Origin of the sequence: Lysobacter sp. TAB13, assembly GCF_052113885.1 — a bacterium.
Classification (GTDB): domain Bacteria; phylum Pseudomonadota; class Gammaproteobacteria; order Xanthomonadales; family Xanthomonadaceae; genus Lysobacter; species Lysobacter gummosus.
Window position 1 is genome coordinate 57,672 of sequence record NZ_JBFRDR010000014.1, and the last position, 57,671, is coordinate 115,342.

At 63.9% G+C, this 57,671-nt stretch carries 39 protein-coding genes, 2 tRNA genes and 1 pseudogene (1 of these 42 only partly in view); 2 read left to right on the forward strand and 40 right to left on the reverse strand.

Annotated features, from left to right (window positions below; genetic code table 11):
• Positions 1–168 precede the first annotated feature (168 nt).
• Both rnd and AB4Y92_RS17020 read left to right on the forward strand, forming a co-directional pair.
• Positions 169–1,272: a ribonuclease D gene (rnd, locus tag AB4Y92_RS17015; RefSeq protein WP_441820727.1), complete on the forward strand. Its 1,104-nt coding sequence runs from the start codon at positions 169–171 to the stop codon at positions 1,270–1,272.
• A gap of 103 nt (positions 1,273–1,375) precedes the next feature.
• Positions 1,376–1,451: transfer RNA gene (locus AB4Y92_RS17020), tRNA-Ala, on the forward strand.
• Between the two features lie 212 nt (positions 1,452–1,663).
• Here the strand turns inward: AB4Y92_RS17020 and AB4Y92_RS17025 are convergent.
• From AB4Y92_RS17025 to AB4Y92_RS17220, 40 genes and pseudogenes are all read right to left on the reverse strand, one after another.
• Complete coding sequence (locus AB4Y92_RS17025) at positions 1,664–3,283, reverse strand: dihydroxyacetone kinase subunit DhaK (RefSeq protein WP_441820728.1); 1,620 nt, start codon at positions 3,281–3,283, stop codon at positions 1,664–1,666.
• Positions 3,284–3,503: 220 nt separating this feature from the next.
• Positions 3,504–5,087 (reverse strand): N-acetylmuramoyl-L-alanine amidase, encoded by a 1,584-nt coding sequence (locus AB4Y92_RS17030; RefSeq protein ID WP_441820729.1) that lies wholly within the window; start codon positions 5,085–5,087, stop codon positions 3,504–3,506.
• A gap of 108 nt (positions 5,088–5,195) precedes the next feature.
• The gene (locus AB4Y92_RS17035) at positions 5,196–7,037 is read right to left on the reverse strand and encodes a SpoIID/LytB domain-containing protein (protein WP_441820730.1); all 1,842 of its coding nucleotides are present in this window, start codon (positions 7,035–7,037) and stop codon (positions 5,196–5,198) included.
• Positions 7,038–7,641: 604 nt separating this feature from the next.
• Positions 7,642–8,175, reverse strand: a complete 534-nt coding sequence (locus AB4Y92_RS17040; RefSeq protein ID WP_441820731.1) for a hypothetical protein — start codon at positions 8,173–8,175, stop codon at positions 7,642–7,644.
• Positions 8,175–8,495: a hypothetical protein gene (locus AB4Y92_RS17045; RefSeq protein ID WP_441820732.1), complete on the reverse strand. Its 321-nt coding sequence runs from the start codon at positions 8,493–8,495 to the stop codon at positions 8,175–8,177. Before AB4Y92_RS17045 ends, AB4Y92_RS17040 begins: the two co-directional genes overlap by 1 nt.
• Positions 8,496–8,612: 117 nt before the next feature.
• On the reverse strand, positions 8,613–9,080 hold the full coding sequence (locus AB4Y92_RS17050) for a DUF4189 domain-containing protein (protein ID WP_441820779.1): 468 nt from the start codon (positions 9,078–9,080) through the stop codon (positions 8,613–8,615).
• Between the two features lie 48 nt (positions 9,081–9,128).
• Positions 9,129–9,638 (reverse strand): DUF4189 domain-containing protein, encoded by a 510-nt coding sequence (locus AB4Y92_RS17055; RefSeq protein ID WP_441820733.1) that lies wholly within the window; start codon positions 9,636–9,638, stop codon positions 9,129–9,131.
• Positions 9,635–10,822, reverse strand: coding sequence for a type IV secretion system protein (locus tag AB4Y92_RS17060; protein ID WP_441820734.1), 1,188 nt, complete (start codon positions 10,820–10,822; stop codon positions 9,635–9,637). The genes AB4Y92_RS17055 and AB4Y92_RS17060 overlap by 4 nt, the downstream gene beginning before the upstream one ends.
• A 58-nt stretch (positions 10,823–10,880) precedes the next feature.
• On the reverse strand, positions 10,881–11,687 hold the full coding sequence (locus AB4Y92_RS17065; RefSeq protein WP_441820735.1) for a hypothetical protein: 807 nt from the start codon (positions 11,685–11,687) through the stop codon (positions 10,881–10,883).
• Between the two features lie 549 nt (positions 11,688–12,236).
• Positions 12,237–14,231 (reverse strand): asparagine synthase (glutamine-hydrolyzing), encoded by a 1,995-nt coding sequence (gene asnB / locus AB4Y92_RS17070; RefSeq protein WP_441820736.1) that lies wholly within the window; start codon positions 14,229–14,231, stop codon positions 12,237–12,239.
• 173 nt (positions 14,232–14,404) lie between these two features.
• On the reverse strand, positions 14,405–14,527 hold the full coding sequence (locus tag AB4Y92_RS17075) for a hypothetical protein (protein WP_441820737.1): 123 nt from the start codon (positions 14,525–14,527) through the stop codon (positions 14,405–14,407).
• Between the two features lie 295 nt (positions 14,528–14,822).
• Positions 14,823–16,181, reverse strand: a complete 1,359-nt coding sequence (locus AB4Y92_RS17080) for an ATP-binding protein (protein WP_441820738.1) — start codon at positions 16,179–16,181, stop codon at positions 14,823–14,825.
• Positions 16,178–16,867 carry a winged helix-turn-helix domain-containing protein gene (locus tag AB4Y92_RS17085; RefSeq protein WP_215056253.1) on the reverse strand — a complete coding sequence of 230 codons (690 nt, stop codon included), beginning with the start codon at positions 16,865–16,867 and terminating at the stop codon, positions 16,178–16,180. Before AB4Y92_RS17085 ends, AB4Y92_RS17080 begins: the two co-directional genes overlap by 4 nt.
• A gap of 345 nt (positions 16,868–17,212) precedes the next feature.
• Complete coding sequence (locus tag AB4Y92_RS17090; protein WP_441820739.1) at positions 17,213–17,533, reverse strand: hypothetical protein; 321 nt, start codon at positions 17,531–17,533, stop codon at positions 17,213–17,215.
• A 306-nt stretch (positions 17,534–17,839) separates the two neighbouring features.
• Entirely contained in the window at positions 17,840–19,474 is a 1,635-nt protein-coding gene (locus tag AB4Y92_RS17095) for an alpha-N-arabinofuranosidase (RefSeq protein ID WP_441820740.1), read from the reverse strand.
• 102 nt (positions 19,475–19,576) lie between these two features.
• The gene (locus AB4Y92_RS17100; protein WP_441820741.1) at positions 19,577–20,974 is read right to left on the reverse strand and encodes a glycoside hydrolase family 27 protein; all 1,398 of its coding nucleotides are present in this window, start codon (positions 20,972–20,974) and stop codon (positions 19,577–19,579) included.
• A gap of 205 nt (positions 20,975–21,179) precedes the next feature.
• On the reverse strand, positions 21,180–22,385 hold the full coding sequence (locus AB4Y92_RS17105) for a glycoside hydrolase family 5 protein (protein ID WP_441820742.1): 1,206 nt from the start codon (positions 22,383–22,385) through the stop codon (positions 21,180–21,182).
• Between the two features lie 230 nt (positions 22,386–22,615).
• A complete protein-coding gene (locus tag AB4Y92_RS17110; RefSeq protein ID WP_441820743.1) occupies positions 22,616–23,059 on the reverse strand; it encodes a LacI family DNA-binding transcriptional regulator in 444 nt (147 codons plus the stop codon).
• Between the two features lie 5 nt (positions 23,060–23,064).
• A complete protein-coding gene (locus tag AB4Y92_RS17115; RefSeq protein WP_441820744.1) occupies positions 23,065–23,193 on the reverse strand; it encodes a hypothetical protein in 129 nt (42 codons plus the stop codon).
• Between the two features lie 133 nt (positions 23,194–23,326).
• A pseudogene (locus AB4Y92_RS17120) lies at positions 23,327–24,547 on the reverse strand (glycoside hydrolase family 3 protein); the annotation flags it as partial.
• Positions 24,548–24,788: 241 nt separating this feature from the next.
• Entirely contained in the window at positions 24,789–26,219 is a 1,431-nt protein-coding gene (locus AB4Y92_RS17125) for a sugar porter family MFS transporter (protein WP_441820745.1), read from the reverse strand.
• Positions 26,220–26,292: 73 nt separating this feature from the next.
• A complete protein-coding gene (gene xylA / locus AB4Y92_RS17130) occupies positions 26,293–27,627 on the reverse strand; it encodes a xylose isomerase (protein ID WP_441820746.1) in 1,335 nt (444 codons plus the stop codon).
• Complete coding sequence (gene xylB / locus AB4Y92_RS17135; RefSeq protein WP_441820747.1) at positions 27,624–29,156, reverse strand: xylulokinase; 1,533 nt, start codon at positions 29,154–29,156, stop codon at positions 27,624–27,626. Before xylB ends, xylA begins: the two co-directional genes overlap by 4 nt.
• On the reverse strand, positions 29,153–31,516 hold the full coding sequence (locus AB4Y92_RS17140) for a glycoside hydrolase family 95 protein (protein WP_441820748.1): 2,364 nt from the start codon (positions 31,514–31,516) through the stop codon (positions 29,153–29,155). The genes xylB and AB4Y92_RS17140 overlap by 4 nt, the downstream gene beginning before the upstream one ends.
• 1 nt (position 31,517) lies before the next feature.
• Positions 31,518–34,391 (reverse strand): TIM-barrel domain-containing protein, encoded by a 2,874-nt coding sequence (locus AB4Y92_RS17145; RefSeq protein ID WP_441820749.1) that lies wholly within the window; start codon positions 34,389–34,391, stop codon positions 31,518–31,520.
• A 17-nt stretch (positions 34,392–34,408) separates the two neighbouring features.
• Positions 34,409–36,115 (reverse strand): DUF5597 domain-containing protein, encoded by a 1,707-nt coding sequence (locus AB4Y92_RS17150; protein WP_441820780.1) that lies wholly within the window; start codon positions 36,113–36,115, stop codon positions 34,409–34,411.
• Positions 36,116–36,134: 19 nt separating this feature from the next.
• The gene (locus tag AB4Y92_RS17155) at positions 36,135–38,069 is read right to left on the reverse strand and encodes a sialate O-acetylesterase (protein ID WP_441820750.1); all 1,935 of its coding nucleotides are present in this window, start codon (positions 38,067–38,069) and stop codon (positions 36,135–36,137) included.
• Complete coding sequence (locus AB4Y92_RS17160) at positions 38,066–39,946, reverse strand: glycoside hydrolase family 2 protein (protein ID WP_441820751.1); 1,881 nt, start codon at positions 39,944–39,946, stop codon at positions 38,066–38,068. The genes AB4Y92_RS17155 and AB4Y92_RS17160 overlap by 4 nt, the downstream gene beginning before the upstream one ends.
• Positions 39,930–42,134, reverse strand: coding sequence for a cellulase (locus tag AB4Y92_RS17165; RefSeq protein WP_441820752.1), 2,205 nt, complete (start codon positions 42,132–42,134; stop codon positions 39,930–39,932). The genes AB4Y92_RS17160 and AB4Y92_RS17165 overlap by 17 nt, the downstream gene beginning before the upstream one ends.
• A gap of 185 nt (positions 42,135–42,319) precedes the next feature.
• Positions 42,320–45,286 carry a TonB-dependent receptor gene (locus AB4Y92_RS17170; RefSeq protein ID WP_441820753.1) on the reverse strand — a complete coding sequence of 989 codons (2,967 nt, stop codon included), beginning with the start codon at positions 45,284–45,286 and terminating at the stop codon, positions 42,320–42,322.
• 346 nt (positions 45,287–45,632) lie between these two features.
• Positions 45,633–46,583 (reverse strand): LysR family transcriptional regulator, encoded by a 951-nt coding sequence (locus tag AB4Y92_RS17175; protein WP_441820754.1) that lies wholly within the window; start codon positions 46,581–46,583, stop codon positions 45,633–45,635.
• A gap of 1,023 nt (positions 46,584–47,606) precedes the next feature.
• Positions 47,607–48,032 (reverse strand): tyrosine-type recombinase/integrase, encoded by a 426-nt coding sequence (locus AB4Y92_RS17180; RefSeq protein WP_441820755.1) that lies wholly within the window; start codon positions 48,030–48,032, stop codon positions 47,607–47,609.
• 111 nt (positions 48,033–48,143) lie between these two features.
• Positions 48,144–48,581 (reverse strand): Arm DNA-binding domain-containing protein, encoded by a 438-nt coding sequence (locus AB4Y92_RS17185; RefSeq protein ID WP_441820756.1) that lies wholly within the window; start codon positions 48,579–48,581, stop codon positions 48,144–48,146.
• Positions 48,582–48,737: 156 nt separating this feature from the next.
• Positions 48,738–48,822: transfer RNA gene (locus AB4Y92_RS17190), tRNA-Leu, on the reverse strand.
• 166 nt (positions 48,823–48,988) lie between these two features.
• Positions 48,989–49,753: an anti-sigma factor gene (locus AB4Y92_RS17195; protein WP_441820757.1), complete on the reverse strand. Its 765-nt coding sequence runs from the start codon at positions 49,751–49,753 to the stop codon at positions 48,989–48,991.
• A gap of 10 nt (positions 49,754–49,763) precedes the next feature.
• Positions 49,764–50,342, reverse strand: a complete 579-nt coding sequence (locus AB4Y92_RS17200; protein ID WP_441820758.1) for a sigma-70 family RNA polymerase sigma factor — start codon at positions 50,340–50,342, stop codon at positions 49,764–49,766.
• 911 nt (positions 50,343–51,253) lie between these two features.
• Complete coding sequence (locus AB4Y92_RS17205; RefSeq protein WP_441820759.1) at positions 51,254–52,669, reverse strand: heavy metal sensor histidine kinase; 1,416 nt, start codon at positions 52,667–52,669, stop codon at positions 51,254–51,256.
• Positions 52,666–53,382 carry a heavy metal response regulator transcription factor gene (locus AB4Y92_RS17210; protein WP_441820760.1) on the reverse strand — a complete coding sequence of 239 codons (717 nt, stop codon included), beginning with the start codon at positions 53,380–53,382 and terminating at the stop codon, positions 52,666–52,668. The genes AB4Y92_RS17205 and AB4Y92_RS17210 overlap by 4 nt, the downstream gene beginning before the upstream one ends.
• Before the next feature lie 53 nt (positions 53,383–53,435).
• The gene (locus AB4Y92_RS17215) at positions 53,436–56,579 is read right to left on the reverse strand and encodes a multidrug efflux RND transporter permease subunit (protein ID WP_441820761.1); all 3,144 of its coding nucleotides are present in this window, start codon (positions 56,577–56,579) and stop codon (positions 53,436–53,438) included.
• Positions 56,576–57,671 carry the 3' portion of an efflux RND transporter periplasmic adaptor subunit gene (locus AB4Y92_RS17220; RefSeq protein WP_441820762.1) on the reverse strand. Its footprint extends 107 nt past the window's final position, so the window shows 1,096 of its 1,203 coding nt (coding positions 108–1,203); its start codon lies off the right edge, out of view; the stop codon is at positions 56,576–56,578. Before AB4Y92_RS17220 ends, AB4Y92_RS17215 begins: the two co-directional genes overlap by 4 nt.

Genomic DNA, 57,671 nt, shown 5'->3' on the forward strand with positions numbered 1-57,671 from the left:
AGGCCGGGATTCGGGATCAGCGGTTCGGGATCGGTAAAGGGCCGGGGCAGCCGGTTTCGACGCGATCGGGCCCGCCGATCCCCCATCCCGAATCCCTAATCCCGGCTGCATTAGGCTATTGTCGCCCGCCGGCCTTCATTCCACCCGCAAGCGAAACCACCGAAAAACATGCCCGTCTGGATCAATACCGCCGCCGCGCTGCAAGCGCATTTCGAGGTCAAGCCCGCGCGTATCGGCCTGGACACGGAATTCATCCGCGAACGCACCTACTGGCCGCAACTGGCCCTGGTGCAGATCGCCATCGAGCGCGAGGGCGAGGCCGAGCCGACGATCCTGCTGGTCGATCCGCTGCGTCCGGGCGTCAACGAGGCACTGGCGCCGATCCTGGCCGACACGGCGATTCTCAAAGTGGTGCACAGTCCCAGCGAGGACCTGGTCGCGTTCAAGCACGCCTGCGGCGTGGTGCCCAAGCCGCTGTTCGACACCCAGCAGGCCGCGGCGCTGGCCGGCATCGGCAGCGGGCTGGGCTATCAGAAGCTGGTCGAACAACTCACCGGCGTGGCCCTGGCCAAGGGCGAGACGCGCTCGGACTGGATGCGCCGGCCGTTGTCGCCGTCGCAGCTGGAATACGCCGCCGACGACGTGCTGTATCTGTTCGCGATGCACGACGCGCTGGCCGGCATGCTCGATCAGCTCGGCCGCAGCGAGTGGCTGGCCGAAGACGCCGGCCGCACCGTCGTCAACGCCGAAAACGAAGCGCCCGAGCGCTGGCCGCATCTGTCGATGCGCAGCGCGCAATTCCTCGACCAGCCGGCCCAGCGCCGGCTGGTGCGGCTGCTGCGCTGGCGCGACGTGTACGCGCGCGACAGCGACAAGCCGCGCAGCTGGATTCTGGACAACGAACTGGCCGTGGCCCTGGCCCGCCAGGCCCCGGCCGATCGCGATGCGCTGCAGCGCCAGCTCGACGCCCACCCCAAGGCCCCGCGCAAGCTCACCGAGACCTTGTGGACGGCCTTGAGCACCCCGCTCGCCGACGAGGATGAGGCGCCCGATGCCGGCGTCGCCGAAACCCGCGACAAGCAACGCCTGCGCCAGCTGCAGGACGCCGTGGCCAGCCGCAGCGCCGCGCTCGGCCTGCCCGACGGCGTGCTCGCCTCGCGCCGCTGGCTGGAGGCGCTGCTCGATCACGGCGACTGGCCCGACGCCCTGTCCGGCTGGCGCCGCGCCGCCCTGGAGCCGGATCTGGCGCCGTTGCTGGCCGCCGAACGCTGAACCACGGCGCCTTTGGCGGGCCGATCCGGCAGGGCGTCGCGGAAATTCGCCCCGCTACTAGCGCGAGCGGTTTCCTCCGGCTAAACTTGCTCCCTCTGAATGTGGGGCCATAGCTCAGCTGGGAGAGCGCGTCGTTCGCAATGACGAGGTCGGGAGTTCGATCCTCCCTGGCTCCACCACTTCATACAGAAAGCCGACGAGCGATCGTCGGCTTTTTTGTTGGGCGGGCATTTGGTGAAAGGCGCAGGTGCGGCGGCTTCGCGCGCTTCGCTTGAAAGGCGCTGGATGTTCGGTTCCGCCGAAGTAAGACAGCGCCCGCGTTCGCGGGAATGACGGCAAAGGGCGATCAACTCGCTCTTGATTCGCCTACGCCCTACTTCGCATCGATCACCTACCCCGCCAGACTCGCAAACGCCCGCGCCACCGCCTCGGCGCCCGGATCGATCGCGCCGACGAGCGCATGCTCGGGCACATACGAAGCCCGCCCCGCTCCGGCGCGCGTCATCGTCGCGGTGCGGTCGGCGCCTTCGCGCGCGGCCCGGGCCGCGGCGGCGAAGCCCTGGTCCAGCGCTTCGACCGCGGGGATCAGGGCATCGAGCATGGTCCGATCGCCGGGCGCAGCGCCGCCGTAGTGACGCATGCGCGCGATGCCTTCGCCCAGTGCGTCCTGCCAGCCGCGGCCGGCGGCCAGCGCGGTGCCGGTGGCGGTGAACAAGATCGACAGCAGCACGCCGCTGGAGCCGCCCATCGCATGCGCCAACAAGCGGCCAAGTTCGTCGCACAGCTTGGCCGGCTCGCCGGTGCTCAGCGACTGCCGCTTGAGCGCGTCGGCGACCGCGCGCGCGCCGGCGGCGAAGGTGCTGCCGGCGTCGCCGTCGCCGATGCGCGCGTCGAGTTCGTCCAAGGTCTGTTCGGACGCGAGCAAGACCCGCGCGATGCCGTCGATGGCGGCGGCAACCGCGGCGTCCTGCGCGCCGACGGCCGTGGCTCCCGCATCCGCGACCACCGCGAAGATGCCCGGCGCGCGCGGCTCGAATACGCCGGGCCAGGCCAGGGGCTCGACCGGCGTCGACAACGCTTCTACGTACTCGGGCAGCGCCGGCAGCAGGGTCAGCGAAAATCCATGCATGTCCAGCGAGGTCATCAGCGCCGACGGCCGCACCATCAGCGCGATGCGTTCGCGGCCGATGCGGCGCAGTACTTCGTCGGCGAGCACGGCCAGTTCCTGGGTCGAGCACCCGCCCAGATCGTTGAGCATGACGATCCAGCGCGTGCCGATGCCGAAACGCTGCACTGCCTGTTCCAGCAGCGGCGTCAGCACCAGTTGCACCGCTTCGGCGGCGTCGTGCGGATCGATCCGGCGCGCGCCGGGTTCGTTGTGGATGCCCAGCCCCAGTTCGGCGCCGCGCGGCTGCGGCGCGTGGCCGGGCAAGGTGCAGCTCGACAGCGACAGGCCCAGCGACAGCAGCGAGTTGGCGAAGGCCTGCGTGCGCTCGGTCAGTTCATCGAGCGTGAGCCCCAGCTCGGCCAGATAACCGGCGTACTTGTGCACCAGCACCGTGCCGGCGACGCCGCGCGGCCGCGGCGCGTCGGCCAGGGCGATGTCGTCGGCGACGATGCACATGCGCACGTCCACGCCTTCGCGCCGCGCCTGCTCGGCGGCCAGGCCGAAATTGAGACGGTCGCCGGTGTAGTTCTTGACGATCAGCAAGGCGCCGCCGCTGCCGCTGCAGTGACGGATCGCGGCATGCACCGCGGCTACACCGGGCGAGGCGAAAATCTCGCCGGAAACCGCCGCGCTGAGCATGCCGCGGCCGACGAAGCCGGCGTGCGAAGGCTCATGGCCGGCGCCGCCGCCGGACAGCAACGCCACCCGGCTGCGGTCGAGCGCGGCGCGCGCGAGGATGCGCATGCCCGAGGCCGGATCGGCCACCGCCAGCGCCGCGCCGGCGGCCGTGCTGTTCAATACCTGGGTGACGACATCGGCCGGCCGGTTGAAGAAACGCTCCATCTCACTGCACTCGCTGGGCATCGGGTTGACGGATAGTAGATCAGCCGCGCGCCGGCACCGGCGTGTCGCGCTGTCGGTTTTTGGCGGTTGAGCGGCCTCCGGTTGCGCGTCCGGCGCTTGGAAATCCAGCGCGCAAAAAAACGGGCGCGACGACGCCAACCGCTCGCCGCCGCGCCCGTCCACCTCGACTCGGTGTCTGGCTGGATTGAAAGTGCTGCGATCAGCAATCGGGCGCGACGCGTCCGTCCGATCCGGTGTAGGTGTAAGCGTCGGGAATGAAACGGCCGCTGCCGATGCGGTTCCACAAGCTGCTGGTGCCGTAGGTGCCGGTGACCGAGCTGCCGTTGGTCTGGCACTGGATGGTGACGCTGGCGCCGTCGGCGAGGCTATCGACCACCGAATAACTGGTGCCCGGGCCGGAGCGCACGTTCAAGGGCGAACCGCTGGTGTCCACCGTGCCGCTCGCGCCGGTGCCGCCGCCGGGATTGAGCAATTTGTAGTAACGCGCCCAATCCCAGTTGATGCCCGGGTCGGTGTGATCGTTGCCGCTGTAGTGTTGATGGCCTTTGACCTTGACCGTGGTCGCGAGCACCCTGACCGTGCGCGTCGCCGGGCCCTGGAACGCGGTGCTGCACTTGATCGCCGGATACTTGGCGCAGAAGTGGCGGGTGATGCCGGCCGAGGCGTTGTACATCGCGCTGGTGTACCACGCGGCGTTGTCCACATAGCCTTCGTGCTCGATGCCGAGCGTGGTCTTGTTATGCGACAGCACGTGATGAGCGGCGCGATTCTCGCGCACCATCTGGGTGATCTGGCCGTCGCTGCTGCGCACCAGGTAATGGATGCTGACGTGGTCGGGATTGTTCTGGAACCACGAGATGCTGCCGGCGTAGGAACCCTGCACGGTGTGGATGGTCACCGAGTCGTAGGACGTGCGCTCGGAGTGATAGGGCGATGCGACCCACAACGCCGGGCCGTAGTCCGGGCTGGCCGCGGCGGCGCCGACGCGCGGGTCTTTGTTCTGCAGGGTCTGGGTGACCGGATCGACGAAGTACTGTTCGGTCTCGATGCGGTCGCTGTCGGCGTTCAAGCGCAGCAGCGGCGCGCGCAGGCGCACCAGATCGGGCGCGTCGAACGCGCGCTCCCAGGCGATCGCGCGCGCGGGCACGGCGATGCCGGATTCGCTGACGCCGCGATCCTGGGTCAGCAGCACGTCGAAGGCGAAGCTCAGGCGCGCGTAGTCCTGCACTGCGCTCTTGGTCTGGGTCTTGGCGTAGCCGGCGTAACGCTGCAGCGCCGGACGCAGCGCTTCGGCGGCGAGCGCGGGGCCCTGGCCGCCGCGCGAGATTTCGTGGTCGAGCAAAGCCGCGGCGGCGAGGATGTTGGTCGAAGCCTCGTTGAGCACGCGCGACTCGGGCACGCCGAGCAGGCGCGCGGCTTCGCCGACCTGATCGGCGAAACCTTCGCCGTGATACAGCCCCATCACGCCGAAGGCGCGCGGCATTTCCTTGCCGGTGCCGGCATCGGACGATGCCGGACGCAGATGCTGCCAGCGGCTGGCGACATAGGCCATCGCTTCCAGCGTGCCGGCCGGGATCGATGGGTAACGCACATAGGCCTGGCGGAAATAGTCCGGGTATTGCGCGCGCTCGGCCCGCAGCGCGTCTTGTTCGGCGTGCAATCGCGGGCTCAGCGCCGGGTCGGCCAATACATCGACGGCCGCGGCGGGCTTGCCGGCCATCGCCATCGGCGACAGCAAGGCGGCCAGCGCGGTGCACAGCAAGGTGTTCAAGGATCGATTCACGGAAGTTCCTTGTGATGGGTGGTCATCGAAGGGCTGCGCATGCGGCGGGCGGATTCGCTCGCCGCCGCATGCTGACGGAAGGAAAATCGGCAATGCGTTCGACCGCACTCAGCAAGCCGGCGCCACCGAGGTGTCGGAGCCGGTGTAGGTGTAGGCGTCGGGAATGAAGCGGCCGCTGCCGATCCGGTTCCAGATCTTGCTGGTGCCGTAGGTGCCGGTGACCGAGGTGCCGTTGGTCTGGCACTGGATGGTCACGCTGGTGTTGTCGGCGAGCGTATCGACCACCGAATAACTCGTGCCCGGGCCGGAGCGCACATTCAACGGCGTGCCGTTGGTATTGACCGTGCCGGTGATGCTGCCGGGATTGGGCGTGCCGCTAGAATCGGAGCGGTAAGCGTTGCGCATGCCGCCGGGGCTGTTGTTGTTGTTGAAGTAGTGGTCGGTGATCCACTTCCAGTCGCGGCCGTTGCTGTTGGCCCAGCGCTGCGTGCCCCATTGGCTCATGCCGCGGCCGTGGCCGAAGCAACCCTTGCCCTTGCCGACCGAATCGCTCAGGCACGGCCAGTTGTTGCGCGGCGAGCCGTTCTTGCCGTTGCCGCAGCTCAGATCGTTATTGCTGCACGACAGGCCGTCGCTGGGATCGTCCCAGGCGTTGTTCTCGGAAGAGTATTCGCTGAAGGCCGCGCTCCTGCCGTCGCGGCTCAGGATCACGCCCTTGGTCGCCTTGGCCGCGGCGACGGGGGCCGACACCGAATCGGAATTGAACACCTGGCACGACGTGGTGTTGCAGATGTCGTAGCGGCTGCTGATCGGATGGGCGACGAAGTACGCGCCGTAGGTGCGATAGGCGACCGCGCCGGCGGCCAGCGAGTTGGCGTGCCACGACGGAATCCACTCTTCGTCCAGGCCCTTGCCCACGTAGTCCTCCAGGCTGTACACCGACACGCCCGAGCACGAACGCCCGGAGCAGCTGGTGCCCACGCGGATGCTCGACGGCACCGCCACCGCGGCGGCGGACACTTGCGCCGCGCTCAGGGTATGGCCGGGACGCATCGCCTGATCGGCATTGGCCGCGTCGAGCTGTTCCAGGATCGCTTCGCGTTCCTTCAGCGGCCGGTCTTTGGCCAGCACCTGCACATGCGTCAGGTTTTCGTCGCTGCGGCCGCTGCCGGCCTGCAGATCGACGACGAAATGGGCGCTGTCGTTGAGCAGCGACACCCCGGACAAACGATGCGCGCGATAGCCCGGGCCTTCGATGTCGATCGTGGTGGTCGGCGGCAGCGCATCGTCTTTCAGCGCAGTGTTGACGAACTTGCTGCGCACTTCGAAATAACCCGCGCCGTCGGTGACCGCGCGCTCGCCCTGGCCGGTGCGCACCGACACGCCGGCCAGCGGCTTGCCGCTGCGCTGGTCGTAGACGTGGCCGCTGTAGACGACGCAATCGCTGCATTCGGCCGCCTTGAGCGCGAGCAGGTCGAGCTGATCGGACTCGCGTTCGGGCGACAGCCACAGCGTGGTCGGCAGGCCGAGCGCGCCGTCGGAATTCACCCGCGTGGTCAGCGACTGATAACCGGGGACGCTGACGGTGAGTTGGTAATCGCCCTTGGCCAGGCCGGCGACGCGGCCACCTTGCGAGGCCAGCGGCAACATCTGGCGCGCGTCCGATCGGCCGACCGGCGCGATGCTGAGTTCGGCCTGCAATGCGCGGCCGCTGAGGCTGTCGCGCACGCGCACATCGATCGCCGCCTGCGTGGCGGCGCCGCGCACGGCGATCTTCGACGCACCGGCGTTGTCGCCGGCCTTGAGCGTTTGCCCGGCGAAGGCCGTGCTCATCGCCAGCGCGCAGGCGCCGGCGAGCCACGGCAGCCCCAAAGCTGCCAGCGGCCGCATCGCCGGAGCGGCGGAACCGCGGTTGGAAGCGTTGTTCTTGCTTGCGGTGCTGCTGTTCATTCCACTGCCCCAGGTTGGCGGGTTGAGATGCGACGGGTTCCATGCGCCGGCCGGTACGCGCCGATCCGAACCTACCGACCCGAGCGTATGCGTCGTGATCGGTCGATCGCGTTCGCGAACCGAACTGGCCGGCCTTCGCATGGAGCGAAGGGGCAGCGCCGGTGGAAGCCGTTTTAAGGCTGGGGCCTGTCGCGCACCTGTCGCGGCTGCGGCCGGCGGCGATCGGTATTCGGTATCGCGACCGCGATCACTGCGCGGATGTGCGGTGCGCTGGGCGTTGGGTCGCGGCGCGGGCGAGTCGGCGCGGCGGTCGCATCGCGGTCAATTGCGCTGGCGGTACTGGTGCGCGCTCGGGCGCATGCGGCGTGCGAGTCGGGACGAAACGATTGCGTCAGTCGTGCCCGCGGTAAGCGTTGTGCCGGTGCATTGCTGGCTGCAAAGGTAAGGGATCGACCGCGCCCGGGTCGAGCAACGGGTCCGGGTCGCGCGCGGGCGTTGGCGACTTCGGGGACCGGTTCGCATCGGAAACTTATCCAGCTTATCGCCGCGACCATCGATCATTGTCGCTGCCGCTCACGGCGAACCACCCGCGCGACCGGAGCGTTCAAGCCGGAAGCACGCACACCCGTTCGAGTTCCAGGCTCTCGACCAAGGCGCCGACGAGTTGTCGATACGCGGCTTCGGACGCAGCGAAGTGGAGCACGAAGAACAACGTCGTTATGGCGTAGATCCGCTCCCCGCCCGCCACCTGCCCCGGCAGCTCCATCACCAACGGCAGGCATCCCATCGCCAAGGCGACCGGCCAAGCGCTGATCGCCAGCTTGATGGAGCGCTTCAGGCAGTGTCGAAGCTGGCGGATATCCTCGCGCCGGACATCCAGCCAGCGCGCATTGATGTAACGGCGCGAGGCAAAGACCAGCCTCGTCTCGAGCACCGCCCCGCGAAAGCGCAGCAAGGCCGCGCCCGCGGCGGCGGTCTGAGCCAGGAACAAAAACATGCCGGACTGCGTCCGCATCCACACCGCCGCCAACGCCAGCGCCAACACCAGAGCGGCGAACACCATCATCGCGGTCCAGCGCACGCGACGCGCCGAACTGGCCCAATCGATACCGTCCGCCGACGGAGAACGCGGATTCATCAGAACGTCGCCGCCGGATCTTTCGGTGCCTTATTGCCGGCGCCCGGACTGATCGGCATCGGAATCCCGCCGGCCGTGCACACGCGGATAAACGTCGCGATGTACTGCGAATTCACCGGCGCATTAGGAACGATCGGCGCCCAGATTCCCGCCTTAGGCACCACCGACATCCAATTATGCGGCGGATACCCGAGCTTGCAGAACTGATCCGGGTTGTTGTTGTAGGGAACCTCTTCGTAAACGCCGCGTTGGCCGTCGCTGCTGGCGGGGAATGCGGCTATCAGCGTAATCAGGGCGAATGGGAGAATTGATTGTTTCATGGGAACAGTCCTTGTTGGTTCTTGGTTACAACACTTTCAAAGCTATCAATCGAAGCAATGCAGCTGAACAACGCCGCACAAAAGCTCAAACAATCAAAACGACCAACCTTCCGCAAGTCATTCGACAAGCTCAGCGTGACTACAGTCAGATAAATACAGATGGCAGTTCGTACCGCCCGCTCGCGCACAGGCCTCCATCCCGTTTCTTGCTGCTTGGTCAACGGTCTCAGAGGACGCCACACTGAATCCCACATCAGCTGCCACGATTACTCCACACTGATTGTGATAAGAAAACTCGATCCTGCAGTCTGTGCCGCCTTTTCTCTGGCAATCCTTGATTGCGGCACGCTGCGCGGCGCCCTTACTGCGCATCCCTTTCGAAGTACCTATGCCGGTTTTTTCATCCAGCGCAAAAGCCCCCCAACGGCTTTCCCATCGTCCGGCAGACGCAGCCCTTCCTTGCGCCGATTGCTGGTAGTAAGGCGAGTTAGTTCTATCTGGAGGGATGCAAGCAGGATTTCCCGCCGATGGCGCGCCTGCTGGACATTGGGCAAACGCGGGGATTTGTACCATAGACAGACTCATAATCAGAATGCCTCGCACCTTAAGCACCTCGTTATCATCGAGATCCGTCTATCGAGCAATCAGGACTGGCGGACTGCAATCAGAATAGTAGAGATAGCAGTTACGCTCTCCGGATTCGACGCAGGTTTCCATTCCAATCTCAGTAGCTCGATCGACATTCGCAGCAGCGGAAGCGTTATACCCTGCAGCTCCGGCAACAATGACCCCACACTGATTGTGATAAGAGAACTGAACCTTGCATTCCTTGCCTCCTTTTCCCTGGCAAGCGGCTAATGCGGCGCGCTCAGCCAAGCGCTTACTCTTCATGTTATTGGAGGCACCCAACCCCACCTTTAGATCGATCGCAAAAGCACCCCACCGATCTTCCCATCGGCCAATTGATCTAGGCGCAACACCCGCTCCCTGCTCACCTGGATCGCGATAATAAGGAGAGTTCGGCGCACTCGGAGGAAGGCACAACGGATTGCCTGCTGAAGGAATTCCGCTCGGGCAATTCTGGGAAAATGCTTGCCCGAATGGACTTGCGCATAGAATCAGGAACAGAGCTTTGCCTTTCATTTTATATGCTCCGGAGAGTCTTTGATTCCAGTACTTTTTGTATCTCTATCCGAGCCCGCACCGTACTCTCTCTGCCTCATCAGATTTGAATCAGTCCGAACCTGATTCGAGCTCTGTGAACCTGAGGAGTGTCCGGGAGGTGGAAGTGAACCACCTAACATCCGAGTCTGAGCCTCCTTTGCCTGTGCAGGTGGTGGAGGGATGTATGTTCCAGACTGAGAACCACTAGACGATCCGGGCTGCTGTGAACTTGGCCGACCTAACGTGCCGAAAATCGTGTTTCCAGAGAAGTGGCCCAACGCCCCCTGGAAGAACGACGCCGCCATCGGCGGGATGGTGATCAGCAACACCGTAAGCACCATGCCCAATCCGCCCTGCTGCATCGCCATCGTGCTGATGCCGGGGGTGCTCGCTTCGATACCCGCGGCGCTCAGGCCCGAGGCCGCGGCGTATTGAATGGCGAAGCCGCCGGCCACGGCGCCGACCATCTTCATCGACACGGTCACCATGAAGCTCAGCACGGCCATCGAGAACATCGTGCCGATGCCGTAGTACAGCCATCGTCCGAATAACTGCTTGGTCTGCTCGAACATCAGGCTCAGGATGAACAAGGGCGCCATGCCGACGAACAGCGCCAGGGCGACCTTGTACATCATCAACAATGCGCCGCCGATCACCGCCGGGCCGGCCACGCCCAGGCCGGTCAGCACCAGGGCCTGATCCTTGTCTTCCTTGATGCTCGGGTTGTCCAGCAGCGGCAAGGCTTCGATAGCGGCCATCGCCGCTTGCATCTTGGTCAGGCCGGCGTCGATAGTCTTGGCGGGGGCTTCGTCCTTGCCCGTCACCATGTAGTGGATGGCCTTGGGCATGCTGTCGGTGAGCATCTCGTAGATGTCGGCGCCGCCGAGGGTCATGGTCGATGCGGCGATCAAAACGAAGGTGCCGCGCATCGAATTGGCGATCAGCGCCATCATCGGTTCGCGCGATTGTCCGGTCACGATCCGGAATCCCTGCAGCAGCAGCCACAGCGTCATCAGCACCAGCGCGATCGAAGCGACGAACGCCGACATGCGGTAGAGCATCTGCTCCCCCAGCGCCAGGATCTCGTTATCCAGGAAATCGAAGATCTCCTGGAAGAACATCCACTGGCCCAGTTCTTCGAGCGGCCCGGCGATCTCAGGCATCCATCCGTTGAACATTCTTCTGCCTCACTCCCTGAAGATTGATGCGACTACCGGCGAATCAGTCGCCCAAGTGGCGCTCTAATTCTTTCTCCGCGCAGCCCGTCGTCCGCATGAAACACTTCCACGGCCTGCGCTCCGACTTGGCCGCATTGAGCACGCCAGTCATCGTGGCGAAGCCGGCCAGATTGCTCACCGTATCGCCGAGCACGCTGCCCTTCTTGCCGCGCATGACTTCGTTGCCGATCTGGTCGCGCGCCGCGGTCAGGTACTGCAGGCGCGCGTCGTAGGCGTCCATGTACAGACGGTGTTGGCGGATATCCAGGTCCATGCGCGCGATCAGCGCCAGCAGTTTGTTGGTGTTGTCCTGCAGCTTGCCCTGGTCTTCCGAGCCAAGATTGGCGCGCTCGCGCTCGATCTCTTCCAGCCGCTGCTTGCGCTTGTTGAAGACCTCATAGATCGCCAGCGAGTAGTTGTACTTCGCCATCTGCGTCTTGACCGTTTCCTCGCACAGCTGCCACAGCTGTTCGCCGGCTTTCTTGTCGCCTTTCGGGCAGCGATCTGCGACGGTTTTTTCGACCTGGCTGGGCTTGTCTTTTTCCAGCTTCTCGGTCGGCGCTTCGGCCGCTTCGCCGCTGGTCTTGGCCGATCCCAGCTTGGCGATCTTCTTGAGCCGGTCGTTGACGGTGCCGTCGTCTTCGCCGATGGAATTTCGGATCACCTTGAGATGATCGTTGGCCTTGTTGTCGTGGACTTCCCAGCTCGATTGCGCGTGCGCCTGGGCGAACCAGAACGTCGTCGCCAGCGCGAATACCCGCGCCAACCGCGACGCACGTCCGCGCCGGCCCGCTGCCTTCAATCTTTCCATGATCGCTCCCCTGTGCTGTCCGTGCGCTTCCACTGCGCGTCGCGCGCCAGGTTCGCACCGGCCTTGGCCGTCGCGATGATCGAGGCATGACGTTGCACCGGTATCGGCGCGAGTAGTGAACGCGGATCAACGCTAGTAGAGCTGGAAAGAGTTTTCAATCGTTAGCACGGCGCGCGACTTAGTGTTTATCGGCCTCGCGAAAATCAGCCATACTCACTAAATCCACATTTTGTGCGCCTTCAATCCGCCCAATATTTTTCTTAGGTGCGTTATATGTGTTTAGAACACTGTCTTCCTACACAAACGCACGCGAATCAACATCCGCTGTACGAAATTTTCTGATTGGTAATATTTTTTGAACGCCACACTGCGGTGTCCATCGACGTTGCACCGAGGGCACCTACAGACACGCTCATGGCTCCGGTGCGACAACCAAGGCGGCTGACTGCGCAAAAAAACCGGCGCACCGAGTTCGGGCGCCGGCCAAGACGAAGGCGGAAAATCATCCGGACGACGGCTCCGCGATGCGGACCCAGCCCGCGTTACTGCTCAGTATCCGTACTGCACTCGCGCGATGCGCTCGGGCCCGACGGCCGGCAACGGCTCCGCCAGCACCGCGAAAGCGGATGAAGCCGCTCCCAGCCCGTACTGTTCCCACCACGCCTGAAACATCAGCACGTTCCACAGATGCGTATGCCACTTGCGTTGGCCGCCGAGGAATTCGCCCCACAGCCCGCGCACCACCCGCGCATCGAAATGCCCTTCCGCGCGCAGCCGCGATTCGTCCAGCAGGGCCTCGGCCCATTCGCGCAAGGGACCGCGCAGCCAGCTCGCGACCGGTGCGCCGAAACCGTTCTTCGGGCGATAGATCAGCGGCGCCGGCAAATAGCGCTCAAGCAGTTTCTTGAGAATGTACTTCTGCTCGCCGCGATGATGCTTGAGCGCGGTCGGCAGCGACCAGGCGAATTCGATCACCGCGCGATCGAGCAAGGGCGAGCGCGTTTCCAGGCCGCAGGCCATGCCGGCGCGGTCGATCTTGGTCAGGATGCCGTTGGGCAGATCCATCTGGAAATCCAGGAACTGGATGCGGTCGGCGGCATCGCCGATCCGCAGTTGCCGCTGCGGGTCGCCGAACACGGTGAGCGGTTCGCGGGCGCCCAGCACCGCCGCTGAAGGGTCGCGCCAGCGCGAGACGCGCTGCAGATAATTGTCCTCAACCTCACGCGCGCCCAGCTCGGCCCACAGCGCGCGCAAGCCGCCCAGGCGCGCGCGCTCGGCCCGCGCGCCGCCGCTGCGATGCGCCCAGCGCCGCAACGGCCCGGGCAGCTGCGCGTTCCAGCGCGCGTTGCGCAAGGCGCGGCAATAAGACGAATGGCCGAAGAACAATTCGTCGCCGCCGTCGCCGGTCATGGCGATCGGCGAGCGCCGGGCGACGATCTCGCTGGCGATCAGGGTCGGCACTTGCGAGGAGTCGGCGAAAGGCTCGCACCACACCTGCGGCAGCCGTTCGATCATGCCCAGCGCTTCGCGCCCATCGACGCGATGCTCGGTGTGGCGCGTGCCCAGCGCGCGCGCGACCTTGCGCGCCCAGTCGCTTTCGTCGTGGCGGTCGTCGTCGAAACCGATCGCGTAGGTGTCCACCGGCGTCGCGGTCTGCGCCTGCATCATCGCCGCCACCAGCGACGAATCGGTGCCGCCGGACAGGAACGCGCCGACCGGCCGCGGCGCGTTCATGCGCGCGCTGACCGCCTGCTGCAACAGAATTTCCAGCTGATCGACCGCTTCGTCCAGCGCCAGCTCGGTGCGCGAGCCGACCGCCTCGGTCATGCGTTGGCGCGCGCACCAGTACACCTGGGTGTCGTGGGCGGGCTGGTGCGCGCCGTGGCCGGCGCGCATGGCCGCCGGATTCAGGCGCAGGAACGCGCCCGGCGACAGCTTGAAGATGCCGCGATGGATCGAATGCGGCGCGGGAATGTAGTCGTAACGCAGCAACAGGCTGATCGCATCGGGATCGACCGCCGCATCGAAGCCGGGATGACGGTGCAGCGACTTGAGTTCGGACGCGAACACGAAGTCGCCGCCGGCCCAGCCGTAATACAGCGGCCGTTTGCCGACCCGGTCGCGCGCCAGCCACAGGATGCGATCGCGGCGGTCCCACAGGCTCAGCGCGAACGCGCCGTTGCAGCGGCTCAGCGTGCGCTGCAGTCCCCAGCGTGCGATCGCGGCCAGCAGCAAGGCCGCGTCGCAGGCATCCGCGGCCACCTCGTCGAGCGCGGCGAGTTCGTGATACAGCGACTCGCGATTGAACAAGGCGCCGTCCAGGCTCAGCACATAACGGCCGTTGGCCGAATGCGCCGGTTGCGCCGCGCCGCCTTCGAAGGCGCGGCAATGGCTCAGGGCCAATCCGGCCGCGGCGTCGCTCCACACGGCGTGATCGTGCGCGCCGCGATGACGCAGCGCGTGGATCATCGAACGCGCGCAATAGCGAAGACGTTCGTCGTCCCAATCCTCATGCGCGCGCCACACGCCGGCCAGACCGCTCACGGATGCACCCGCATCATGGGGTGGCTCGGAATGGGATGCATCGCGTCGCTCCTGCGCTGTGCGGCATGCGGCCGCCGAGTCCGGACGGGGAGATCGGCGGACACCGCCGGACGACGGCGTCCGCGGATCGGCGCGCCGCGCGGCCCGGGCCGACGCGACGCGCGCGATCGGATTTACAACCGGTAGCCCAGGCTCAGCGTGGCCTCGGCGGTCTCGCGGCGGACATCGCGTTCGACTCGCGTCGAGCCGCCGATGTCGAAGCGCAATGAGCCGATGAAGGACAGCCGATGCCGCATGGGAATTCCGTCATGAAGGACGCAGCCATGCTCGCGCAAGCGAAACGAGACTTCAGTTGCAGTCTGTCGGCGTCGATGTAACGGTGTTGGACGTTGCGTAACCGTATGTAACGCGCGCGGCGCGAAACGGTATCGGCGATCAGGCGCATCGGCATCGGTGCGATGCGCCGCAGCGCTGCCCCAGCAGCGTTTTCATGCAGGTGAGCGCTCGCGCGCGACGGCCCGGTGCGAATCCGCACCGAGCCGATAACGCACGAGTATCGAAAAGGTTTACAGCCGCGATGCGGCCGACAGCTCAGCCGGCCGGCAGCTCAAACTGGAAGCGCGCGCCGCCCAGCGGCGAGTCGGACACGCCGGCGCAGCCGCCGTGTTTCTCCGCGACCACGCGCACCAGCGCCAGGCCCAGGCCGAAGCCTTCCGGATGTTTTTGCAACTGAGTGAAGGGCTGGAACACCCGCTCACGCTCGGCTTCGGGCACGCCGTCGCCGTCGTCGTCCACGCGCAGCACGTGGCGGTCGCCTTCCTGGGCGATGCTGACCGCCACGCGCGAACGCGCGTGACGCAGGCCGTTGGTGATCAGATTGCGCAGCGCCAGTTCCAGCGCTTCGCGATTGGCCTTGACGCTCTCGACCCGGGCGCCGGCGAAGCTCAGCGCCATCGGCGGCGCCGGCTCGAAGATGTCCGCCAGATCGGCGAACAACGCGCTGACCTTGATCTGGCTGCGCTCGATCCCGACCATGCGCCCGATCCGCGCATAGGTCACGCTGTGCGCGGCCAGATGCTCCAGCCGGCGGATGTCGCTTTCCAGGCCTTCGCGCAGATGCGCGCGCTCGCCCTCCTCGTTCGCCGCCTCGAACATCTCCAGGCCGAAACGCATGCGCGCCAGCGGCGTGCGGATCTCGTGCGCGACCGCCTGAGCCAGGATGCGCTGGCTTTCCAGCACCTGCTGCACTTGCCCGGCCATCTGATTGAGCGCGTGGCCGAGCGGATTGACCAGCCGCGTGGTGACCTCCGGCGCGCGCGCGTCCAGCTCGCCGGCGGTGAGCGCGTCGGCGGTGTCGCGCAACTTGCGCAGATCGCGCCAGAAGCGATAGACCAGGAAATACAGGGGCAAGGCGATGGCGATGAAGTACATCGCCATGATCACGATCGAGTCGATCAGGTCCAGATCGCGCCAAGGCACGCCCTGCACGATCACGTCGTCGAAATCGCCCAGCGCCACCACCTGCGAGGTGCCGGGCAGACGCCGGTAGGTATAGGCCTCGTCCTCGCTCTCCATGACCAGCTCGCCGCGTTGCAGGCGTTGCCATTCGTGCGGAGTGAGTCCCTCGCGCAGCGAATCCATCGCTAGCAGCCGCACCGGATAGGCGAAATGCTCGCTCAGGGTTCGGGTCAGCGCCGGCCAGTCTTCGCGTGGAGTGTTCAAGTAGCGTTGTTCGAGCAGATAGTGGGTGCCGCGCATCTGCGCTTCGGCGTAGTCGCGGCCGTTCTGGCCGGTGACGTAGAGCCAGGCCGAGATGCCGCCGACGATCACCACCGCGTAGATCACCACCACGATCAAGTAGTAGCGCACGAACAGGCCGAAGTGGCCGTGCCGCGATTTGCCGTTGTCGTGAGCGCCGAACCAGCGCGACAGGCGCGCGCGCAGACTCATTCCCAGGCCGCCCGGTTGAACAGATAGCCCTTGCCGCGCACGGTCTTGATCCGCTCGGGTTCCTCCGCAAGATCGCCGAGCTTGCGCCGCAGCCGCGAGATGCGCGCGTCGATCGAGCGATCCAGGCCGTCGAAGTTGATGCCGCGCAGGCTTTGCAGCAGATCGTCGCGGCTGAGGATCTGGCCGGCGCGATCGGCCAACAGCACCAGCAGGTCGAACTCGGCCGTGGTCAGCTCGATGCGGCGTTCGCGCAGGGTCGCCTCGCGCGTGTCGCGATCGATGCGCAGCTGGCCGAAGCGCAGGGCGTTGCCGCTCTGGCGCGCGACGCTGTCGCGGCGCAGATGCGCGCGCAGCCGCGCCAGCAGCACCCGCGGCTCGATCGGCTTGCCGATGTAGTCGTCCGCGCCCAGCTCCAGGCCCAGCACCTGGTCGATATCGTCGGTGCGCGCGGTCAGCATGCAGATCACCCCGCCGTAGCGCGAACGCACGCTGCGGCAGATTTCGAAACCGTCCTGCCCGGGCAGGGAAAGATCCAGCAGCACTACCGCCGGCGCATGTTCCAGGATCGCGCCGACCGCGAGCGCGCCGTCGGCTTCGACCGCGACCGAATACCCGTGCTTGCCCAGATAGTTGGCGACCAGCGTGCCCAGGCGTTCGTCGTCTTCGATGAGCAGGATGTCGGTCATGGCAACGCTGTGGCGGAGATACGCGGACGCAACGCGGGCATCGCGGACCCGCCCGGGGCTGCGATGAACCGTGCCCGGACGGTGCCGGGGCGTGGAGGCGGTGAAGTATTGCCCGTGCCCGCGACAATGAGGCTTTCGCGCGCCGCGCGCTTCAGCTGGAAGTCGGAGATCGTGCGGCCGGCGTTCAGTTTCGGCGCTCGCGCCGGATAGCGGCGATGCGGCCGGGCAACGACGAATCGCGGGTGCGGCGACAGTGCCGCTGAGTACAGCTACCGCCAGCCGCGGCAATCACCACTTCACTCGCTGCAGTGCAGCGGTTCGAGTTCGCGCAATGCGGCATCGCCGCTACGCCGTTGCGCGGCGACCTGGTACGGGAGTCGGTACCGAGGTGCGGGTGTCGCCTTGGAGTGGGTCGAGGGCGGCCAGGGCCGCTGGTCGGCCGCGGCGGTAAGGGCGCGGCACCACGGGAGCCGGGGCCAAACGCACCTCCACGGCCGCCACACGCAGATCGCGCGGCAAGGCAAACGCGGTTTCGATACGGTCGAAGCGGCTCGGGCCGCCGCGCTTGGCCTTGAGCCCTCCTTCGCGGTGGCCGTGCGGGGTGTAGCCGCGGATGGCGCCGGCCAGCGCCGGTTCAACCAAGGTGGCCTGGGACAAGACCTTCATCGGGGCGAGCTCCCGAAACCCCTCGGTTCGGGTGACGGTACGCGCGCTCTCGGACGCCGGCAACGCAGGTTCCGGGAACGGTCGCGGACATAACGCGGGACGCCGCGAGGTCCGGGTTTGGTGGACCTACCATTGACGTAGTCGGCGCCCTCGAAGCAGACCGCTTCCAGCCAAACACCAGCCTTCGTATCGATCAGGCGGTTGGTCGAATAGGCGTAGAACGCCGGACCGCCGGGTGCGGCGGTCCACTGCGCGGCCGGAACGCAATAGACCATAAGCGGACATCCGAAGTCTCAGCCCCGCTTCTCAGTCGAGCCTGACCACCACGACCGACTTGGCCGGGATATCGAGAACGAGCCTGCCCTGGCTGATCCGGCCGCCGGTGTAGGGCATAGGCGCGATGGTCGCCGGTTGCCCGGGAACATTGTGCGCATCCGTTCGGTCCGCGGTGAGAACCTCGCCCGAGACTGCTTTCGCTTTCACGGCGCCCAGATCGATGTCCAGTTCCACACGGTCCTGTGGATCCATGTTGGCGATGCCGATGAAGATCCTGCCGTCCTTGGCGCGTGCCGCCGAAGCGTTGATCGCGGGAATGGTTTTACCGCCGGCGCTGAAGTTCGGCGTGGTCAGCTCCAGCGGCAGCGAAGTCGCGTCCTGGAACGGCACATACATCTTGAAGGCGTGGTAGGTCGGCGTCAGCGCCATCTTGCCGCCGTCGGTGAGGATCATCGCTTGCAGCACGTTGATGGTCTGGGCAACGCTGGTCATGCGCACGCGGCCGGCATGCTGGTGGAAGATGTTGAAGTTGGCCGCCGCCAGCACCGCGTCGCGCAAGGTGTTCTGCTGGTATAGATAGCCCGGGTTGGTGCTTTTTTCGACGTCGTACCAGGCACCCCATTCATCGACATACAGGCCGACGCGTTTTTTCGGATCGTAGGTATCCATGATCGCCGAATGGCGTTTGATGAAGTCGTCCATCTTCAGGGTCTGGGCGAAGGTGTCGACCCATTCCTGCTGAGTGAAGCCGGTGGCGGCGCCCTTGGTCTTCCAGTCGCCGGTGGGCAACGTGTAGTAGTGCAGGCTGAGGGCGTCCATGGCCTGGGCGGCGTCCTTCATCAGCACTTCGGTCCAGCGGGTATCGTCGGAGTTGGGACCGGTGGCCACGCGCAGACCGGGGTTGTCCTCGCCTTGATGGAAGAAGCTGCCGAAGCGGCGCAGCTCGTTGGCGTAGTACTCCGGCTTCATGTTGCCGCCGCAACCCCAGCTTTCATTGCCTATGCCCCATAGCGCGACCTTCCATGGTTTGTCGCGCCCGTTCTTGCGCCGCTCCTGGGCCAGAGTGTCCTGGCCGGGAGAAGTCATGTACTCGATCCATTCGCGCATGTAGGTCGGGGTTGAACTGCCGACGTTGATCGAGATATAGGCCTCGGCGCCAATCTGTTCCACGAAATCCATGAACTCATGGGTGCCGAAAGCATTGGTCTCTGCCGCGCCGCCCCACCAGTTGTTCTTGCGCACGGGGCGCTGGTCGCGAGGGCCGATGCCGTCGCGCCAGAGGTACTCATCGGCGAAACATCCGCCCGGCCAGCGCACCATGGGCGTCTTGATGGCCTTCAGCGCTTCGACTACGTCGGTGCGAATACCACGGACGTTGGGAATTGGGCTGTTCTCGCCGACCCAGATGCCGTCATAGATGCCGCCGCCCAGGTGCTCGGAGAATTGGCCGTAAAGATTGCGATTGATCTGCGGCCCGGGTTTGTCGGCCTGCAGGGTCGCCTTCGCCTGAAGCGTTGCAGCCGTCGCCGCGCCGGCGCTCAAACTGAGGAAGACGGCGGTGGTGGCCGCAAGGATCTTGAGCATGGAATTGTTCTCTCTGTATTGTCGTGCGTTCGCGGAAGAAATGGTGCCTGGAGGGATGCCAGCCCATGCAAGACGCGGCACGGCTGCGGCTAGGGCAAGAAGGATCTAACAAAGGTGCGCCGGCTAAGTCCGTTGGTGTGGTCGAAGTTCATGAGGGATTGGCTTGCGGTGGACGCAACGCCGTCACGGCTTTGACGCCGACGAGTCAGTATTGGGAGTGAGACGGAACAAACGCGCACCATGCGGTGCGACCTGCGGTTTGAAAGTTCCGCTAACCGGCTTCAACTGGGTGTGACTCCACAGGTCCCGCACCTGCACCTGTCCCTGCAGTCCGAGCGCGGCAAGTTCTACCGGAATCGGGCGGCTGCCAGCTGCCGCGTCGGCATCGCGGGTATCGAACACCGCCAGGTACTTGGACCCGCCGTCCGCCGCATCGGCGACCCAGGCGATCAGTCCGTCGTCGGTGCGGAACAGTTGGCGGTTGTTCGCACTGTCCTGGTTGACGGCGAGTACCTCGTCGTTGGTAAGCAAGGACAGGGTGAACGGATCGGTGCGGGTCAGATCGCCACCATGGATCAGCGGCGAGCGCGCGATGCTCCACAAAGTCATCAGCGTGATCTGCTCGTCGCGAGTAAAACGGACAGGCCGATCGAACTCGACGATGCCCAGCGGCAACATGTCCGCATCCGGCCATGCGCCGGCGGTCCGATACGGCGTCCAGTCGTGCAGGCGCTTAAACTGGGGCAGCAGCAATTCCCAGCGATCCCAGAAATCGTCGCTGATGCGCCACATATTGGCGTGCCGGTTGACGTGAGCGCCGGCGGACAAGGGGGTCTCGCCCGGCGAGGTACTGAACACGATAGGCCGACCAGTCTTGTCGATCGCCTTGCGGATGGCCTCGATATCGGCCCGATTCTGGTCGTAAGGGCGGCTGAGATCGTCGACCTTGACGAAGTCCACGCCCCAGTCGGCCAGCTGCTGCATCAACGAATCGTAGTACGCCTGCGCACCCGGCCCGGACATGTCCACGCCGTACATGTCCGGGTTCCAGGAGCAGGTGCTGTTGATATCGGCGATGTCCGCCGCGCGCAGGTGAGTGCCCAGGATCGGGGTGTTCTGTTTGACCGCCTGGCGTGGGATGCCGCGCATCATGTGGATGCCGAACTTCAGTCCCTTGCCATGCACATAGTCGGCCAGCGGCTTGAAGCCCTGGCCACCAGCGGCCGAGGGAAACTTCTCCGGCGCCGGCACCAAGCGACTGAAGCCGTCCATCGCCAGCACGGCGCCTTCCTCGTAGCTGTGGCCTTTGGCGGTAGGCTGGTACCACTGGATATCCACCGTGATGTACTGCCAACCGTGCGCCTTGAGCTTGGCCGCCATGAAGTCGGCCTGTTGCTTGATCTGCGTTTCGGTCACCGTGGTGCCGAAGGCATCCCAGCTATTCCAGCCCAGCGGCGGCGTGGCGGCCCATCGATGGAAATCGTTCGATGGCGGCGCGGCTATTGCTGTGGCAGTCACCACGGACAGGCTGCCGGTGAGCAGCAGGATGCCTGCAACTAGCAGCAAGCTCGATCGACGCATCAGCCACCCCCGCATCTGAGATAAGCGTGATCTGTCAGCGCTCAAGACCGGCGCCTTCGCAGGTCGAACAAACGCATCAGCACGTAGAACACGAACAGCAGCAGACCGATGGCGATACGCCCACCACGAGCTGAGCGAGCCATCGAACGCGATCATGGTTACTTGCCGCCACTCACGTCGAGAGCATTGCTGCTGTGTCTGGACATCACTTGATACGCGCCGCTGTAATGATCCTGCTTAGATTGGCGCCTCGTTTTATCGCGCCGATGGCTCCCGAATCGACGACGGAGCCATTGGACCGGTTGAACAATGCAAAATCGGCCACGCCGTTATCCCAATAGAAGGTCTTGATGCCATTGAGGCGGGCCGCGCGGTTGATGTATTCCAAGTAATACTCGCGCGACTGCCGATTCATTCCCGAGCGAAGCGAGACTCCGTATTCGCCCATGATGACCGGAATGCCGTTGTTCACCCACTTGGAGCGAACTTGAGAGAACAGACCGTCAACATAACTCTCCTGAGCCCAAGAGCAGGCGCTTTGCGGAGGATATGGCGACCCCCAATACAAACAGCTCCCATTCGGATCCAACGTGTATGCGTAAGGATCGTAAAAATGGACCTCGACCATCAGCCGGTTCGCGATCGAGTCCGTCGGCATCTTGAAGAAATTGAGACCGTGCTGCATGTTCGTGTTGTAGGTCTGCACGATGAGCGTACGCGACGCATTGTTTCCGCCGGTAGCGCGCACAGCATTGACGAAGGTCTGGTTGTACGATTGTTGAACCGTGTTGTGCTCGCTGGTCGGCGTCCCGTAATCAGCATGGACTTCGTTTGTTCCAGCGAATAGCATGCGTTCGTTGTAGTTGCGAAACGTATTGGCGATCTGGGTCCAATAGTTGCGTTGTTTCTGATTATTCGCGGTCTGATACGAGTAAAGAGGATGCTCCTCGAGCCAGCCGCCATCCCAGTGAATGTTAAGAACCACATACATGTTCTGGCTGTACGCGTAGTCCACCACCTGTTTGACGCGCGCCATCCAAGCAGGGTCGATGGTCTGTGTCTGCTGGTTGGCATGACAGTCCCAAGCCGCCGGAATGCGGATGGCGTTGAAGCCAGCAGCTTTTACTGAGGTGATGAGTTGCTGCGTAATAGCGGGATTGCCCCAGGCGGTCTCGCCGCAGATGGCTTCCATGGTGTTGCCAACGTTCCAACCGATACGGATCGGCGCTGCGACTTGCTGGGCCGTTGGAAGCTGAGCGAATGCAGGCCCTGCGAGCAGCAACGCTGCCGCGCCACACATCGAAAATTGCTTAATCAATCTGGTTTGGATCGAGCGCATGGAAGAATTCTGTGACGCGAGAAGCGCCAGCAACTTCTGCCATGTCGCTGCGAAAGGTATGCGGTTGGACATAAATCCTCCTGGTGTTGACCAACAAACTACGACTAAGGAAATGCGGCGGCCGTGTCATCGATTGAACTCACGCCCTGTCGCAAGGAGTTGCTGCATCAAGCTCTTGCTTGTCTCCATCCTCCGAGAAATCAGTTCCGGCATTCCTCTGGTTCCGTCACGCCATCACGTAGAATTTCATGGCGTCGTGTTGCCGGTCGCTACCCTCTCGTCAGCGCGAGGCAGCGATTTCGTTAGCCTGTACTAGCCAGCAAGTTGATTACATGCAGTTCGAATTCGCTGTTCGACAGGATCCGGCGTCTCCTCAGGTCGGCCAACTGCAACAGTTCGAGATACAAGCGTGACCGTCTTCCGTCACTGGAACGGGGGGTTGTCGCCACCGGCGGGATCGAGGCATCCCCGCAATCCCTGGCAGTTGTTTTCGGGTTCGACTGATTCTTGTTTTTCGCCAGACACCGCGCCTCCAGGCATGGCCTGTAGTCCAACCCCTCGATCGCCGCGAGCACCTTGCTCCTGGTAACCGCCGAGACGTTCGGCTCTTCGTTGAGCACCCGCGATACGGTCTTGATCGACACACCCGCAAGATTGGCCACGTCGTCGATGCGTGCCTTCGGTAATCCGGCACGGGCTCGCCTTCCTGCCATGAATTTCCCTGCGCTCGCGACAACCACGACCACGCTCCTCATTCATTCAGGTGAAGCAACTGAAGGGTAAAGATCGTGGCCGCCGGGTTGATCTGCGATGTCAGCGAAGCCACGATCGCCACGAGCGATGCGCCGAACACGTACATGCCTAGCCAGAGCACCGCCATCGGCTTGCCGATGCGCTTGCCGTAACGCAGTTCCGGGAACTACTAGAAATCGGCAGCCCCATTCGCCCTCCCCTTCAGCACTACCGATGGTGTGGATGCCCGGTCATCCGGCCGGGCAGTCCGCCGTTGCTTCCGCTTCGCGCACCGCTTGGCGCGCCACCGCGCGGTGCTCGCGCGCGCCGAGCAATTCGAACTTGGCGCCCAGTGGCCGTCGCGAAGGTTTGCCGGCCTCGAAAAGACCGAGGCGGAATTTCACACGAACAATGCGCCGCACCGCGGCGTCCAAGCGTTCCATCGGTAGCGTGCCTGCTTTCACTGCCGCCACCCCGGTTTCGTAGAAGCCCTTCCAACTATCGGACGCCATCGCCATGTCGAGACCCGCCGCAATGGCAGCCGGGCAGTTGTCGTTGGTGCAGCCTTTGACCTGGCCATGGCCGTTCCAGTCGCCCACCACGAAGCCACCGAAATTCATCTGTTGTTTCAGCACTTCGGTCAGCAGATGCCGGTGGCCGTGCATCTTCTCGCCGTTGACGCTATTGAACGACGCCATGACGGTCTGCGCGCCGGCCGCGATTGCGGGCGGATAACCGGCGCCGTGCAAGCGCGCCAGCTCGGCTTCATCGATCTTGGTATCGCCTTGGTCCTTGCCACCGGTGGTGCCGCCGTCGCCCAGGAAATGCTTCACCGAGACCATCACATGCGATCCATCCAGGAAGTCCAGCGCCCCCGCGGTTCCCTGCAGGCCTTCGACCATGCTGCCAGCGAAACTGGCCACTACATCGGGCGACTCTGAGTAGCCTTCGTAGGTGCGCCCCCAGCGATCGTCCTGCGGCACCGCCACGGTCGGCGCGAACGCCCATTCCATACCGGTGACGCGCGTCTCGACTGCGATGACTTGGCCGATCTGGCGCATCAGCTCGGGGTTGCGGGTCGCCCCCAGGCCGATGTTGTGCGGAAACAAAGTCGCGCCGACGATGTTGCTGTGTCCGTGCACGGCATCGATACCGAACAAGATCGGGATGCCGTGCCCACCGCTCCGCGTATCCATCGACGCTTCGTAAAATGCATCGGTCAGCGCCAGCCATTGCGCGGGCGTGGCGTTGTATTTCCCATCAGGGTCGGAATTGCCGCCGGCCAGCACCGAACCCAGTCGATACTTGCGCACGTCTTCCGGCGTCAGGCTGGCGATGTCGCCCTGCACTATCTGGCCGACTTTGTCTTCTACCGTCATCTTCGCCATCAATTCATCGATTCGTTTTTCGATGGTGGAATCTTCGGCCAGCGGCCAGGCGACCGCAGGCCATGGCGAAGCGGCGGCATCCCGACAGCTCAGAGCGAGCAGCGCTGCCGCCATGGAAATAGCCAGCAGCAAACACGTCCGCCACGCGGGATGGAAACGCAAAGGCGCGGCGAATACGTTCAATGCAGTGGCTCCATCAAGCGCGAATAAGATGACGGGAAGTCCCGTCGCATCGACGAACGCTGTCTCGCCTGCAACCAGGCGGATGGGATGCACGCGAGTCATGGCATGGCTGGACTTCCATCCTTCGACGCCTTTGTCCATGACGACCACGACCGGGCCCCGCATCAACCCGTCAGCCTTCCATCTGTTCCAGCTCCCGACCCTTGGTTTCGTACACGTACTTCAGTACGAAGAACACCGAGATCACCGCAGCCACCGTATAGATGCCATAGGCGCCGGCCAGTCCGATGCTGACCAGCAGGATCGGGAACGTCACGGTGATGATGAAGTTCGACGTCCACTGCGCCGCGCCCGCCACCGCAAGGCCGGAACCGCGGATCTGATTGGGAAACATCTCGCCCAGCATCACCCACATCACCGGGCCCCAGGACATGTTGAAGAACACCACGTAGATATTGGCGGCCACCAGCGCCAGCGTGCCCATCGAATCGGATAGTTCGAGCTTGCCCGCGGCATCCACTCCGGCGCTGGCGAAAGCAAACGTCACTAGCGCCAGCGACACCGCCATGCCCGCAGACCCGATCCACAGCAACGGCTTGCGGCCGATGCGATCGATCAGCATCACTGTCACCAGGCAAGCGCCGATGCTGAGCGCGCCGGACAGCACGTTGATCAGCAGCGCGTCGCTTTCGGAGAAGCCAACCGCCTGCCACAGTACGGCGCCGTAGTAGAACACCACGTTGATGCCGACCAGTTGCTGGAACGTGGAAAGTCCGATACCGATCCAGACGATCTTGCGGACTTTCCCGGTCGTCTTGTCGACCAGATCTGACAGACGTGGACGATGATGATCTGCCGACAATGAGCCCTCGATCTCGACGAGCTTGGTTTTCGCTTCCGCGGCTCCGTATAGGTGGGTCAACACTTTCAACGCTTCTTTCTTGCGATCCTTGACCACCAGGTAACGCGGGCTTTCCGGAATCAGCAGCAACAGCAACAGGAAGACCGTCGAGGGGATCGCCTGCATCCAGAACATCCAGCGCCAAGCCGCATGGCCCAACCATAAGGCTTCGGTGGAAGCGCCCGCGGCCTTGGCCAGCAGGTAGTTGCTGAGGAACGCGCAGAACAGTCCACCGATGATCGCGATCTGCTGCACCGTCGCCAGGCGTCCGCGATAGCGGGCCGGGGTCACTTCTGCGATGTACGCCGGCGACATCACACTGGCCGCGCCGACCGCGAAGCCGCCAAAGACGCGGGCGATGATGAAGATCGTCGACGTGTTGGCCATGCCGGCGCCCACCGCCGAGATCAGGAACAGCGCCGCCGAGATGATCAGTACCGCGCGGCGTCCCCAGCGGTCTGCCAGACGGCCGGCGAAGAACGCGCCGATGGCGCAGCCGAGCAGCATCGAGGCCACTTCGAAACCAGTTCCGGCGGAACTGGAATGGAAGGCCTGCTTAAGTCCGTCGACGGTACCGTTGATGACGCCGCTATCGAAGCCGAACAGGAAACCGCCGATGGTGGCCACGCAACTGATCAGGATGATCAGTCGGGTGTTTTCGCCACCATCTGTGGATGCCGTGCCAAGGGGAATGCTGTTCATGAGATGCCTTTGGTGAGTGCGGCTCGGACAGGTATGGATCGAGTGATCGGCGACGCCGATACGACGGCGGGCATCAGCGCAACAGGTATTGATTCAGCAGGTTCTCGTATCGCTCCTGCTTGCCGCTGATTCGGCTGGGTTCGCCGTTATGGGCCGCGATGGCGCGCAGATCGTCCAGAGCCAGCCTGCCCTGCTCGAAATCGCGGCCGTCGCCGCTGTCGAAGCTGGAATAACGCTCGGTGCGCCACTGTTCCCATGGCGAATCCGTCAGCAGCGCATGCGCCACTTCCAGGCCGCGCGCAAACGCGTCCATGCCGCCGATGTGGGCGATGAACATATCTTCCAGGTCGGTCGATTCGCGCCGAACCTTGGCATCGAAATTCAGACCGCCTTCCAGACCGCCCTGGCGCAGCACCACCAGCATGGCGCCGACGGTGTCGTACAGATCCGTCGGGAACTGGTCGGTGTCCCAACCGTTCTGCGCGTTACCGCGGTTGGCATCGATGCTGCCCAGCAGGCCCTGATCCGACGCGACCTGCAGGTCGTGCTCGAACGTGTGCCCGGACAAGGTGGCGTGGTTGGCTTCGATGTTGAGCTTGAAGTCGTGCTCCAGGCCATGCTGGCGCAGAAAGCCGGCGACCGTAGCGCTGTCGAAGTCGTACTGGTGCTTCATTGGCTCCATCGGTTTTGGCTCGATCAGGAAATTGCCCTTCAAGCCGATGCTGCGTCCATAGTCGCGCGCCATGATAAGGAAGCGAGCGAAGTGTTCGACCTCGCGCTTCATGTTGGTATTGACCAGTGAGGCGTAGCCCTCGCGACCGCCCCAGAACACGTAGTGCTCCCCGCCCAACTCGACGGTGGCGTCGAGCGCCGCCTTGACCTGAACAGCCGCGCGCGCGACCACGGCGAATTCCGGATTAGTCGAAGCACCGTTCATGTAACGCGGATGCGAGAACAAGTTCGCCGTGCCCCACAGCAGCTTCACACCGGTGGCATCCTGGCGCGCCTTGGCCAGAGCGACCATGTGTTTGAGGTTGTTTTCGTACTCGCCGATATCTTCGGCGTCGGGCGCCAGATCGATATCATGGAAGCACCAGTACGGCACGCCCAGCTTAGTAAAGAACTCGAACGCGGCATCGACCTTGGCCTCTGCAGTGGCCATCGCCGTATCGGCTTCCCAGGGAAAGCGGCGCGTGCCCGGACCGAAGGGATCGTGGCCGGTGTTGCAGAAGGTATGCCAGTAGCACACCGCAAAGCGCAGGTGCTCGCGCATGCTCTTGCCGCCGACGCGTTTGTTTTCGTCGTAGACCTTGAAGGCGAGCGGATTGTCCGAGTCTTTACCTTCGAAGGCGATGCTGCCTATACCCGGAAAGTATTCCCGCGCGCCGATGAAATATGGATTGCTCATGGTCTGTCTTCCGTCCTGTTATGCCGGGTGCTTGCCTGGGCCGCGTCCAACGTGCGCACCGCCTCGAGATGCCGCAGAAAACGCGCGTAATGCATTTTGTAATCGTCCACGCGCACAGGGTCGGGGCGGGTCGAAAGCGAGAGATCGACGGCAGCGTGCTGCGCCACCAATTCCGGCAAGGTAGTGCTGTCCCCGTTCTCGCGCAGTTGCGACCACAACGCCTGCAGTGCAGCGCCAAACGCGGCCCCTTCGGCTTGCCGGGGAACTTCCACTGGCAGATCGAAGACATCGGCGATCATCTGCTTCCAGGCAGCGCTCTTACTGCCGCCGCCGGTCAGCACGATGGCGTCGAATTCCAGACCCGCAGCGGCGAATGCGTCGTAGCCATACTTCATCGTGTAGGTCGCGCCTTCCATGGCCGCGCGGTAGCAGTTGGCCGGCGTGACATTGCGCAGATCCATGCCCAGCATCGAGGCGCAGGCGTCGGGTAGATTTGGCGTGCGTTCGCCATTAAAGAAAGGCAGCAGGGTCAAGCCGGCGGCGCCCGGAGAGGTCGCGCCGATCATGGCCTCGCCCTGGCCGACGCTGAAGTCGAACAAGCGCGCGATGGTCTCAGTGGCGACCGTGCAATTCATCGTGCAGATCAACGGCAGCCAGCCGCCGGACGAGGAGCAGAAAGCGGCCCAGCTGCCGTTCGCATCCACCACCGGACGATCGGCGTAGGCGAACAAGGTTCCGGAAGTACCCAGGCTCATCGACAAACGATCCGGCACCACACAGCCGGTACCGATGGCCGCCATCATGTTGTCGCCGCCGCCGACTGCGATGCGTACTGCGTGGGATAGCCCCAGCGCGTCGGCGATAGTGGGCACGATAGAGAAGGTGGTGCCCGGCTCGACCAGCGGCGGCAGGCATTGCAACAGATCGCGATCGGGATCGGTGGCCGCCAGCAGTTCCGGTGACCACTGGCGCGTGCGCACGTCGAGCCAGCCGGTCCCGGAGGCATCACCGGCTTCCATGAAACGTTCGCCAGTTAGGTAGAAATTGAGATAGTCGTGCGGCAACAGGATTACCGCCAAATCGCGGTAGACCTCGGGCCGGTGATGGCGTGTCCAAGGCAGCTTGGAGGCGGTGTAGCCAGGCAGTATCGGGTTGCCGGCCAGTTCGATGCAGCGCCGCTCCCCTCCCACCGCCCGCATGATCTGCTGGCATTCATGGGCGCTGCTGGTGTCGCACCACAGCTTGACCGGCGCGAGCACTTCTCCGTCGCGGCCCAGTGGCACGAAGCCATGCTGTTGCCCGGAGACGCCGATGGCGACGATCGAGACGCGGATCGTCGCGTCCAATTGCGCGAAGCAAGCGTGTAGGCCTTCGATCCACCACGAGGCCAGCTGTTCGCGGCTGCCGTCCGCGCCACTGATCAGTTCGAGCGGCGCGCTCGCCGTCGCGACGACTTGCCTGGACTGCGCGTCGTAGACGAGCAGCTTGATACTCTGGGTTCCCGCGTCGATGCCGGCATACAAGCTCATGCCGCCACCAGCTTGCCGTCTTTAACGCGTAAGCGGCGCGACTGGCCCGCTTCGAGTTCGACGTCCAGACTCTGCTTTCCCAGAACGATGTTGTAGTGACCACCGCGCACGCTGGTGAGCGTGGCCTCGGTCAGGCGACCTGCTTTCCACGACAGATCGATGCCGGCGGCGCCACGCACCTTAAGACCACGCACGGACCCTGTTTTCCACGCTTCCGGCAGAGCCGGCAGCAGAAAGATCGAACCGCCCCAACTCTGCAGCAGCATTTCGGTGATACCGGAGCTGCCGCCAAAGTTACCGTCGATCTGGAATGGTGGATGGGCGTCGAACAGGTTCGGGTAGGTCCGCTGCGGTCCCAGCAGCATGCGCAGGATCTTCAGCGCATGTTCGCCATCGCCAAGCCGCGCCCATAGATTCAAGCGCCAACCCAGGCCCCAGCCGGTGGCGTCGTCGCCGCGGATTTCCAGCGAGCGCCTCGCGGCCGCGGCGAGTTTCGGCGTATCGCGCACGTTGATCTGCGAACTCGGATGCAGTGCATAAAGATGCGAGACGTGGCGATGGTGAATCTCCGGCACCTGCATGTCCCAATCTTCGCGCCACTCCTGCAGCTGGCCTGCTTTGCCTACGCGGTCGGGCGGCAGCTGCTCACGTAATTGCTTCAACTGAAGTGCGAAACCGCTGTCCACACCCAGCAGGCCGGCGGCCTGGATGCACTGTGCGAACAGATCGCGCAGCAACTGTGAATCCATCGCCGGCCCGGCGCAAAGCGACGCGCCGTGCGGATGCACGTTCTCCGGCGACATCGAGGGGTTGGTGACCCGTTCGCCGGTGTGGGGATCGCTCGTCAAGGTCGCCGCGAAGAATTCAGCCGCGCCCTTGAACAAGGGATAGATCTTCGCCAGATACGCGCGGTCGCGACCGTAATCCCAGCGGTCCCACAGTTGCTGCAGCAACCACGCGCCGCCCATCGGCCACAGTCCGTATTGCGCGCCGTCAATCGGGCTCGTCTGCCGCCACAAGTCCGTGTTGTGGTGCATCACCCAGCCGGGCGCGCCGTACATCGTCTTGGCGGTGCGCGCACCGGTTTCGGCCAGATCGAACATCATGCGCTCCAGCGGTTCGACGCATTCGTGCAATGCGTTGGCTTCGCTCGGCCAGTAGTTCATCTCAGTGTTGATGTTGACGGTGTACTTGCTCTCCCAGGGCGGATCCATCAAATCGTTCCAGATGCCCTGCAGGTTGGCCGGCTGCGTACCGGGGCGCGAACTGGAGATCAGCAGATAGCGGCCGTATTGATGGTAGAGCGCGGCGAGTGCCGGGTCGTTCCCATCTGCAAAGCGTTCGACGCGTACGTCGGTAGGCAACCCAGCGGCCTCGGTATGGCCCAGGTCGATTGAGGTGCGACGGAACAAGCGCTGGTGTTCGGCCACATGCGTTGCGCGCAACTCTTTGAATCCGCGCTGCTGCGCGGCGATCAACTGCTGGCGCGTGATCGATTCTGGATCGCCGCCGACATCGTCGTAGCGGCGATAGCTGGTAGCGGCCGTAATCAACAGCACCACCTCGTCCGCGCCTTCGATTTCGATGCGTTCGCCACGTAGCCGCAACGAACCGCCGCGCGGGATGGCGCGAATCCTCACCGCGAACTTCAACCGCCCCTCGACACCATGGCGCGTGGCGTTGCGTCCGCGCAGCAGCAGAGCGCCGTCGTCGGCGATCATTTCGCCCTGTTGATCGCTATCCAGCGACACCCGCAGATTGATGCTGCCGGGTCGGTCGGCCGACAAGCGCATCACGACGCATTGGTCTACCGGTGAAATAAAGGCTTCGCGCGTATGCTCCATCTTCCAGGTTTTGAACCGCGAGCGCGTAATCGCCGTATCCAGATCGAGCTCGCGGCGATAGTCGGAGATATCCGGAATATCGCGAAAATCCAGCACGACGTCGGCGAGTGGTTGATAGGGCATCTGCTTGAGCGGCCGCGCCATCATCTTGGCGTTGGCCAAGTCTTCCGCGCGCGCGTACTGGCCGGCGAAGATCAGCCGACGCACTTCCGGCAATGCCTCCAGTGCGCCGGAAGTGTCGGCTTGGTACGGGCTGCCCGCATACAACGTGTCCTCGTTGAGCTGCAGCCGTTCATGCTCGATGCCGCCCCAAACCATCGCGCCGAGACGTCCGTTGCCCAGAGGCAACGCCTCGACCCACCTTGTCGCCGGCCGTCGGTACCAGAGCTTGAGCGCATCGCCATCGGGGATGGCGTCAGCCGTCGCATGCACGACGGATGACGGCGTCAGGCCCGCGATCGCGATACCCGCGCCCACTGCCTTGAACAACTCGCGGCGCGTCGCATCGATGCTCATGTCAGTTCGACTCGGCAACCTTGCTGACCGTGATCGCCTTACCGTCGTACTGCACGGTGGCGTCGACGGCGGGTTCCAGCGCACCAGCGTCGGCGCGTGGGCCGCTGACGAAACGCGCGCGTATCGTGCGCTGCTTCTGCATCTCCGGATACGAACCTTCCCGTGCGCCGATGCTCAGTTTGCCGGTGCGTTCATTCCACGACAGCGGGATGCGGCTGAACTCGCCCTTCTCGTAGCCGTAGCCTTTGCCGTCGTCCTCGTACAGCGAGAACTTGCCGTCGGCGCCGGTGTACACCACCAGCGTCAGCGGCGCGGTCGGCTGCTCATCGACGTATTGCATCACCGGACCGATCGGCACGATGGAGCCCGCGCGCACGAACAACGGCATGCGTGCCAGCGGCGCGTCGGCTCGCAAGGTCTGTCCGCCACGGTGGCGCTTGCCGGTGTTGAAGTCGTACCAGTCCGCTCCCGCAGGCAGATAGACGTTGCGGCTGGTCGCCTTAAACTCCGACACCGGATTGACCAGGAACGCCGGACCGAACAGGTATTGGTCGTCGATATCGCGAACCTTTGGATCGTTCGGGAAATCCATTGCCAGCCCGCGCATGATCGTTCCGTCGCGATGCCAGGTATCGCCCGCCAACGTGTAGATGTAGGGCAGCAGCGTGTAACGCAGGCGGTCGTAGTAGGCGAGGCTGTCGTAGATCGCCGTGCCCTCCGGCGAAATATTCCAGATTTCGCGGGTCGGGAACTGTCCGTGCGAGCGGAAGATCGGGGCGAAGGCGCCGAACTGGAACCAGCGCAGATTCAGTTCGCGCCACTCGGCCAGATGCGCAGGATCCTGGGTCTCATAGCGCTTCTCCACCGCGAATCCGCCGATGTCGAAGGTCCAGTTAGCCAGCCCGGAGAGTGACAAGTTCACGCCGGCCGAAACCTGTTCACGCAGATCGCTCCAGCGCGAGGCCACGTCGCCACTCCACACCGCCACCGCGTTTCGCTGGGTGCCGGCATAACCCTTGCGCGACAGGATGAAAACGCGCTGGTCGGGATCCTTGGCGCGATCGCCCTGATAGACGCCCTCGGTGTGAACCAGCGGGAACGAATTGAAGAACTCGGTAGACGAACCGATCGCCGTAGGCGTGGCGCGCGCCTTGCGTTCGTCGATGTCCAGGTTGGAATGCATGTCGGGTTCGTCCGAATCCAACCACCATGCATCGATGCCCAACACATTCAACTTTTCGTCGATCTGGCGCCAATAGATATCGCGCGCCTGCTTCGAATAGGGATCGTAGAACGAGGAAAGATAACCCTTGCCGATCCAGTCCCTTTCCTTCACTTCGATATTGCGCCGGTAGATATGCCCCTTGGCGTCCAGTTCCTTGAAATTCGCCGTATTTGGATAGAACTTGGGCCATACCGAAATCATCATCCGCGCATGCTGGTCATGGATGTGCTTGACCATGGCCTGCGGATCAGGGAAACGCGCCTTATCGAAATCGTGCGAGCCCCAGGCGTTTTCCGGCCAGTACGACCAGTCCATCACGATCGCGTCGATCGGCAGCTTGCGTTTGCGGTATTCATCCAACGCATCGGTCATCTCGGCCTGTGTCTTGTAGCGTTCGCGGCTTTGCCAGAAGCCATAGGCCCATCGCGGCAACAGCACCGACTTGCCGGTGAGCTTGCGATAACCGGCGATCGCTTGGTCAGCCGAGTCGCCGGCCACGAAGTAGTAATCGATCATCTGCCCGGCTTCGGACCACAGCGACAGATCCTTGGCTTCGCTGCTCGGCAACGGATCGCGGTGCAGCACAGCCAGATAGCTGGGATCGATCAAATTCCACTCGATCTTCAATTTGTGGCGTTGGCCGAGCTGCATCTGCAGGGCGAATTCGCGGTGCCATGGATTCCAGTTCTGGCGCCAGCTGTCGGAAATCAGCTTTCCATCGATCCACAATTTGGCGTATTCGCTGGAGAACAGCGAGAACGTGTGGCGACCTGCGGTTTTCGCTTCTATCTCGCCTTCCCACGTCACCATCAAGCGCTGCGGAGCTTGTCCTTCCACTGCCTTCGGCAGCTTGGCCTCGGCCGGCCATTGCTTGAGATCCTTGATGTATTGGTAATTGATCTGCGATTCCCGACGCTCGACCTTCTGCACGCCATTGATCGAATAGCGCGCGGTCAGCGCGCCCGCTTCGCCGTTGGCGTCATACAAATTCAGCGACTGCGGCAACGGCTGCAGGCCGCGCGGATCGCCGAGTCGGGTGATCGAGTTGTTGTCCCACAGCAGTCCGTAACGACGGCTGGAAACCAGATACGGAACCGCCATGTCGACGTTGTGCTGTAACAGCTCCACGTCGCGACCTTTCTGGTTCATCCAGCCCTGCTGGTGCTGGCCGAATCCGTAGATGGCTTCGTCGTCGGGCGACTGGAAACGTTGGCGCACGCTGAGGTAGGCCTGGCCCTCGGCCCGCAGCGGTGTGAACGTGCGCCCGTCTTCGACTTCGGACAGGATGGGTTTTCCGGCCACATCGAAGAACGCCACACGGCCGCTCTGCAGCGACACGTCGGCCGTGACCTCCGCCGTGCTCAGGCGCACATGCCCCGCCTTTTCGGCGACCTCGAACAGCACGGGCTCGGGTGCATCTGCAACCCGCATCAGACTGGCGCTGCGCTTGAAGTCGCCATCCGGGTCGGCGCTGACGCGGATAATCCCTTCCGCGACGACTTCCAACCTGACCTGTGCGGCGTCGCTTTCCACCGGATGTACCACGATGCCCTTGCTGTTTCGTTCGTACTTGCCTGCTTCGACTGCGCCGGCATACGTCGGCGCCAGCAATGCCGGCAGCAGAACCGCCAATCCGATCAGATAACGCATGCCCGTTTCCTTCTTCATCAGTATGTCGCCAGCTTGACTCTCAGCAACTGGGTACCATTGGAGAAATTCAAGCCGTAGTCGGTCTGGTCGCCGTTCCAGATCCGCTGGAATTTCCATTGACCGTTTTCGTACGTGCCTTCCTCGACCCGGTCGTATATCTGTCGCGCGGCGACATCGGGGTCGGCAGCGACGATGTTCACGCGCGCGTGGTAAGCGGTGACCAGGAATTCATCGGCACCGGTTTCAGCGATCAATGCCGCGCCGATCGGCGCCGGGTTGCCTGGTGCTTCACCCCGGAACCAGAACTGCGGCACGCCGTAGGTAATCACCGCATTCCAGCGTTCGTTGAGTTTTAGGGTTTGTACCGGCTGTCCACTCTGCTCTGCCGTGCCATGCACCTTGCCTTCGTAGCTGAGCTTGGCCAACAGCCGCGCGGCCGGCCGCACCAGGCGATAGTTCAGCGCGAACGGCTCCAGCGATTCGGGCGACATGCCTTTCGCCCCAAGCGGCCAGTTGGAATAACGCGTGTAGTCGATGCCGAACGGCGACCAGCCAATGGCTTGGCGGCCGAGCGCAGCGAAGAAATAACGCGCGAACGGCACATCGTTGCCGGTTTCGGCCACCAGCAAGGCGTTGTCGGAGCGCGAGTAACGATCCAGCACGGTGATGTACTTGTCGTACTCGCGCATGTAGATGTCCGGCGCCAGCAGATCGATATGGGGTGCGGCCGCCTTGTAGACATCGAGCACGTTGTCGGTGGGGCCGCCACTCTCGTACTGACCGGGCAGGCCCGGGGTGAACGGATCGCGCAAGGCCGCGTTCACGTACATGGGCAACGGATACTCGGCTTTGCCCGCGGCCGCGATCTGATCGATGTAATGGGCCACATGCCAAGCGTGGAAGAACTCGTCGGCGTCGCCGCCGAATACCTGCTTCCAGTTGCCCGCCTGTTTGCCCATCTTTCTGATCAACGCGTCCGGCACGGCGCCGTCGAACGCCTTCTGCGCCAACGGCGAGAAATCCCGCGGCGCGCCATAGGTGCCGGGCTCGTTCTGCGGTTGCACCATGATGACGGTGCGCTGCGGATCGGCTTGTTTGAGATGGCGCATCAATCGCACGAAAGCTTTTTTATCGGCGTCCAGTGTTTGCGCAGCCAACGGCGACAGTGAATTCAACGTCTTGCCGTCAGCCGTGATAACGCGTGGGAAACGTTTGTTGTCCAGCTTGACCCAGGCCGGCGCATAGTTGGGGCCGTTGTTCTTCCAGGTCGCGAACCACAACAGCACCAGCCGTACATCATGCTGGCGCGCCTGAGTCAACAAAGTGTCGAGAAAAGAGAAATCGAACTCACCCTCCCGCGGTTCGACCTGTTCCCAGGCGATCGGCACCATCACCGTGTTCGGCTTCAGCACTTCAATGGCGGGCCACACCTTTTCGAAGGCAGCGGGATAGTTGCTGGAGTTGTTGACCTGCGCGCCTAGCAGCAGAAAGGGCTCGCCATCCACCAGCAATGCGTGACGGCCGTTTTTGCTCACCAGTTTCGGAATAGGCGCTTCGGCGCGGCGCGTCTCCGACTTGGGCGCGACTTTTCCGTCGGCCGGCGCAGTCGCCTGCGGTGCATCGGGTGCGGGCCTGCATGCGGTCAAAATCGTCAGCACCGCCATCACTGCCGACGATCGCAACCAGCCGAGGACAGTAGTGCGGTTCGGAATTCGGGTCATCATCATCGTAGGCTTTTCCATGTCACCACGTGTCGCTGCGGAACGGCGATGCCGGCAGCCCGTCGCGGTTGATCAGATCGGCTTGTTCGGGGTTGTCGCGCCACGCGTAACGCACGGCCTGCGGCTGCGCGACCGCGGCACTGGTCAGCACGACGGTGTCGCCCTGAACGACAGCGCGGGCCGGATGGAAACGGCGATCGGCGCCGGCCAGTTCAAAGCCAAGCGCTGCATCGCCGCCACCGCGCACGGTCAATGCACTGGTGGAAGGTGCGAACTCCACCCGCGCTTCACGGCCTTTGAATCGGGCAGTCCGGTAAACAGGCCCGGAATACACCAACGACTCGCCATATGCGACATGGCGCGCGGCCAACGCCAAGCGGCGGCCGACTTCCTGTTTATCGAGGGGATGAATGTCGCGGGGATTGCCGATATCGATGGCGACCGTCTGCGCCGTGGCCGGCAGGGCGAGCGTGCGCGATTGCGATTCGCGCAGCAGCGCCCATGGACTACCGACGCCGGCACTTTCGCCAGGAACATCCGCACCGGAAATGAAATTGGCCAGTTGCACCCACAGGAACGGTAAGGCCGGTTGTTTCCAGTCGCCGCGCCATTGCTCGATCAATGCGGCGAACTGGTCGCGGTACCGCAAGGCGCCGGTCGCGGTGGCATTGGCTTCGCCCTGATACCAGATCACTCCGCGCAGCGGATACGGCCGCAGCGGATGGATCATCTGGTTGTACAGCAGCGCGGGGTACTGGTTCTTGTCGTCGATCAGCGCTACCGATACCTGTGCCGGACGGAATTTCCACGAACCCTCCAGGGGCCGCTTAGCCGCGCCTTGCGGTTGTACGAACACTTCGCCAGCCTCGCCATGGATGCCACCGCCACCGCCGAAATCCTGCACTCGCACCGCGACTTGATTGATGCCGGCGCGCAGCGTCTGCGGCGACACCGGGTATTCGCGCGGCAGGTTGTACTGCATGCGCGTCTGGCCTACTTGCTGGCCATTGACCCAGGTGGTGTCGGAATCGTCGATACGGCCCACGCCCAGCACGATCCCCGCCTTCGCCTCGGCATCGCTCAGGGTGAAGCTGACGCGATACCACGCCTCGCCATCCATGCCGTTGTAGCCGCTCTTTTCCCACAAGCCCGGCACCGCAATGCGATCCCAGTCGTGATCGTCGAAATCGGCCTGGTTCCAGCGCGAAGTGTCTACGCTCTTCTGCGGCCATCGAGCCAGCCGCGCAAGGGTCTCGGATACAGCGCTTTGATCGCGCGTGCGCAACTCACGCGCCTGCCGCGCGATCGCCTGCGCATCCAGCCCTTGCGCAGATGCCTCGGTCCAGGCCTCGATGCTGCTGCCGCCCCAGGTGCTGTCGATGATGCCGATGGGGACACCCGTCTTCGCCCGCAATTCGCGCGCGAAAAAATATCCGACCGCCGAGAATGCACCTGCCGTCTGCGGTGATGCCGCTTGCCATTGACCGCCGGTCAAACGCGCTTGTTGCTGTCCCGACCACGACTTGGGCACCTTGAAATGGCGGATACGTTGGTCGCCCGCGCGCGCGATTTCTCGCTCCGCATCCTTGGCCTGGGCGACCGGCCATTCCATATTCGACTGGCCTGAAGCCAGCCATACGTCGCCGACCAGGAGATCGCGCACGACGACGGTGTTGCCTGCTTGCTCGCTGACCTTCAACAGATAAGGGCCACCCGCCGCGTGCGCGGGCAGTTCGAGCCGCCACGCGCCGTCGTCGGAAGCGGTAGCTTGTGCGCTGCGGCCGTCGAGCTCGACTTCGATCTTCGCGCCCGGCGTCGCCCAGCCCCAGACCGGTAACGGCTGATCGCGCTGCACCACGGCGCCATCGGAAAACAGCAGCGGCAGCACCACCTTCGCCTGCGCAGGCTGCGCCGCCGTCAGCAACAGTCCCAATACGATAAAAAGCCTGCATTTCATCGTGCAACCTCTACGTAATAGTCGTGGATCACCTGCCAAGCCAGCTTGCGCTCACCGCGCTCGGACAACAGCCCCTTGCGGTTGTAGCCGTGTTGCAGCGGATGCATTCGCACTGGCGAACGGAAATCCGTCATCACCCACGGCGCCGTGCCACGCAGGAACGGAATACGCGCGAACATACGCAGCTGTTTGCGATAGAACTCGGCTTGGAACTCCTCGCTCCAGGCGCTGGCCACGTCGTTCGCGCCGTGATGGCCGTAGCGCGCCTCGGCGCCGAATTCAGTGATCAGCAGCGGCTTGCCGAATGGCTTCCACTCGGCTTGCTCAGGCTCGACCGGCCAGGGTGTGTACCAGCCGAAGTACTCGTTGATGCCAACGACATCCAGCGACGTGATTAACGGATCGGCGACGGTCAACGTACGGTCATGGAAGCCCGGGCCATAGAACGCTGCGCTGATCAGCCGGGTCGGATCCAGTCGGCGCGCCTGTTGCGCCAGCGCCGTGAGCGCCGCGTTGCGTGGAGGGCCGGGCGAAGTCTCGTTGGCGATCCCCCACACGATGACCGACGCGCGATTGCGGTCGCGACCGATCATCTCCGCCAGCATGGCTTCGAGCTTGCCCTGCATGCCGGCGGCGGCGAAGTCGATGCCCTGGTAGACCGGAATTTCCTCCCACAACAACAGGCCCAGACGATCGGCCAAGCGCAGCAGATGTTCGTTGTACGGGTAATGCGCCAGGCGCACGAAATTGGCGCCCAGTTGTTTCGCCTGCTCCAGCATTCGCTGTGCATCGGCTTCGGAATGCGCGCGACGGCCGTCGATCTCTTCGTGGAAATTGACGCCGCGCAGAAACAGCGGCTTGCCGTTGAGCAGGAGCTCTTCGCCGTGGACGGCGATGCTGCGGAAACCGATGTCTTCCTGCAGCGACTCTTCCGGCGTGGAGACTTCCACGCGGTACAGCTTGGGTTGCGCTGGCGACCACAATGCGAACGACGCCTCGAAACGCAACGGCGCGCGACCGTCCGCGCCAGTCTGGGCGCGCACGTCCACGCCCAGTTCGCGAATGCGGACGCGCACGGGTTGCCGCGGCGTGGTGCCGGCCAGCTGCACCCAGCCATCGACGCGCCGCAACGAATCCGGCGCCAGTTGCAGGAAGTAGTCCTGAATGTAGGTTTTCGGAGTTTCGATCAGAGCCACATCGCGGGTCAGTCCGCCGTAGTTGAACCAGTCGAAACCCTGCGCCGGAATGCCGTCCTTGCGGCGTTCGTTGTTGACGTGTACCAGCAGCCGGTTTTCACCAGGCTTCACCCGTTCGGTCAGTTCGAACTGGAATGGCGTGAACCCGCCTTCGTGACTACCGAGTTTCTCGCCGTTGAGAAACACGTCGGCGTGGTAATTCGCGGCGCCGAAGTGAACGAACAAGCGCCGCCCTTTGCGCGCAGCGGTAGCGGCGTCGTGCTCGAACGCCTTGCGATACCACACCGAACCTTCCAGCCAGGTCAGCTCCGGCCTTTGCGTATTGAAATCGCCCGGCACGTCCAGAGTGAGGCTGTCGTCGAATCCGTATTCGAAGAACTGGCTCTTGCCTGTCGCGGCGCGGTCTTTCCAGACTGCTTTCCAGTCGCCCATGCCTGCGGCGTAGCCGTCCACCAGCGCCTGCCATTTGCCGTTGAGGCTGCGTCGTTTGCGGCCCGGCAAATTGGTCAGCGGTGCGGAGGCAGGTTCTGCATCCGGCGCGGAAATCCGCGCATCACTCACGCGCTCCTGCGGACGTGGCGCGTAGCCCTGCGCGGCGGCCAGCAACGGCGAACACGCCAGCAGCGAAATAGCGAGCCGGCGCAGCATGTACGAGCCTGCCGATTCAGCGCGGATCGCCATACACGATCCCCCTGCCGCCGGTGGCGAAATACACTCGGCCGTAAATGCGCGGGTCGCCGGTGACGCGGTAGATCTTGCCGTAGCGATGCGCATCGTCGTCGATGCGCGTCCAGCGGCGGCCATCGTCGTCGGAACGGAACAGGCCGGTCTTGCCGGCGATCTGTCCGAACAGATACAGGGCCGGCGTTTCGCTGCCCTGCTTCGGCTTGCCCAACCCCAGCGAATATGCGTTCTCCACGCCAGGCAACTTCTCCAGCTTGCCCGCCGACCAGCGCAACAGGCCACGCCAGGAGGCAGTGAGATAGACCACGCCGCTGCGCTTCGGATCAGGATGAACCTCGGGACGAAACCGGTCGTCGAATTCGCCCACCGCGTTCTGGGACTCCTGGAATTCCATGCCGCCGTTATCGCTGACGTACAGCTTGCCGGTGATGCCGTCGAATCCGTAATAAATGTCTTCGTCGACCTGATCGGCCTCGATCACCGCCGTATCTGGAACGCCCTTGACCTTCTGCCAGCGCTTACCGAAATCGGCGGTGATCCACGCGCCCGATTTCAACGGCGTCCAGATCACGCGCTTGCCGTCGGCGGCGATGCTGATGTGTCCGGCGCCCTCGCCCTGCGGCGGTTCGCTGGCGAACGAGCTCCAGTTGCTGCCGCCGTCGAGCGAATAGGCCGCGCGTACTTCGTTGTTGTTGCGATGACGGACGGTACCGCTGCGCACCACAATCTGCGGCGCCTGCCCGGCATAGGCGATGCTCTCGCCATTGGTCAGGCGCGGGCCGGCGAACTGCAACGGCGACGCCGCCAGATCGTCGTGACGGAAGCCATCGATATCGCCGACCGCGCTAAGCAGATGCGCGCCCTGCGGTGGACTGACCAGATCCAGAGGCACAGTTTCTTCCAGATGAGTGTTCTTGAACCACCACTTCACTTTGGATTGGTTTTCGTCGAACGCGGTCAGGTTGCGCGACGCCCAGATGCCGTAACCGGTGACGAACATCGCCTCGTCGCTGTCGAACGGGTTGATCTTAATGTCGGCCATCCAGTGCGGGGTGGCATGCGCGGTCCACGGCGAGATGGTGTGGTCGAACTCGGAGCGCGGGAACAGCGGCTGCCAATGCCGACCGCCGTCGCTACTGCGGTAGATCTCATCGTGTGGAACGAAGCGATTGAACGTTGTCGCCAGCAACACCTGTGGATTGCGTGGATCGACCGCGACCGCGCCCCAGCCGAACCCGTCGCTTTCGGCATCGATGGACTGCGGCGCTGGAGTGATGTCGGTCCACTGGCCCGACGCGGGTGCGAACTTCCACACCGCGCCGTTGTTCATGGTGTTGGGCCCGGGTTCGTCGCCGTAGCTCAGGAAATAGTCGCCATTGGATGCGCGCACCATATGGTTCGGGCGCAGGCCCACCGGCTGTTTGGCCACCGGCCGCCAGTTCGTGCCGCCATCGCTGGATTCGTACACGCTGGTTTCACGGGTGGAAACACCCGCGTACAGCTTCGGCGTCGGTGCGCCCTTCCGGCCGCTAGCGGGGTCGAATACGACGAACACGATACCCACCGGCTGAGGGCCCGCCCACGAAGTCTGCACACTGGCCGAAGGCGCATGAGCGATCGCAGGAAACGACTCCGACTGCGACCAGCTTGCACCGCTGTCCTGGCTGCGCCACAGACCCGACGCGCGGGTGCCAAAAAACAACACTCTGCCGTCGTTTGGGTCGACTGCCAGGCGTTCGCCGTTGCCACGCCCCATTTCGTTGCCGCCCAGCTTGAACGGAAGATCGGTGCGCTGGAAGTTTTTACCCCGGTCGAGCGAACGCAGGATCGCGCCGTTGCCCACCCACTTGTTCAAGTAAGTGCCCGCCGCCAGGTAGACACACTCGGGATCGGAAGGATCGATCGCCAAGCTTTCTATCCCCAACAGGTTGGTGTCTTCCGCGCCCAGCCAGTCGGTCAGCGGCATCCAGCGATGCGCCTTGTCGTCCCAACGGTAGGCACCCCCAACGTCGGTACGCGCATAGGCCAATCCCTTCTCGGCGGGATGAAACACTAAGCCGGTGACGAAGCCTCCGCCGCCGATGGAGACATTTCGCCAACGATACTCGGCGGTTTCACCCTTCGCTGCTGCGCCGGGCGCCAGCAAGAAAGCAAAGAGTGCGAATGTCAGACGAAGCTTAGGCATGGGCTCTTCTGTACGCAGTGAGGGTCGATGCAGAGCAGCAGGCACACTCTCGGGAGTCAAACGTGTAGCTGCAGAGCAAGCCTTAATGAGCAAGCCTTAACTCGCTCTGCGTTTTCTGCTCTCTGGTGAGGCGGAAAACACTGAGCGGGACGAAGGTGAGGTCCGTTCTCAGCCCTCTGTCACGCTCAGAACGTAACGCGAAGGGTCGCGGCGTAGCGTGTGTCGTTTACGTACCAGGAAGTGACGCGGCGGCCGGCTCCGTTCTGGTTCATCAGCGTGCGCTGTTCGGCGTTGTTGAGATTGTTCATTTCCAGGCCAAGCTGGATGTGTTCGCTGAACCTGTAGAAGATCGAGCCATCCAGCTGTCCGTAGGCGTCGCTGTACACCGGCAGCTTCCAGGCAATGCCGTTGTCGGTTCCGTTGTAGCCATTGGGCCCCGTCGACAGCAGGTACTGGCTGCGCCAGTTGTAGGCCAAACGGATCTGCCAGGGCCCCTTCTCGTAGAAGGCAGCGACGTTGTAGGAATTCTTCGACAGGCCATCGGCCGGCAAGTCATTAAACACTGAGCCATCGGTGTCGACCGGCTGTGTATCCAGGTTATTCGGCACCTTGGTGGAGCTGTCGATGTAGGTGTAGTTCGCCGACATTCCGAATCCGTCGAAAGGTGCCGGCAGGAAGTCGAAGAACTGGTTCCAACCGATCTCCACACCCTGGATGCGCGCCGTACCGACGTTCACGGGGCGAGTGATCAAGTAGTCGTATTGGTTGCCATCGGTGCCCGGATAGGCGACCAGTTGCGTCTGACGGCGGAAATAGTCCTTGACGTCCTTGTGGAACAGGTTGATCCAGGCCATGCCGCCGCGATCGGGATCGAAGTACCACTCCAGCGACAGATCGAACTGCTTGGCCTTCATCGGCTCCAGGTAGGGGTTGTCGAAGGAACTACCCGTCAGATTCAGATTAGTGACCGGCAAGGTCGATGGATCGTCCGGGTTTGGCTGCTCGACGCCCTGCTTCGGATCGGCGTTCAGCACCTGATACGCCTGCATGTCGCTGAAATTCGCACGGGCGATGGCTTTGGAGGCGGCGAAACGCATGATCAGGTTATCGGCAACTTCCCAACGCAGGTTCAAGCTGGGCAGTACGTCGGTATAGGAATTTTCGGCCGTGATGGGTTCCGATTCACCGGCTCCCAGATACGGCGCGAAGGATTTGTTCGGGTAGACCAGAAACCCCCTGGCGGCATTCTCGGTTCGCACCACACGCACGCCGACGTTGCCGTCCAGACGCGCGTTGTCGAGACCAAAATTCGCCATTAGATAAGCAGCCCGGGTGGTCTCGGCCTGGACATTGGTGTGCAGGTTGTCCGGTTGCGTTGTCGTGTACGAGATGCCAGAACCGGGCTGGTAATACGGAGCGGCAGCATCGTGGATGGCCTGATAGCTGCCTGGATACCCAAGCGCAGTACTCAGAACCGGCGCATAGAATCCTCCCGGCGTGTTGGCGTCGCCACGATAAAAGTTGTCGAACGAATTCACGTGCACCAGGCTGGAGTTGACTTCGCCGTTTAGATTCAGCGACGGCATCGCGCCATTGGGCAACGCCCCCCCGCGCATCCAGGTCTGGAACACGGGTTTCCAGTTGTAGCCGGTATCGATGCTGGTGGCGCCACGATCGGTCAAACGCACGCCGAACTTGATCGACTTGATGAAGCCGCTATCGAAGCTGTGCTTGAGGTCTGCGCGCCAAGCCAGTTCGTCGGCCTTGTTGTCGTCCTGATGGTCCATGGTGAAGCCCCAATAATAATTATTGGGATTGCCCGTGAACTGTTCGTCGACGCCGATGGCCGGTCTGCCGCCGAGGGTGACGTCGATATAAGGCACGTTGACGCCCAGGGCCACCGTGGAATCGAGACCCTGGGTGGTGGCCTTGATGTACTGAAGATCGGTCGTCAGTTCGGTGCTGTCGCTGAGCGACCACTTCAATCCGAAGGAAAAGTCGGTGGTCTTGGATTTACGGTGAGAGGCACGGATATCCGTCCCCATGGGAACGCCGCCGGGCTGGGTCAGTCGGCCGGAACGGAATACATCGCCGTCCATTTGATAGGGCTGACTTGCGTCGAGCATTACTTGCAGGGGATTGTTCGAAACGAAGATGGCATCCTCGTTCCAGAGCTCATCGTATTTGCTCTGGAAGGCGGTCGCGTAGAGTTCAACGTCGTCGCTGGGGCGCCACTGCAGAGCGATATAGGCGCCATCGCGCTTGCGTTCGTACTCCAGGGTGCGCCAGTCGGCGCCGCGTGGCAGCCACAGCTCTTCGTTGACGCCGTCGCCATTGAGATCGTTATTGCCGTTCTTGAAGAACGGACGCACGAACAGGCCGTCGGTGCGTGTGGCTAGTTCCGAGTGGGTGATATCGACCAGGAAACCGACTTTCCCAACGTTGGTGTCCCAGGTGTTGCTGTAAAGGGCGGAGACGGTAGGCTTGTATTTCTCGGCGAAGTCGCCGTAGTTCTCGCTCAAGCTACCGCTGATCTTCTGGCCATCGAAGTCGAAGGGCATGAAGGTGCGCAGATCTACGCTGCCGCCCACTCCTCCCTCGATCATATCGGCCTTCTGGTTTTTGTAGACATCGACGCCAGCCATCAGTTCGGCGGGCACGTCCTGAAAACTCAGGTTGCGGCCGCCGGAGGCGGAGAAGCTATCGCGACCGTTCAGTTCGGAACGGACCTGAGTCAAACCGCGAACCTGCACGCCGCTGCCCTCGGCAGAGAAGTGTTCCGGATCGCCCACTGACAGGAAGTGGTCGATGGTCACGCCGGGGATGCGTGAAAGCGTTTCAGTGACGCTGCGATCGGGCAATGCGCCGATGTCTAACGCGGTGACGGAATCGACGAAGGTGTCGGAGTCACGCTTGAGGTCCTGTGCCTTGGCGACGGAACCTCGGATTCCGGTGACGACGACAGCGTCCAGATCGACGGCCGCTTTTTTTTTCTCGCCGGCGTTGTCCTGAGCGACCTGGGGTTCTTGCGCATAGGCATTGGTGCTGAGTAGCGCAGCGATGCTTAAAGCGATGGCCGAATGTTGCAATCGACGGAAACTGGCACGCCCGGCTGCCCGGTTCGCCAGAGTACGGCTTTGGCGCGTTGACATGGTTGTTCCCTCCCAGGACACCTTGACGAACGATTGGCTGGTTTTCTAACCCGCGGGTACTGTTGCGCCCCTGATTCGGGTTCTTAGATGTTTTCGCGCCCGCCCCGGCGCCTGCCGGTTCCCCGTGCGTTGTTATCACTCGTCCTCTCGGTCGTCGCGACACCGTTCCAACAGGTGTCCGATGCTCTGGACGTTATGCCGCGTCCGCCTGACGCCAATGTCACGTTGCGACTTCCATGGCAGCATAGGCCGCTCTCGACATTCCACACCAATGAAATGTTTGGCAAAAACTATGTGCTTTTGGAATACATAACCGAAAAATCTGCCGTTCAGACGGTGCAATCGGTTACAGGGCTGGATATAAATTGCGTGCGGTTGCGCGCAGCGCTTGCAGGACGCATTCCGCCCCGGGAGACAGTTGCTGGTCGCGGCGGCGGATGATTCCGAAGAATTCCATTCGCACGCGCAGATCTATCGGCAAAACCTGCATTTGCGCCGTTTGAATGTACGGCGCCACCGATTCGGCAGGTAGGGCGGTCAGCAAATCGCCATAGCGCAGTAGATGAATAATGAGCGGTAGCGACGCGGTCTCGATGATGTTCTGCGGCGGCGCCAGGCCACGTTCCAGAAACATTGAATCCAAACGCGTGCGCAATATGCTGGCTGCCGGCGGCATGATCCAACCGTACTCGAGCAGATCGGCGTGGGTCACTTCACTGCGCTGCGTCAACGGATGCCCGGCCCTTACGATCACCGAATGTGGTTCGTCGGCCAGCGGTTCGAACTCCAGATCGCCTGCTCCTTCCGGACCCAGGATACGGCCGATCACGATGTCCAATTGCCCGCTCAGCAGCTTCGCCACCAACGGCCGGCTGTAATCCATATCCACCCGGATCAGAATGTCGGGGAAGTCGCGCTTCACCGCGGCGATGGCCTGCGGGACCAAGTTAGTGCCCGGATTGACCACCGTACCAATCGCCGCCTGGCCCATGCGTCCGCTGCGCATGGCTTCTATCTCGTGATGGGCGCGTCCAATTTCCGACAAGGCCGAGCGCGCACGACGGATCAGTGCCTGGCCATACCAGGTGGGCTCCACCCCACGCGCGTGCCGCTCGAACAGCGGCACGCCCAAGATGTGTTCCATTTCCGACAGCAGCTTGGAGGCCGCTGGCTGGGTCATATCGGCCGCATCGGCCGCTCGCACCACCGAGCGATGTTCGTGCAAGTGCAGTAGCAACTGCAGGTGGCGGGTTTTTAGCCGCGAAGCCTTTAACAGTTTGGCTGGGGATTGGATCATGAGGCTGTCCCTCGATCGCTCAGCAGCTATATGCGCGGGGACAGCACATGACAAAGATTTCATTTTTCGCATATAGCCGACTCCAGCACCCCTATGCCACGCTGATCTGCTGTTATCGCCCGCGTCCTGCGAACGTTGCAACGAATGAGAGAAGAACAATTGTCCTGTACGAGTCGCGCGAGGTCCTCTGCCGTCATCAGGTCAGGCGCGGGCACGGAATCATCGCTGTAAGCCGGGAGCACTCCGCTTAGGTTCTTCAACAGAGCCAACGGTTCGCGCACCGCCCGCCGCGCGGCCGCGCGACGCTCAAGTGCGCCATACAGCGCGTGCAAGCGGTACGCCATGTCCTCTTCCCTCTCGTTCGGACGCTCCCATCTTCCGGCTCTTGTGACGGTGGTCATCACCGGCAGACGTGCAGCGGAGCGAGTGATACGCCCGAATGGCAGCGCTGTCAATCTTACAATGGTAGCGCTACCACTTTGTTCTTACGGCGTCACGCCATTGCTCCGTTTAATGCGTGGATGCCGCACCGCAGCAGCGCATCTGCGCGACGTTCATCGAGGGCGGACGCCGTCGTTAACGTCGCTGCCGGTCGGCCAATAGACCACGCTCGGGATACCGTTGAAGTGTCTCGCGCTGGCCGACGCGAACCTGTCGAAGTTGTCCGCCTTATTGACGATCGAAATCTCCGCACCTCTACAACTGTCGTTCTCGCGCATCGCGCTGACCCCGCAAGGCGGCGCCGTGCGGACGCTCGGATGCAGGGCCAATGAGTAACCTGGAGCCGGAGATTGTCCCGAGCTTCGGCATGGAGTCCACCGATGCGCGGGTGTTTTTTCATGCCCTGGCTAGAGCGACAAATGAGGAAGTCCGATTGCCATCCTGCTTCGGGCGCGGCTCGCGCGAGACCGGGCCGCGAAGCGGCTTCGGCTTGCATGGCACCGTGGCAGTGAAGTGCCGACGAAACGATTCGAATAAGATGACGTCAGGTGCAGAGCATCCGCGTGTGCAAACGCGACGCGACTAATAGCGAAGAGGCAACCTTGAGCTAAGGTGATTCTGCTTCGTAGCCTTTGGCTTAGAACTTGGCGACCCGGTGAACTTCGGCACTCCCTTTATTTCGTTCACCGCTTGAACTGGCAAGGGAACCAAGTGGGCATTCCGAGTCTTCATACGCTCCGGAGGAACCAGCCACTCCGCATCGTGCAAGCTGATTTCCGACCACCGTGCGCCAGCGACAACACCAGGGCGCAGAGCAGTCAGCATCGTCACGATGAGGGCTGCTCTCGTCACAGATGAGTCATATGCATCGACTGCCGAGAGCAGCGTCCGAATCTCGTCAGGGTTCGTCGCCGCCGCTATATGCCCCTTCCCATGCTTCGGGACAGCGCCCTTCAGGGACAGATGCCGCCCCTCTTCGCGCAACCCGGAATGGATCGCGAATTCCACGATCGAGCCCAAATGTCCGCGCGCCTTCTGCGCCAGAGCTGGCGCGAGCCGCGATCTTGGCGATCACCTTACGGGCTTCGAGCGTCCCCAAGCTGGCGATGTCCAAGCCTTTCAGCGAAGGCTGCAAGCATTGCCCAACGACATAGCTGGCCTTTCGATAGGTCTCTGATGCCCAGCCGGGCTTGTTTGCACCAGCCAGTCGGCGGCAACTTTGGAGAAATTGCGGTCTTCAGCAGTGAGCAGGGCCTGCTTAGCTTCTTTCCGGTCGCGGGACGGATCAGCACTGCCCCGCAGCGTCGCCCTGGCGACAGTGAGGCTGTCGCGTGCCTCTTTCAAAGAGACTTCCGGGTATACGCCCAGGCTCAAACGCTTGGCCTTCCCGGCAAACCGATATCGGAAGCGCCAGTAGCGACCACCGTTCGGCCATACCTCAAGAGACAGCCCATCGCCGTCTGCGATGTTGTAGATGCGCTCCTGCGGCTTGATCGCGCGCAGCGCCTTGCCTGTCAATTCCCCCAATTTCTCGCGGTCCTCGGCGCGCGTGTACAAGTCTCGGCCGAGGCCACCGACTTGCACACCGCTTTGGTCACGGAGCGGGCGAGCTGCTGGGAGACAGGCAGCCCCTCCCAGAAACAAAAAACCCACGCATTTGCGCGGGTCTTTGTGCATTTCTGAGACGTTGAGAGCTGTACAGAACTGCTTAAGTGGTGCCCAGGAGAGGACTCGAACCTCCACGGTTTTACCCGCTAGTACCTGAAACTAGTGCGTCTACCAATTCCGCCACCTGGGCCAATCGCTGCGGTTTCGATGAACCGTCGCCGCTGCGAGGAGGCGTATGTTGCGTTGCGGCGCCTCCGCTGTCAACGGTTGCGTGACAACTTTTTTTCAGCCGGCGGCCCCTCCCGGGGCCATACAGCTCCAACCCGGCCGCGGCGCGGGACGCCGCGGCCCGGGGTTCACAGCGACAGCCCGCCCTTGGCGACGATCGGCCCGGTCGGTGCGCTATGCGGCACGCCGCTCGGCGGTTCCAGGCTGATCGCCAGGGTCGCGCCGGCCACCAGTTTTGCCAGCAGATCGGCCGGGACCGGCACCGAATGCGCTACCTGCGTCGAGACCAGGCCCAGCGAACGCGGCGCCTCGCCCTTGGGAATCAGCCACAGCTCGGCGATGCGCCCCTGCGCGTCCGCGGGCGCGGGCACCGGCACCATCAGCACCTTGGACTGGCGCCGATCGACCGTGGCCAGCCAGCCGGTGCTGCCGTCGTCGCGCGCCAGCAGCGTGACCGGACGGGTCGGCTCGGCTTCCACCGGCGGCAGTTGCACCGGCGGTTGCTGCACCAGCGGCGGCGGTGTCGGCGCCGGCGCGCGGCCGAAGAACAGCGCGACCACGGCCAGGGCCGCGGCCAGCGCGGCGGTGGCGCGCCAGAAGCCGACGCTGTTCCACAGCCCGCGCGGCGGCGCGCCTTCCACCGGCGACCAGCCCAGGCGGCTGCGCAGGCGCGGCCACAGGTGCGCGGGCACGGCGGCCGGGTCGATCTCGGCGATCAGCGCGGCGAAGCGGCGTTCCCAGTCGGCGACCAACCGTCCGAACGCAGGCTCGGTTTCGATACGCAACTCCGCGAGCCGGCGCTCGCGCGCATCCAGCACGCCCAGCACGTACTCGCCCGCGTGCACATCCGCGCTCGGCGGTTCGCCATCGATATCGTGTTCGCGAATATTCATGACTGTGCGCTCACCCTTCCAAGCACGCGCGCAGCTGAATCAGGCCGCGACGGATCCAGCTCTTGACGCTGCCCAGCGGCGAGCCGGTGCGCTGGGCCAGTTCTTCGTAAGTGGAGCCGTCGAAGAACGCCGTGCGGATCAGGCTGCGGCGGCGTTCGTCGAGTTCTTCCATGCATCGGCGCAGGCGTTCGTGTTCGTCGTCGCTTTCCACCTGCGCCGACGGCGTCGGCGCGGTGTCGGCGATTTCGTCGATCAACTCCAGCGGCGCGCGCTTGACCGTGGGCAAGGTGCGCAAGCGGTCGATGGCCTTGTTGCGCGCGATCATCGCAAGCCAGGTGATCGCGCTGGCGCGGCCGGCGTCGAACTGGCCGGCCTTGCGCCAGACCGTGGCGTAGACCTCCTGCAACACGTCTTCGGCCTCGGCGCGCTCGGGCAGCAGGCGCAGGCATACGCCGAACAGGCGCGAGGAGGTTTCGCGATACAAGCGCTCGAACGCGGCGGCATCGCCGCGGCCGACCGCAAGGAGCAATTCGCCGGTGGGATCGGAAGGATCCGGGCGTCCGGACTGCGTGGCCGTGGAATCGGTCATCTGCGCCTCGGTCGTGCGCGCCGACAGGACGCGTCTTGCCCGGGATTCTAGACACCCTTTCGCCAGATTCGGCAAATAAGCCCGGGTGGGTCTACCGAAGCGTGAGCCACGGCGCGATTGTGGGCCTGGACCCGGCGGCGCCGGTGCTGGCGCGGCCGTTGGCGGAGCGGTGTTCGTGCGCGAGCCGCGGACATTCGCCACCCTGCCCCAGGCGATATTGCCGGCCACACGCGGCGGCCGATGCGGATCGCGCGCCGGCGCGATCGGACGGAGAGAGTCGAAGACGGCTTGCATCGCAGGTTCACGCCACGGCCGCGGTCCGGCCTACGCGAGCAGATACGGGCATGACGGAGCGGCGGATGCGCGGCGATGCGATTCATCGTTTGAACGCAGCTCGCGAGCGAAGCTACGAAGTCTTTTGTAGGAGGGGCTTCAGCCCCGATGCTTTCCGATCAGTATTGACGAACACCGGTTTCTGGCCGAAGAGCATCGGGGCTGAAGCCCCTCCCACAAAAAACCTCGGAGCTTTCAAACCGATGCAGTGGCCTCGCTCGGGCCGCATGGAATCACATGCAACAGCGCCGCTTGTCGATCGACACTATCGACCGCCCGCACTGACGAAGTCACGAGGTCTTTTGTAGGAGGGGCTTCAGCCCCGATGCTGTTCGATCAGAGGTGATGAGACATGCAACGGTGCCGCTTGTCGATCGACACTATCGACCGCCCGCGCTGGCGAAGCCACGAGGTCTTTTGTGGGAGGGGCTTCAGCCCCGATGCTGTTCGATCAGAGGTGATGAGAAAGGATTTCTGGGCGAAGAGCATCGGGGCTAAAGCCCCTCCTACAAAAACTTCGAAGCTTTCGCGCCGATGCGGTAGCGACGCGCTCAAGCAAAGCTCCGCAGCTCCCGCATTCAAACCTTGACGCTCTCCGGCGCAGCCAGACTGAACCCCACCGTCGTCGCGCCCTCGCCGCTGCTGGCGAACACGTTGCCGCCATGCAGCGCGGCGATCGCCTTGACGATCGACAGCCCAAGACCATGATGCCGCTCGCCCCGATGCTGGCGCGCGGCATCCACCCGATAGAAACGGTCGAACATGCGCACCAGATGCTCGGCCTCCACACTGCTGCCGTGATTGCGCACGGCCACGCTGGCGCCGGTGCCGCATTCGCTCGGCGCGCCGACGCCTTCGCGCAACTCCACCACGATCTCCGAACCCGGGGTGGCGTGCTGGACGGCGTTGTGCAGCAGGTTGGTGATGGCGCGGCGGAACAGCGAGGTGTCGATCCAGGCGTCGGCGGCGCCGTCGATGCGCAGGCGCATGCCGGCTTCTTCCAGCAGGTACTCCATGAATTCGCCGGTCTTGGCGACTTCCGCGGCCAGCGGCACGCAGACCCGGTCCAGGGCGATGTCGCCCTGATCGGCGCGCGACAGGAACAGCATGTCGTTGACGATGCCGCGCATGCGTTCGAGTTCTTCCAGATTCGACTGCAGCACGTCCTCCAGCTGCGCGACCTCGCGCGGCCGCGACAGCGCGACCTGGGTCTGGCCCATCAGATTGGTCAGCGGCGTGCGCAATTCGTGGGCGACATCGGCGTTGAACGAATCCAGGCGCGTGTACGCCGCTTCCAGGCGATCGAGCGCGCCGTTGAACGCGCCGGTCAGCCGGCCCAGCTCCGGCGGCAGTTCGGTCGGCTGCAGGCGTTGCGACAGATTACTCGGGCTCAGCCTCTGCGCCTGGCTGGACAGGCGCTGCAACGGCCGCAGGCCGACCAGCGCGATCCAATGGCCGAGCAAAGCGACCAGGGCGGTGCCGACCACGCCGAGCGCGACCAGTGCCCAGGCGAAAGAGCGCAGCGCGGCGACGTAGGGCCACGAGTCGATACCGATCCACAACCGCACCTGCGGCCGCTCGCCGCGCGGCGGAATCACTTCTTCCAAGGTCCGATACGGCGCGTTGCTGTCGCTGAGCCACAAGCGGCCCATGCCGCGATCGCGTTTTTTCGCCGCCTCCACCTTGGGCGTGGAGTGGCCGATGCGGAAACCCGAGTCGTCGCTCCAGGCCCAGATCTTGGTGCTGCGATCGCTGGAGGTCAGGCTCTCGACCTTGTCCTGGACCTTGTACCAGCGGTCGCGCATGTCGCACACCGCCACGCTGCCGGCGACGTAGCGCAGCTTGGTTTCCAGCTCGGCGTGCTGGTAACGCACGATCTGCATCTCAAGCACCTTGTACAAAGTGACGCCGACCAGGGTGAACACCAGCAACGCGGCCAGCGCGAACATCGCCGCCAGGCGCTGGGCGATGGACAGATCGCGCAAGGGCTTCATGCCGACACCCGCCCCGGCGGCGGCGCGGCATCGTCTTCGTCGTCCTCGCGCGCCTCCAGCACATAGCCCATGCCGCGCACGGTGTGCAGCAGCTTGTTGCGGAACGGGCCGTCGATCTTGGCGCGCAGGCGCTTGATCGCCACTTCCACCACATTGGTGTTGCTGTCGAAATTGATGTCCCACACTTGCGCGGCGATCACCGTCTTGGACAGGATCTGGCCGCGACGCTGCGCCAGCAAGGCCAGCAGCGCGAACTCCTTGCCGGTCAGGTCCAGGCGCGTGCCGTCGCGGAAGGCGCGGCGCGCGAGCAGGTTGATCTGCAGATCGCCGATCTGCAGTTCGGTCGGCTCCTGCTGGCGGCCGCGCCGCACCAGCGCCTGCAGCCGCGCCAGCAGTTCGATGAAGGAAAACGGCTTGACCAGATAATCGTCGGCGCCCGCGCCCAGGCCGTGGACGCGATCGTCCACGCGGTCGCGCGCGGTCAGCATGATCACCGGCGTCTGCTTGCGCGCGCGCAACTCGCGCAGCACGGTGAAGCCGTCCATGCCCGGCAGCATCACATCCAGCACGATCACGTCGTAGTCGAACTCGCGCGCCAGATGCAGGCCGCTGAGGCCTTCGCGCGCCACGTCCACGGTCCAGCCCTGCTCGGACAGGCCGTCGCGCAGATAGTCGGCGGTTTTGACTTCGTCCTCGACGATCAGCAGTTTCATCTCGGCGGGCGGTTCATGACGGTGGCGGGCCAGCGGGCATCGTACAACTCCACTCAGGCGATGGCCGGCCCGGCGGCCGCGCCGGGGTCCGCGGCCGGGGCCGCGGCGGTGGCGGTGCGGCGGCGGCTCAGGAACAGGCGGTCCAGGGCCAGGTAGATCACCGGCGTGCTGTACAGCGTCAGCACCTGGCTGATCAGCAGGCCGCCGACCACCGCCACGCCCAGCGGCTGGCGCAGCTCCGAGCCGGTGCCCAGGCCGACCATCAGCGGGATCGCCCCGAGCAAGGCGGCGATGGTGGTCATCATGATCGGCCGGAACCGGGTCAGGCAGGCTTCGTGGATGGCCTCCACCGGCCCCAGGCCGCGATTGCGCTGCGCGTCGAGGGCGAAATCGACCAGCAAGATGCCGTTTTTCTTGACGATGCCGATCAGCAGTACCAGCCCGATCAAGGCCATGATCGAGAAATCCAGTTTCCACAGCCACAGCATCAGCACCGCGCCGATGCCGGCCGAGGGCAGCGTCGACAGGATCGTCAGCGGATGCACGAAGCTCTCGTACAGCACGCCCAGGATGATGTAGACCGCCAGCAGCGCGGCGAAGATCAGCAGCGGCTGGGTCGCGAGCGAATCCTGGAAGGCCTGCGCGCTGCCCTGGAAATTGCCGCTGACGCTGGCCGGCATGCCGATCTGCGTCTTCGCCTGTTCGACCGCGCGCACCGCATCGCCCAGGGCCACGTTCGGCGCCAGGTTGAAGGAGATGTTCACCGCCGGGGACAGCCCGTTGTGGCTGATCGACAAGGGGCCGTTGGCGGGCGGCTCGATCCGCGCCAGCGCCGACAGCGGCACCATCTGTCCGGTCAAGGGCGAGCGCAGATGGAAGTAGGCCAGGCTGTCGATGCTGCCGCGCATGCGCGGGTTGATCTCCAGGATCACCTTGTATTGGTTGGTCTGCGTCTGGAATTCGTTGATCTGGCGCTGGCCGTAGGCATCGTAGAGCACCTGATCGATGTCCTGCGCGCTGAAGCCGAAACGCGCCGCGGCGGTGCGGTCGATCGCCAGCCGCACGATGCTCGCGCCGATCTGCTGATCGTTGGAGACATCGCGCAGTTGCGGCAATTGCGCCAGCTTCTGGGTCAGCTTGTCGGCCCATTCGGACAGCTCGGCGCTGTCGGCGTCGCGCAGGGCGTACAGGTACTGGGTGCGCGAGGGGCCGGCGCCGATATTGATGTCCTGCGCCGAACGCAGATAGATCGCGATGCCCGGCACCTTCGACAGCTTGCTGCGCATGCGGTCGATGAACTGCTCCGACGACACGTCGCGATCGCCGCGGTCCTTCAACACGAACCAGAACCGGCCATTCGACATGGTCGGACTGCCGCCGGTCGCGCCGACCGAATGGCCGTAGGCCATGATCGCAGGATCCGTGGACGCGATCTGCGCGAGTTGCTTGTGCTTGGCCATCATGTCGTCGTAGGAAATATCCTGCGCCGCCTCGGTGGTGCCGAACACGAAGGCGGTGTCCTGCAAGGGGAAAAAGCCCTTCGGGATGTAGGCGTAGGACGCGATCGCGATGCTCAGGGTCACGCCGAACCCAACCAGCATCAGGCGTTGATGCGACAAGGCCCAGCGCAGGCTGCGGTCGTAACCAGCCATCACGCGCGCGCCGAACCCGCCACCGTTCGGATCGTGCTTGGGCGCGTTGCGCATGAAGCGCGAGGCCAGCATCGGCGCCAGGGTCAGCGAGGCGACAATCGAAATCAGGATCGCCACCGTCACCGTCAGCGCGAACTCGGCGAACAAACGCCCGACCACGCCGCCCATGAACAACAAGGGGATGAAGGCGGCGATCAGCGACAGGCCGATGGTCAGCACGGTGAAACCGATCTCGCTGGAACCTTGCAAGGCCGCCTGCAGCATCGGCATGCCGGCCTCGCGATGCCGGTGGATGTTCTCGACCACGACGATGGCGTCGTCGACCACGAAGCCGACCGCGATCACCAGCGCGACCAGGGTCAGGTTGTTGAGGCTGAAGCCGAACGCGTACATCGCCGCGAAGGTCGCCACCAGCGCCACCACCAACACCGCGCCGACGATCAGCGTCGCCGACCATTGGCGCAGGAACAGCCCCATCACCGCGACCACCAGCGCCACCGTCAGCACCAGGGTCAGCTCGACCTCGTGCAGGGACGCGCGGATGGTGCGGGTGCGGTCGTTGAACACCGCCACATCCACGCTGGCCGGAAGATTGGCGCGCAGCTTGGGCAGCGCCGCCAGCACCGCGTCGGTGGTGTTGATGATGTTGGCGCCGGGTTGGCGGAACACGATCAGCATCACGCCGTCCTTGCCGTTGGGAAAGGCGCGGACGTAGTCGTTCTCGGCGCCGAAACTGACGTGGGCGACCTCGCCCAGACGCACCGGCGCGCCGTTGCGATAGGTCACCACCAGGCGTTGGTAGTCCTCAGGTTTAAACAATTGATCGTTGGTTTCCAACGTCGACATGCGCTGCGCGCCGACCACCGCGCCCTTGGCCTGATTGACGCTGGAACTCTGCGCGGCGGTGCGCAGATCCGACAGGGTCAGGCCGACCGCGGCCAGGCGTTCGGGCTCGGCCTGGATGCGGATCGCCGGACGGCGCTGGCCGGCGATGAAGATTTCCGAGACGCCGTTGATCTGGCTGAGATTGCGCGCGAGCACGGTCTCGGCCAGATCGCTGAGTTCGGTCAGCGGCATCAGGTCGGAGTTCATGCTCAGCACCAGGATCGGGCTGTCGGCTGGATTGACCTTGCCCCAGGTCGGCAGCGCGGGCATGTCGCGCGGCAGGCGGCCGGAGACGTTGTTGATCGCCGCCTGCACTTCCTGCGCGGCCGTGTCGATGCTCTTGTCGAGCACGAACTGCAAGGTGATGTTGGTGCTGCCCAGGGCGCTGGTGGAGGTCATCTCGGTGATGCCGGGCACTGAGGTCAGCTGGGTTTCCAGCGGCGTGGCGACCGCCGAGGCCATGGTTTCCGGGCTGGCGCCGGGCAGGCTGGCGCTGATGCGGATGGTCGGGAACTCGGCTTGCGGCAGCGGCGCCACCGGCAATCGCGGCAGGGCGAATAAACCGAGCAACAGCACCGCCGCGGTCAGCAGAGTGGTGGCGACCGGATGACGGACGAACCAGCCGGAAATCGAAACGCGCGCCGCAGGCTGGCCGCTCATGGCGTGGCCGCCGCGACGCGCGCGTCGGTGCCGGCCGCGTTCGCAGCGACCGCCGCGGCCGCGACCGGCGCCACGGTCATGCCGGGCTTGAGCCGCGACTGGCCGTCGCGCACCACCCGATCGCCGGCCCGCAGGCCGTGCACCACCGCGATCTTGTCGTTCTGATACTCCACCCGCACCGGCACCATCGCGACCTTGTCGCCGGCCTCCAGGCGATAGACGAAGTTCTGTTCGTTACCGCGCTGCACCGCTTCGGACGCGACCACAATCGCGCCCGCGCTCAAGCCGGTGCGCACGCGCACGCTGACCAACTGGCCGGGCCACAACTTGTCCTGCGCATTGGCGAACACCGCGCGCACCCGCACGGTGCCGGTGGCTTCGTCGATCTGGTTGTCGATCACGCGCAACTCGCCGTCGGCCAGCACGCTGCCGGCGTCGCGGTCGAGCGCCTGCACTTCGACTTTGCCGCCGGCCTGGGCCGTGCGCAGGCGTGGCAGTTGATCCTGCGGCAGCGCGAACACCACCGAGATCGGATCGACCTGCTGCACCGTCACCAGCCCGTCCGGATCGCTGGCGCGCACGACATTGCCCGGATCGACCTTGCGCAGCCCGATGCGGCCGTCGATCGGCGAGACGATGCGGGTATACGACAACTGCACGCGCGCGCCGTCGATGGCGGCCTGATTGGCCTGCGTGGTCGCCTGCAGTTGCTGCACCGAAGCGGTCTGCTGATCGAGCATCTGCCGGGCGATCAACTGGCTGCCGGACAATTGCCGGAAGCGGTTGAGATCCGATTGCGCCGAGCGCAGTTGCGCGTCGTCGCGCGCCAGTTGCGCCTGCGCGCCGTTGAGGCTGGCGGCGATGGCGCGATCGTCGATGCGCGCCAGCAACTGGCCGCGCTTGACCGTCTGGCCTTCGCGGAACAGCACGTCGGTCAGCACGCCATCGACCTGGCTGCGCAGCACCGCGCTCTGCAGCGAGGTCACGGTGCCGATGGTTTCCTGCCAATGCGGAACGTCGCGACGTTCGACCTGGGTCAGATTGACCGGCACCGGCGGCGGCGCCTTGGGCGGCGGCGCGCCGCGGCTGCCG

Bases quoted from the DNA above. Each gene is read 5' to 3' on its own strand.
- AB4Y92_RS17080 (WP_441820738.1), bottom strand. From the start codon at position 16,181: ATGAGTCTGCGCGCGCGCCTGTCGCGCTGGTTCGGCGCTCACGACAAC.
- AB4Y92_RS17160 (WP_441820751.1), bottom strand. From the start codon at position 39,946: ATGGCGATCCGCGCTGAATCGGCAGGCTCGTACATGCTGCGCCGGCTC.
- AB4Y92_RS17065 (WP_441820735.1), bottom strand. From the start codon at position 11,687: ATGGAAAGATTGAAGGCAGCGGGCCGGCGCGGACGTGCGTCGCGGTTG.
- AB4Y92_RS17125 (WP_441820745.1), bottom strand. From the start codon at position 26,219: ATGAACAGCATTCCCCTTGGCACGGCATCCACAGATGGTGGCGAAAAC.
- AB4Y92_RS17140 (WP_441820748.1), bottom strand. From the start codon at position 31,516: ATGAGCATCGATGCGACGCGCCGCGAGTTGTTCAAGGCAGTGGGCGCG.
- AB4Y92_RS17215 (WP_441820761.1), bottom strand. From the start codon at position 56,579: ATGAGCGGCCAGCCTGCGGCGCGCGTTTCGATTTCCGGCTGGTTCGTC.
- AB4Y92_RS17200 (WP_441820758.1), bottom strand. From the start codon at position 50,342: ATGACCGATTCCACGGCCACGCAGTCCGGACGCCCGGATCCTTCCGAT.
- rnd (WP_441820727.1), top strand. From the start codon at position 169: ATGCCCGTCTGGATCAATACCGCCGCCGCGCTGCAAGCGCATTTCGAG.
- AB4Y92_RS17055 (WP_441820733.1), bottom strand. From the start codon at position 9,638: ATGAAAGGCAAAGCTCTGTTCCTGATTCTATGCGCAAGTCCATTCGGG.
- AB4Y92_RS17150 (WP_441820780.1), bottom strand. From the start codon at position 36,115: ATGATGACCCGAATTCCGAACCGCACTACTGTCCTCGGCTGGTTGCGA.
- AB4Y92_RS17115 (WP_441820744.1), bottom strand. From the start codon at position 23,193: ATGGCGGTGCTCTGGCTAGGCATGTACGTGTTCGGCGCATCGCTCGTG.
- AB4Y92_RS17175 (WP_441820754.1), bottom strand. From the start codon at position 46,583: ATGATCCAATCCCCAGCCAAACTGTTAAAGGCTTCGCGGCTAAAAACC.
- AB4Y92_RS17145 (WP_441820749.1), bottom strand. From the start codon at position 34,391: ATGCGTTATCTGATCGGATTGGCGGTTCTGCTGCCGGCATTGCTGGCG.
- AB4Y92_RS17075 (WP_441820737.1), bottom strand. From the start codon at position 14,527: ATGCGGCATCGGCTGTCCTTCATCGGCTCATTGCGCTTCGACATCGGC.
- AB4Y92_RS17195 (WP_441820757.1), bottom strand. From the start codon at position 49,753: ATGAATATTCGCGAACACGATATCGATGGCGAACCGCCGAGCGCGGAT.
- AB4Y92_RS17040 (WP_441820731.1), bottom strand. From the start codon at position 8,175: ATGAATCCGCGTTCTCCGTCGGCGGACGGTATCGATTGGGCCAGTTCG.
- AB4Y92_RS17045 (WP_441820732.1), bottom strand. From the start codon at position 8,495: ATGAAACAATCAATTCTCCCATTCGCCCTGATTACGCTGATAGCCGCA.
- xylA (WP_441820746.1), bottom strand. From the start codon at position 27,627: ATGAGCAATCCATATTTCATCGGCGCGCGGGAATACTTTCCGGGTATA.
- AB4Y92_RS17155 (WP_441820750.1), bottom strand. From the start codon at position 38,069: ATGAAATGCAGGCTTTTTATCGTATTGGGACTGTTGCTGACGGCGGCG.
- AB4Y92_RS17060 (WP_441820734.1), bottom strand. From the start codon at position 10,822: ATGCCTGAGATCGCCGGGCCGCTCGAAGAACTGGGCCAGTGGATGTTC.
- AB4Y92_RS17205 (WP_441820759.1), bottom strand. From the start codon at position 52,669: ATGAAGCCCTTGCGCGATCTGTCCATCGCCCAGCGCCTGGCGGCGATG.
- AB4Y92_RS17210 (WP_441820760.1), bottom strand. From the start codon at position 53,382: ATGAAACTGCTGATCGTCGAGGACGAAGTCAAAACCGCCGACTATCTG.
- AB4Y92_RS17085 (WP_215056253.1), bottom strand. From the start codon at position 16,867: ATGACCGACATCCTGCTCATCGAAGACGACGAACGCCTGGGCACGCTG.
- AB4Y92_RS17050 (WP_441820779.1), bottom strand. From the start codon at position 9,080: ATGAGTCTGTCTATGGTACAAATCCCCGCGTTTGCCCAATGTCCAGCA.
- AB4Y92_RS17035 (WP_441820730.1), bottom strand. From the start codon at position 7,037: ATGAACAGCAGCACCGCAAGCAAGAACAACGCTTCCAACCGCGGTTCC.
- AB4Y92_RS17025 (WP_441820728.1), bottom strand. From the start codon at position 3,283: ATGGAGCGTTTCTTCAACCGGCCGGCCGATGTCGTCACCCAGGTATTG.
- AB4Y92_RS17170 (WP_441820753.1), bottom strand. From the start codon at position 45,286: ATGTCAACGCGCCAAAGCCGTACTCTGGCGAACCGGGCAGCCGGGCGT.
- AB4Y92_RS17105 (WP_441820742.1), bottom strand. From the start codon at position 22,385: ATGTCCAACCGCATACCTTTCGCAGCGACATGGCAGAAGTTGCTGGCG.
- AB4Y92_RS17090 (WP_441820739.1), bottom strand. From the start codon at position 17,533: ATGAAGGTCTTGTCCCAGGCCACCTTGGTTGAACCGGCGCTGGCCGGC.
- xylB (WP_441820747.1), bottom strand. From the start codon at position 29,156: ATGAGCTTGTATGCCGGCATCGACGCGGGAACCCAGAGTATCAAGCTG.
- AB4Y92_RS17165 (WP_441820752.1), bottom strand. From the start codon at position 42,134: ATGCCTAAGCTTCGTCTGACATTCGCACTCTTTGCTTTCTTGCTGGCG.
- AB4Y92_RS17100 (WP_441820741.1), bottom strand. From the start codon at position 20,974: ATGCGTCGATCGAGCTTGCTGCTAGTTGCAGGCATCCTGCTGCTCACC.